This is a genomic window from Spirosoma soli (genome assembly GCF_042684525.1).
GTDB classification, from domain to species: Bacteria; Bacteroidota; Bacteroidia; order Cytophagales; family Spirosomataceae; genus Spirosoma; species Spirosoma soli.
In genome coordinates this window covers 288,092-345,762 of the sequence record NZ_JBHULN010000006.1, presented here as the reverse complement: position 1 = coordinate 345,762, position 57,671 = coordinate 288,092, and the positions used below count along the sequence as shown (strand labels likewise).

The following is a 57,671-nucleotide window of genomic DNA, read 5'->3' as shown; positions in this document are numbered from 1 at the left end:
GGCTTCTCCTGACCGGCGGGGGTCATTTCGACCAAGGCATTCTTAACGGGCAATTTCAAATGATAGGCCAGGTTGGTGCTGGTACCGATGGTCACCACGGTTCCGCCCGCTTCCAGGAAGGTCTTCAACTGCGGAATCGACTTATCGGCGGTAATCTTACCCATCCATGGGCGGTATTCAGCCGGTGTCGTTTCAACTTTGGGGGGCTCCGAAAGAGCGCTGAAGATATCCTCATCTTTGCCGCCAACCGGTGGAATAGCCCGGGTAACGAAAACAATTACGTCGAACTTCTTCCGCAAATCACCTGCGTCAATATCTTGTGGGTAAATGACCTTCATTGGGAAGTGATATTGCTCCATTAGCCAGCGAATCCAGCCCGACGGCATGGACCCGCCGTAATTATCCCATAATGCAATCCGCATCGGCGATACTTTAATCATGGATGTAGTCGGCCGTTTGGCGATGCCCGTTACGTCCAGTCCCAGACCCTTAGCCGACTTGTCGAGCAGCTCTTTGGCTTTGGCTGACGCTGGCACAAAGAATGCCCCCGACTCAACCGTCAATTTCCCGCCGACGCCATTCGGCAAACGGTACACCTCGATTCCTGATGCCAGCAGGTCATTTACGGCGATGAATGAGTTGTTCGGCCGGGCACTTAATACGTAACCCGCCCCCGGCGTACCATTCACGTGGCCTTCGGGCGACTGAAGCTCACCATAAGGCAATTTCTTGAAAGGACCATCGAAGCCGTCCAGCACCCGGTCGAACTGAACATTCATCAGGTAAGCTAGAGTCCAGCCGGCTGCATCGTAAGGCCGAACGGGAGGGCCACCCGGGTATTGAAAGTCGTTGGGGTGATCCTGCGGCTCGAACATATCGAGGATGTGGGGCCGGAACGCCTGATCCGTTTTAACCACGTATGAACCAGCCGGATACTTCTTGCCCGCTACAGTAAAATCAGCCGTAGCCTGCTGAATTTGAACCCCCGTTTTGATGAGTGCATTGACAAACTTAACCGCCGTAGCAAAATCAGGCTGGTTGGCCGGGATAATAAAGCCCCGTGGATCGCGCAGAACCGGTGCTTTCATGATGGTATCGTAGTATTTCATAGGCATACCACCACCCTTAGGAATCATGCCGTATTGCGCTAAGGCCGCGTTGGTTGGTGGAACGACCTTCTTCGGATCATTCTTATAAGCTTCATCAATCGCGTCGATTCGCTTGGGCGACAGTGCCCAATAGTCCCGGCTGCCTCGCTCGATGGAGTTTTTGCCCATGCGGTAGATGTTGAACAACAACTCATCCCGGTAGCGAGCGGCATAGTTCAGCACGGAATAATTGAGCGAGAGCGAATAGTCAATGGATTGCTTGAAATGCCACTTTTGCGGCAACACCGGATAAGGCGTAGCGCCGTTCGGAATTAACCGTTTTGGCACCAGCGGTACGTCTTCGGGCGTTGGGCCACCGATGATTTCGGTTAACAAACCAATCATGTTGTGGAAGTGCGTCGTAGTGCGCAGGCCACCGTTGTACCAAGTCGAAAACACGGAACCGCTCAGGCGCGTAAACCCAGGTTTGTTTTCCGCATTAAGCCGGTTGATCATGGCGGCACCGAGGGCATCGATACCCGTTACCATTAATGGATCAAAAACGTAGTTGAACGGATCGCGATAGGGCGGCCCAGCCAGTACCGACCCGGCAGGGCCACGCTGGTGGTGGTTGTACATAATCTGCGGAATCCACTCGACGAACAACTGGCGGCCGATGTTCTGGGTTTCCTTCATGTTCATAATGAAGAAATCGCGGTTGTTGTCGTGGCCAATGTATTTCTGGTACAGTCGGGGCAGGTTATCCAGCGACCGTTTTTCGGGTTTAGGCTCCCGCATGTACCAGTTCGTGACAATCTCCTGCCCATCGGGGTTGGCGTGGGTCAGCAGAATAATGTCCTGATCCAGAATCCGCATGGTCTCGGGGTCTTTGCGGCTTACCAACTGCCAGATCGTTTCAATCAGCTGCATCGTTCCGACGGTTTCGGTCGCGTGCAAACCACCATCAATCCAGACGATAGCTTTGCCTTCATTTGCCAGGGCACGGGCCTGCTCGTCGGTTAGGTTTTCGGCGCGGGCCAGCTTCTGAGAAATCTCTTTGTAGCGATCCAGCTTTTTTAGGTTTTCGGGCGACGAGACAATCAGCATGTACTGCCGACGGCCTTCTTCCGTAGGGCCAATATCCACGAGTTTAACCCGATCCGAAGCAGCCGCAATCTTCTTGAAGTAAGCCTCCGTTTGGGTATACGTAGCTAGCTGGTAATCGTCGCCGATGTTAAACCCGAAATGTTCCTTTGGCGAAGGCAGGGTCTGGGCGAGAGCTGCTGTCGTGCTGACCAGCAGCATAACGATGAGTAAGCGAGAGAAATAGCGCATCTCGTAGTCGTTTGAGTGTGTTTTGTGAGAGTTTTGGTTAGGTTGCTTTATTTTCGTCGGAAGCGTACGCCCACCCGGCAGTCGCCTACTTCGCCCCTGGCTTCGTCGCACACGTTTTCCTGAAAGCCCGCAATACGACGGCCATCTTTTAAATTGAGCATAAACTTGAACAGGAAGTAGTCATTCTGAGCGACGGTACTCAGGTTAGTTCCGGTGAAGGCGGCTAACTGAGCAGCTGTGACGGTGAACACCTTCGGGAATTCCGTAACCGTTTCATACAGTTTGTCGGCGGTACCGACGCGGCTGGGCAGCGGGTACTGGGTAACGCTGGGGTAGAGCCCTCCCGGCTGAGACAGCACAATGGGGTAAGCCGGGTTACCGGTAGCCGCTGCTTTGTTGAAGCCTAAATACACGTCGATGGAGCTGACCTCAGCCTTGCCAAAGCCTTCCCATTTTAAGGTGTACTCAAACTCCTGACTGGCCAGGTTAGCCGCGCCCAAATCAAAAAAAGACGTATTGGCCGTGGCTACTGTAGGCAGCGCCGATTTACTGGTGTTTACCGCCACCAACGGAACGGCCGTGTAGGACCAGTTCTCCCACACGTAGTCTTCGGTCTTGCAGGCATCCAGCCCGACCAGCAGCAAAAGCGAAAAATAGAGGATGGCTTTTTTCATTGGATTAAGAAGTATTGGATTTATGAGTTACGATTTTTGATAGCGTCAGCCAATCGTATGTCGTAACGCGTACATCGTAGCTTATTTATCCCAGAACACCGGGGTTGTTTGCTGAGCCGTTTGCAACTGATCGGCCTTATCAGAAACCTTGGCATTTGTCGACAACTCGGTCACGGAATACGTCAGTCGCAACGGGAAAGTGTTCAGCGGGGCGATCGGAGCAGGCAGCGCGGGCAAACCTGTCCGGCGGTAGTCGTTGTAAGCTTCCATGCCGTTACCGTACAACGCAATGTATTTTTGGGTCATCACTACGCCCAGCTTACCCGCGGCATCGGCCGCATCGTACTGAGCCGCCCGGTTCGCTACGAAAGCGGTGATCGTAGCCGCCGGTATGGCCGGAGCTGAGTTACCCGAAGTAGACGAAATTGTATTGACGCTGTTCAGATGAGCCGCAATCCCATCCTGAAGCAATTGCCTGGCATCCCCAGTCGTGCCCAGGGTCAGGGCCGCTTCGGCTAGTATGAATTTGACCATGGCGTTGGTGATAAACGGAAACACTCCTGCCCCACTACCATCGGTGTTGGTAACTACTTTGGGAACGGACGTAGCGCCGGCATTTGTCACGAAAACATTGGCTGCGGTTAGGTTATTAATAGGGCTGTTATCGTATAAGCCGCCAGCGGGATAAACGCCCACCGTTGCTTTCAGGGCATTGTCGTTCGGTGCGGCCGTAGCATCGCCCGTGTATCGGCCGAAGTAGCCATTACCCGTTGGAGTGAAACCGACCGTATAATTCGGTGTTTGCCGGTAGAAATAATAGCGGAGTCGTGGATCATCCGTACTAAACAGTCGTTCCATGAACCCCTGGCTCATGTAGTAACTCTTTCCGGCCTGGTACTCGCTCCGGTGCCATGGATGGCGGTTCGCGGGGGTTTCGGTCGTACCAAAGCGAAATGAAAAATCCTGCGCATTCGTAGTAATGAGCGGAGCGTTAGCCGTCAGTAAGGCGTTGATGCCTGCAATGGCCTTGTCTCGCTGCACGAGCCGGATCTGGTTGAACATCTTTAGCTTCAGCGAATTGGCCATCCGAATCCAGGCGTTCTTGTCGCCTTTATAGATGATATCAGCTGTGGTCGGGTTGATCGCGAACGATCCTTTGTTGGCATCAGCAAGGGCTTCGTCGATCAGCACGAAGAGTTTGTCGTAGATAGTTTCGCCGGTTTCAAAGCCAGGATCAGAAACTGTATTTCCCTGCGAGGCTTCGGTATAGGGGATGTCGCCCCACAGGTCAACCATCAGGCTGTAGATGTACGCTTTCTCCAACTTGGCAATCGATACGTAGTCCCACCGTTGCTGGCGGGTCCCTTCCCGAATAACGATCTCAATATCGTTCAGTGCCTGGGTATACAGCCCATTCCAGGACTGTTGGTAATCGGTTCCATCCTGAAAATTGCGGCTGGTGTTACTGGTGTACAACTGCTGCATCAGAATGGAAGTGCCCTGGTTAACGTCGCGCAAGGCACCAGCCATCGATACCTGCGTGGCTGGCAGGAGTAGTTCCAGCACCGGCGTTGTGGGGTTATTCGGGTCGGCGTTTATGTCGATAAAGTCTTTGCAGGCCCCCGCCAAAAACAGGAGGCTCAGCATAGAAACGGTTCGTACTGTGGCTATGAATTTCATAAAAGTCAGGTTCTGAGTAAATTGTCTAAAATCAGAAGCTAAACCGGAGGTTGACCCCCAATCGGCGAGTGGTCGGAATACCAATAAAATCGAAACCCTGCGAGTTGCCCGCGCCCAGCGAACTTACTTCCGGATCGAAGTTTAGGTACTTAGGGAAGTTGGGAGCCAGGTACCACAGGTTACGACCGCTGATGGACAGGAAAGCCGAGCCGAACGGGGTTTTCTCTAACCAACGTTTTGGAAACTGATACCCCAGCGACACTTCCCGCAGACGGAAAACCGTAGCGTCAAAAACGTTTACTTCGGCCGCCCCGCCGGGTCCGAAACCACCCGTGAAATAGTAGTCAGCGACACCAATGCCAATGTTATTGGGAATCTTCTTACCCTCACCGTCGAGCAGCGGCTTCAACGTATTCACATCGCCCAATACGCCCGGTCCTACCAAAATAGCCTCGCGTTCTTCGGTGTCTTTGGTTACGCCCCGGCTCAGCAGCTCATAGGCCGTAAAGGAATACATGTCGCCCCCTTTCTTCCAATCGAATAGGGCGCTGAACGTAATGCCTTTGTACGTGACGGTGTTGGTTACACCTAGAATGAAATCGGGGTTAGGATTACCAATAGCCGCTGTTTTGCCACTCAGGATGGGCTTGCCCGTGTTCGGGTTAACCAGAATATTGCCTTCGTCATCGCGGGCATAGGTCGATCCGCGAATCTGGCCGTAGGGTTGCCCGGCAATGTGCACGCTACCCAAATCGGAGAATCCGCCGTAGGGTAGTTCCTTCAGCGAACCAATGTCACGGACAATATTCCGGTTCAGCGTAAAGGCCGACGACAACGTCCAGGTAAGGCCATTGGGCGACTTAACCGGCGTAGCGTTCAGTCCAATCTCTACCCCTTCATTCGACGATTTACCCAGGTTGATTACTTTCTGGGTATAGCCCGATGAAGGCACGGCGTTAACCGTAAAAATCTGTGACGTACTAAGCTTATTGTAATACGTGACGTCCAGCCCGATTCGGTTGTTGAAAAACTGAAGTTCAGCGCCTAATTCAAGTTCGGTAATAAACTCGGGTTTAAGGGCTGCATTGGCCAGCAGGTCAGACTCGGTCAGGGTGCTTTGCCCAACGAATGGCGAAGCAATGGCTCCCGTTCCTGAAGCTCCAGCGCCCAGCACGGGGTTGGCAATGTACACGGTCTGCGTTTGATAGGGCGTCGCTTCGTTGCCGACGCGGGTGTAACCTGCCCGGAGCTTACCAAACGAAAGAATTGACTTCGGCAGCTGGAAGGCTTCCGTAAAAATCAGCGATGCACTAGCGCCCCCGTACAGGTAGCTTCGGTTGCTGGCGGGAAGTGTCGACGACACGTCATTACGGGCGACAAGGTTCAGGAAGGCAAAATTTTTGTAATCCAGTGAGATGTCCGTAAAGAAGGCAAAGAAACGCTGCTTAAAGTTGTTTCGGTTGTTGGGCAACACGCGGGGAATCGTAACGCTGGTGTTATTGAGCGAATTAATACCCCGAAAAATAATACCATCGCCGAACACAACCTGACGTTCGGTAACGCGTTGGTTGACGTTGTTACCCAGAATAACCTTCAGCCCAATATCTTCATTAATGGGCTTGGTAGCCGTCAGCAACAGAGTGTTGTCTAACTCCTGCCGATAGATGTTGTCGTTGGTGATGTTGCCATTCGGGAAGTAGTCGCCACCTTTTCCGTTCACCACCGTCCGCCGATCCGTATACGCGTTAAAGCCGACTGTGTTCTGCACATTCAGCCAGGGCAGCGGATCGAAGCCGAGTATTACATTGCCGTAGTATCGATCGACCTTGCTGGTTGTGGGGCTGTTCACCACCGACCAATACGGGTTGTCCGTACCGACCCGGTCGTACACGTTGTTTCCGTTCAGTGGGTTGGTGTTGGGGAAACCCGTCAGGTCGAAGCTCGTTGGCACGAACATCAGAATATCCATAATGGAGCTACCGCTACCATTGGCCGCCGTCAATTGCGGAGATACCTGGTCGGTATTAACGTAATTCAATGCACCACTCAAGTAAAATTTATTGTCGAGCTGCGCATTGCCACCAATGTTCACGGCCGTACGAGTAATCTGGTTCTCACGCACGACGCCCTGGTTACCCGTCCGCGACAATCCCGCCGTGAAGCTTCCTTTCTCACTGCCGCTGGATACGGAAAGCGCATTTTCAAAGACGCTGCCCTGCCGGAAAAAATTTTTGGCGTTGTATTGTGCGTAAGACTGATACGGAACCTGTATGGGCGTTACGCCATCGGCCTGATAAAACTGGGGAAAGACCGACGATGGATACCGGTTGTTGGTCGTTAATGGGTGCGGAATGGTAGCCCGGGTAGGAATCAGGCTCGGTATGCCCTGATACGGTGGTCCCCATGAGCCGAATACGCCACTCCGATAATCGAAGTTGGTTCCCTGGCCGTAGCTGGTCTGGTAATCGGGTAAACCCGCGACCGTCTCTATAGAATAGCCGGTATTATACGTAATCTCCAGTCCTTTGCGGCTTTGCCGCTTACCCGCTTTGGTTGTTACAATGATGGCTCCATTGGCCGCCCGCGAACCATACAAAGCCGCAGCAGCCGCGCCTTTCAGCACCGTCATGGTCAGGATGTTGTTCGGGTCCAGGTCAAACGCCCGGTTTGTGATGGTTGCTCCACCTACTGAGCCATCAGTACTGCCGAAACTGGAGTTATCAAACGGAACCCCATCGACCACAAACAGCGGCTGGTTGTTGTTACCCAACGACGAATTGCCCCGAATGGTGATGTTCGTAGCCCCCCCGGCTGCTCCGCCCGAACCCTGAATGTTGACGCCCGCCACTTTACCAGTCAGGGCCCGAAGCGGATCCGGTTCTGACTTTTGCGCGAGCTGGTTAGCGTCGATGGTGCTTACGGCATAGCCGAGTGCGTTCTTGTCCCGTTTAATACCAGCGGCTGTTACGACCACCTCGCTCAGTTGTTTAGTGTCGGCAACCAGCGTTACGTCAATGACTTGCTGGGCTCCTACTGTCACTTCTTTTGATTGAAACCCAACCGAGGAAAAAACCAGCACCGCCCCCTTTTCGGGAACATTGATCTGATAAGTTCCCTGCGCATCGGTAACCGTTCCTGACGTACTGCCTTTCACGGTTATCGTTGTTCCGGGCAAGGCGGCCTTTTCCCCAGAGTCACTCACCTTACCGCGCACAACTCGTTGCTGGCAAAATGAATAAAGCGGAATCAGCATGATAAGCGCAAGCAGTTGTACTTTCATACAGTTTCAAGTATAAATTTTACATAGAGAAAAAGAAGAATAAAATTAAGGACAAGTATAGGCTACATAATTTTGCAATACAATTAAGAAGTAAAATATAATTCTTAAAATTATTTATTATTCAATATTATCTTTTAAAATTTCTAATTATTAAAATGTAATAGTTAACTATATACATACTTGAACATTACAGTTATACTACCTCTTGATGTTTGAATGAGGACAATCTGACTAGGGCGAGAGGTTTTTGTAGCCGGAACGGCCATGTCCAGTTTACAGAACTGACAGATAATTATAAACACAGAGGCACGGAGTACACCAAGAAAGTATAAATCTTGGTGTACTCCGTGCCTCTGTGCTGAACAAAACCTAATTACTTCGCTTCAGTTAATTCCAGAACGACGCTGGTGCGACGAGCATCTACATTGGGGTTGAATCCAACAGTCATCAGATAATTGCCCGAGTACGCTGTTGTGTTGTTGATGGCCGACCTGGCTCCTGGGTATACGTTCAACTCCCGAACGGTATAGTTCTTAGCCGGGTCGAGGCCTTGCAGACGAATCGGTGCTACACTACCCGCTTTGTACCGGTTTTTGGTCAGGTAGGTAAACCAGACGGCCCGATCGCGAGCTTCGTTGACGTACATCAGCGAGGCTACATCGCCAGTATAAGGTGACGCTAACCGAAACATATCGCCCTGCCAGATCACGTTTTTTATCCGCTCGTAGGTTTTGAGCGCTTCCTGACTGAACTGCAACTCTTTCTCATCCAGTTTGCTGACCACAATATCGTACCCCATCTTACCCATCATGGCGACATCCGTACGGAACTTGATGGGTTGTTTCCCCCAGTCGGTCACGTGATTACAGGTGGCAATGGACGGGTAGAAATACGAGTAATTCCATTGAATGAAGACCCGCTCCAGACCGTCGGTGTTGTCGCTGGGCCAGAACTCGGTGAAGTAACGTAATGCCCCGTAATCAACACGGCCACCGCCACCCGAACAGAGCATCATTGGCAACGTCGGGTACTTTGCCCGCAGCCGCTCCACAACTTTATACAGGCCCTGCACGTATTCGACGTAGAGGTGAGAAGGGTTCGGATTGGTAGCCGAAAAGGCGTTGTAAATAACCGCATTACAATCCCACTTGATGTAGCCAATGGTTGGGTTCTTGGTCATGACGTTGTCGACGACGCCATACACAAAATCCTGCACCTTCGGGTTAGTTAAGTCAAGCACCAGTTGATTCCGGTAGTAATATTCCTGCCGGTTGGGGAGCTTCAGCACCCAGTCGGTATGCTTTTCGTAGAGTTCACTTTTTGGGCTGACCATCTCAGGCTCCAGCCAGATCCCAAACTTAATCCCGGCGTTCTCGGCTTCTTTGACTAAGTATCCTAGCCCATGTGGCAACTTATTAACATTCTCCTGCCAGTCACCTAAGGCGGTTTTATCGTTGTTTCGTGGGTACTTATTCCCAAACCAGCCGTCGTCGAGCAGAAACAGATCAACGCCTAGTTTTTTACCATCTTTGAAAAGACCCGTCAGCTTCTCTTCGTTGAAATCAAAGAACGTAGCCTCCCAGTTGTTCAGCAGCGTCAGCCGATCGCCCTGCCCCTGCGGAATCCGGAACTTTCGCGCCCAGCGGTGCAGACTGCGGCTAGCCGTGCCTTTGCCGGTGTTGGAGTAGGTGAACAAGAATGCGGGCGTTACAAACTCTTTCCCCGGCGCCAGTGTGTAGGCCGACGCGTAGGGGTTGATGCCGGCGGTCATGCGTAGGTTATGCAAGGGGTCTACTTCAAAGGCAATTTGGTAGTTACCCGACCAGGCCAGTGTACCGGCCATCACCTCGCCCTGATCTTCCTGGGCTGGCTGGTTCAAAGCAACCAAGAAGGAAGGCGGCTGAAACAGATCGGCGCGGGTACCCAGCTTACTGTCCAGCACTTTGATGCCTTCGGTCAGCGGCTCTTCTGTCGGATTCATCTCATTCGCCCAGTCGCCGTGGAAGTGCGTCAGGTAATAGTTCTGCGCCGGGATGTAGAGGTTGGCCGACGCGTATTTGTGCAGCGTTACGTTTTTCTTCTCGGTATGCCGGATCGTTGACCATTGCTCAATCACGTCTTCGTTCTGATACGCTTTGTAATACAAGGTTACCTCAAACGGATACTGCGGGTCTTTTAGGTAAACCGTTGTCAGCACCACGCCCTCTCCGGCGGGCTTACTTTCGTGTCGCACGTAGCGCAGGTCCAGCGAGGGATTACCATCGGCGTGAGTCACCTGAATAGCTGGCTCCAATAAGTTGCGGCTGCCAGCGGGCGTGTACACGGAGTTATAAATACCCGTATAATCTTCGCCACGCTTGCCATTGCCCGGAATCTGGGCGTACTCGTCGGGGCGGCTAAGCCGTTGCCCGAAGTGAACGATGGTCGGATTCTGCTCTTTATCGACCCGAATCACTAATGCCGTTTTACGGGTTTCGATGGCGATGTGCGTATCACCGGGTGCACCCTGGGCTGTCAAAACCGATACCAATGAGAAGAAGGCTACTAAGAACCGTTGCATGAATAAACGAACTGTGAGTAATGGATGAGACGTACGAAGGATTGGACGTTGGCCCAATGCTGCCGCAAGTTAATACGATTTGACGGAGCGGATTATTTTGCGCCAACAAAAGCCTTCTCCAGCGAATCCGAATTGCTGATAAACGAAATCTGCTTGCTATCCGGCGACCAAGAAGGCGTGTTGATCGTCCCCTGTCCGCCATAGACGTAAGCTATCACTTTTGGCGTTGCGGATGGATTAGCTCCGGCCACGGGCAGCAGTCGCAGATAGACCTGCTTGTAAAACGGATGGTCGTCGGGCTTGACGTCTTTCCCAAACGACAAAATTGTCATCCATTTACCGTCTGGCGAAATGTGTGGGAACCAGTTGTTATACTCATCATTAGTGATCTGCTCCTGGTCGCTGCCATCGGCTTTCATCCGCCAGATCTGCATGGTACCGCTGCGGGTCGAGTTGAAGTAAATGTACTTGCCATCCGGCGAGTATTCCGAACCATCGTCCAGTCCTTTGGCAGTGGTCAGCCTTGTTTCAGCTCCACCAGTAACGCCAATCCGGTAGATGTCGAACTCCCCGTTACGTTCGCCCGTGTAGATCAGCGACTTACCATCCGGCGACCAGCCGTGCAGGTACGAGTGACCAACGGGCGTAACGCGTTTAGGTGTACCACCCCCTACCGGAACGGTGTATACAATCGATTTACCGCCGTCTTCTTTGCTATGGTGGCTGATACCGATCATTTTTCCGTCGAACGAGAGCACATGGTCGTTGTTGTTGCTCGTGGCGAAGTCCGTGTTGATAACTGTCGGTATTTTCTTGGCCAGATCGAAACGGTATAACTTACCGTTGCTGTTATAGATCAACGCTTTGTTATTGGGTAGCCAGTTCGGGGCCTGCAACGACTCCGGTGCCTGGTAGATGACTTTTCGCTGGCCAGTAGCTACGTCCATCAGCTCCAGATTGCTACCGATGTATTCGCGGTAGGGCACAAAGTTGTCGCGGGCGGGCACAATCAAACGCACGTTGTGAAAAACGGCCTTTTCCGATACGTCCGGATTGTGTGAGCAAACGAACAGTCCTACGTATACGTCCGCGCCTAAGTCAAGGTCCGTTACCTCTTCGGTCACGAAGGGCTGGCCGTTTCGGGCCACCGACATAGTATACGTATTGCCCTTGCGAGCCAGTTGCACTACGTCTGCCCCCGTCAAAGCTGATTTCTTTTCTTCGGTGGTGGCACCCTTCGTGCGCCGGAACTGCAATGACGTCAGCCCATCGCCATGCACGACAGCATTAATGTGGGCAGAGTTAGAATCCAGCGTTGAACGCACCATCCAGCCGAGCTTACGGTGTGGATCAACGCCTTTACCCAGCAGATGGCCATTTGTCTGAAGAATAAAATCGCCCTTCATCCGCTTCCAGACAAAGTGAAACTCGTCGCGATCGAACCAAATATTTGTGCCAGAGCCTTCGATGGTGTATTCCTGGCGCGCCGGATTGTAGCTGGCCGATCCGGGCCGCTTTACTCTGCCAACATCGGTTTGTCCATCAAACTGCCCAAGCTTACTCTGCCCGTAAGACGATGGCGCAGTTGCAAGTAATGTACTTATCAAACCTGCCACAAGCAGACAACTGATTTTCGTATTCATAACAAGTAGTTAGGTTTTGAATGGGTTGAATAGCTTATGGGCCTCTCTGCTTTCGGAATAAAGGCCAGCTATACCTCTAAACGTATATACCTAGCTTAAATACTGCCTGATTAAGCAGAAATCGCCGATTTTATATTCTGTCAGATTGGCTTATCGACTGGTTCGGGGCGTAAAAAAAGTGAACCCATGCGTAAAAAAGACCTATGAGTCTGCGAAAATCTATTTTATGAAAGAAGGATAGCTTCTAGGGTCTATAAATGGCTAAAATAGTACTATTGCCTGATAGAGCATAAACATACATTTGTTACCTCAATGCAAAAAGGTTTTCCTTCAGTAGTCAGTAGCTCTATCGACCAAGAACGCTCTGCTGCTGCCGGAACAGCCCGAATTTATCCAAACTTATAGTTAACATCTAACCAAACCCATTTATCCCATGCTCACGTTTTTACCGAATTTTTATCGGCTCACCACGCAACGATGGCTACTCGCCTTTCTCGTTTCGCTTTGCTGGTTCAGTGCGTTTGCGGCACCCGGCGACATAAAACTGGAAGCCGAATCAGCTACTTTGACTGGAGTCAACGCTGTTACTACGGTACCTGGCTACTCAGGCAGCGGCTACGTCTGGGACTTTGACAATGCCGCCGATAACATTGCCTATACCTTTCCGGCAACGGCTGGGGAATATGAACTAACAATTGTGTATTACTCTCCCTACGGCGAAAAACACACTACCCTGAACGTAAACTCGGTAACGAGTGACCAGACGTTCGTAGGAACCAATAATAGCTTTGGCTCGCTGGTGGTAGGTAAATTTCTGCTCAAAGAAGGGCAGAACACGGTTTCTCTGACCAACGGCTGGGGGTACTATGGAATTGACTATATCATTTTTACGCCTGTATCGGCTAAACCGCCGACCGTGGTGCCCGTGGTGAATGGCCGAATTGAAGCCGAATTAGGCGATCTCAATGGGGTCAACGTAGCAACCACGCCCGCCGGTTTTTCGGGTAGTGGCTACGTCACTGGCTTCGATAGTGGGACCGACAAGATCGTTCTTTCGTTCAGCGCCACGGCGGGCCTCTACGACATAGGCATTGGCTATACCGCACCGTTTGGGCAAAAAGGATTTGATATCCAGGTTAATGAAGGCCGGGGAACCGGTATGTTCATGGCGAACCCTGGTTTTGCGTCAGTAACCGGGGGTAAATTTCTGCTGCGCGATGGACTGAACACCATCACGGTCAACCAGGGATGGGGCTATTTTGGCATCGACTACATTCAGTTAACCCCAGCTACGGCTCCGCTGCCTATTAAACCGCCCAAGACGCTGGTCGATGCCAAAGCGACGCCTTCTACGCGTTCGCTGTTCTCGTACATCGTTGATCAGTATGGCAGTAAAGTTTTGTCGGGTCAGCACGACGACCTTGCCTATGTTCTGGAGCAAACCGGCAAAGAACCAGCCATAGCTTCTTATGACCTGATTGAGTATTCGCCGTCGCGCGTTCAGTTTGGCTCGAACCCAACCGGACAAAGCGAACGGTTTATTAATTGGGCTAAAAAAGGCGATGGCCGCGGCATTATCACCTTAGCGTGGCACTGGAACGCGCCTACCGACCTAATCAACCAGGCTCCTGACAGACTTTGGTGGAGTGGTTTTTATACGCGGGCTACTACATTCGATTTGTCGGCCGCATTGGCCGATAAGAGTGGTGAACGTTACAACCTGCTACTCAGGGACATTGACGTCATTGCGACGGAACTTAAAAAATTCCGGGATGCCGACATTCCGGTTCTATGGCGTCCGTTGCACGAAGCGCCCGGCGGCTGGTTCTGGTGGGGTGCCAAAGGACCTGGGCCATTCAAAGAGCTTTGGCGCATTATGTACGACCGCCTGACAAACTACCACAACCTGCACAACCTGATCTGGGTGTACACCGGTACCGACCAGCCCAACATGGACTGGTATCCCGGTGATGAGTACGTTGATGTGTTGGGGCTGGACATTTACGCCGATCCTGCGGCTAATCTGAGTGGTAACTGGGCCAATACGCAAAGTGCGCTGAACGGTAAAAAACTGGCTACCCTTTCTGAAACCGGTAACCTGCCCAAGCCCGAGAATATCCGCGGTTTTGCTACCTGGTGGTCATGGTTCGCCGTCTGGACAGGTAATGACTACATCCGTAAGCAGCCGCTTGACCTGTTGAAAGCGGTTTACAACGACAAAGACGTGATTACCCGCGATGAATTGCCTGATTGGCGTGCTTACGGCCAGTTGCAGGTGCAGGCACCGACCTACGATTGTACTACGGGCGCTATTACGTTCAAAAGCACCGGGGGCGACGGTACGCCGGTTGAATACAAGGCCATCGGCGTCAAAGATTGGTCGACCGATCCAAATGGCTTTGTTGACGAAGCGGTCCGTAAAGATCCTAAGCTGATTCAGTTATTGGCCCGGCAAAGTGGTCAGGTCGCCAGCTATACCTTCGATTTACCGGCGGCCTGCCCAACAACACCGCCGACGGGTGGAGCGCTGACGGTACTGGCACCGACCTACGATTGCCAGACGGGTGCTATTACGTTTAAAAGTGCGGGGGGCGATGGTACGCCAATTGAATACATGGCGATCGGCATCAAAACCTGGTCGACTGATCCAAACGGTGTGGTTGAAGCGGGCCTACGGGGCGATCCGAAGCCCATTGAGCTACTAGCACGTCAGAACGGCGTTGTTGCCAGCTTTACGTTCGACTTACAGCTTATGTGCCCAACCAAGCCGGTACAGCCAGCGCCCACAAACGACGCCCTTGTAATGTTGGCTCCTACCTATAACTGCGCTACGGGTGCCATTAAGTTTAACACACAAGGTGGTACAGGTAATCCTATCGAATACATGGCGATTGGTGTTATGGTATGGTCAACGAATCCGTACGGTACGGTTGAGCCAGGCCTACGGGGCGATCCAAAAGTGATTGAGCTGATGGCCAAGCAAGGGGGTGTTGTGGTTACCTACTCTTTCGACTTGCCCAACGCCTGCCCAAGCGGAGCCCGACGCCCAGCGCTAACTGACTCACCGCTGAACGTAAACGTACTAGGTAACCCTGCACGCGATAACCTGAAGTTTGAGGTCACTGGAGCCACCGGTCAATCGTTACGCCTGATCCTGACCGACATCCATGGCCGTGAGATTCACGTGCGGCAGATTGAGCAGGCGGGAGCCACCGAATCGATTTCGGTACCGCTCGACCGGCAATCGTCAGGCATGCTGCTACTACGTGCCAGCACCCCAACGCAGCTTAAAACGGTTAAGATTGTGAAAGAATAACTGGACCCAAGTAATGAAAAACTCCGCGCCAATGACGCGGAGTTTTTTTGTTTATGGTGAATCTGTTATCAGGGAGCAGTAGCCGATAAACGGTTGTCTTCACTTTGACTGATTTTCGTTGAAACGGACCATAAGCTAGTACAACTGATTCGCCTTGCGGCTTTCCCCGGCGCCTTCATATTTGTTTAAGAGCATCGGCGAGTTAGAGAGAATGATCGTCATCTCTTCGGGGGTCATTTGAATTAATTTGCCAGTAGCCGCATCAATAGCAATGCAATGATTTTGCGTGATAACAGGGACCTTGTATTAAATATAAAGACTTCATCCCATCAAAAAAGTAAGCTATCAATAAGCAGATCAACACTCGGACATGTTAAGTTTATAGATTGTAATCTACAATTTTTACTTAATTTGTAGAATATAATCGACAAAATTTAAAATGATCCCTCGTCTGTTAGAAGAACCGCTTCGAAAGCGTTGGAATTCGGGTAAAGCGTTAGTAGTAATGGGGCCGCGACAAGTAGGCAAAACAACCCTGTTGCGTAAACTTTGCGCCGAGCACGGCCAATACCTGTTACTTAACGCTGACGAGGCCGATGTACGGTTCCAACTTGAAAATGCGAACGTGGCACGGCTTCGTCAGATCATTGGTCCTAATCAAGTTGTCTTTCTAGACGAAGCACAGCGTGTAAAGAACATTGGTCTTACCTTGAAACTTATCACCGACCAATTACCAGACGTACGGTTGTTAGTAAGTGGTTCGTCATCGTTCGACTTAGCTAATGAGATAAACGAACCCTTAACCGGGCGTAAGTTTGAATTCAGACTGTATCCGATTTCGTGGCAGGAGTTAGTGGGTAGCGTTGGTTTTCTGGAAGCTCGGCGGCAGTTGGAAACACGATTACTGTATGGGTTCTATCCCGACGTAGTAACCAGCGTGGGCGATGAGCGAGCTGTCTTACAGCAGCTTAGTAGCAGCTATCTGTACAAAGACCTGCTTACGTTCGGCGGTATCCGTCGGCCCGAACTCCTGGATAAATTACTAGTTGCTTTAGCCCTTCAACTTGGCTCGGAAGTGTCGTATAACGAGTTGGCCCGCACGCTTCAAATTGATCGGGCGACGGTAGAAAATTACATCGGTCTGCTTGAAAAAGCCTTTATTGTTTTTCGACTGCAGCCGTTCAGTCGGAATCTCCGCTCCGAGATCAGCAGCAGCCGCAAAGTATATTTCTATGATAACGGCCTCCGTAACGCCATTCTAGCGGATTTTAAATCCCTCGGCCTGCGAGCTGATGTGGGAGCATTATGGGAAAATTTTTTGGTGAGCGAGCGGCAAAAAGTGCTCCACTATAACCAAATATGGTCCAGAAGCTATTTTTGGCGGACCCACCAGCAACAAGAAATTGATTACCTCGAAGAGCAGGACGGCATGCTACGGGCTTGGGAGTTCAAATGGAATCCCAACGCCAAAACTCGCTTTCCTAAAACGTTCGTGGAAACGTATAAGCCAATACAGGCTGACGTTATCCATAGGGACAACTTCGAATCATTTGTTGGCGTGTTGTAACAAGCAATATTTGTGTATAACTACAAAAAGGGGCTGCTTGAGCAATAACTCAAGCGCCCCCTTTAACTATGTAAGGCCAAATTTACTTCTCAAATCAACTCAACGTCTGACACCTATTTATCACTTCCAGACACGCCCGGACGTTGTGATACGGGCACTTCCAGAAGCCAATCTTGTCTTCGCCCGTCATGGGTTGATAGTCATCAAGAACTCCCCAGCGCCACTCGCCCCGCTCGCGATCCAGCAAGTGCATTTGGGCAAATTGCCATACCTGCACCGATTGCTGATAGAAATGAGCTTGCCCGGTCAGCTGATACGCGTTCAGGAAACCAACCATCGCTTCGGCGCTCACCCACCACTCGCGATGGGTGTCGTAGTGATTGCGGTCACGATCAAGCTCGTGGTACAGACTACCGTCGGGTTGTACACCTGCCATTGTTGCCTGCGCCATAGCCACGGCGATCTGTTTGAACTGATGAATCAGCTTTTCGTCCCCCAAAACCTCAGCCGCTTCAAGTAGTAACCACGATGCTTCAATATCGTGACCGAATGACACCAGATTGGCGGTTGGTTGCCAGTCAGGCGTAAAAAACAACCGCATCTGGTGGGTATCGGCATCCAGAATGTGCATTTGAAACGTCGCCAGCAAGCCTCGGATTTGCTGCCCTAGCCCGGCATCCGGCCAGATGCGGTACAGGTTGGCGTATCCCTCCAGAATGTGGAGGTGCGTATTCATCGTTTTGGGATCATTGCGATCTTTTTCGCTCAACCGCAAATCATTCAGCAAGGCTCCTTCGCGGCTGAATGCCTCAAGATACCCTCCTTCGGCCCGGTCGAAACTGTAGCGCTCAATCCAGGTATACAATTCCTGACAAGCCTTCAGGGCAGCGGGCTCCTGCGAAATGCGATAATGTTCGCTCAAGCCGTAAATAGCGAATGCCAAGCTATAAATTTGCTTACGCGTGTTCAGCGGCTTACCCGCTGGATTAACCGACCAGTAAACGCCCCCGTAAGTTTCATCCAGGAAGTGCGTAATGAAATACTGGTAAGCGCGGTCGGCTATGTCCCGATATGCTGCATTACCTGTCTGCCGGTAAGCAGCTGAAAACGTCCACAGAATTCGGGCATTCAGGACCGACCCTTTTGGCGCGTCACTGTCGACCTGCCCCGTGTCGGATAGGCGCCCGACGAAGCCCCCCCGCTCGGTGTCGGGGCTGTGCTTCATCCAGAACGTTAAAATACTCGCCAGCTCAGCCTCGACTTCGGCCTGATACTTCGCGGGTTCGATGCCTGCCTGTGCTACCATCTCTACGCGTGACCATCTATGGTATTTACTTCGGCCTGCTCCTGCTGAAACGCCATATTCCGATCAATGAGCGCGTTTAGCCGTTCTACAGATGCAGCCGAGCGCAGGCCATCCGGTGGTGTATTCACGACGTAATCCAGCAACTGACCAAGTGTTGAAGTAGCCACGTGCATGCGCGTATCCGACGATGCGTAATAGATAAACACCGTGCCATCGTCGTCCAGAATCCAGCCATTCGCAAACGTAACGTTCGATACGTCACCGACGCGTTCTTCACCTTCCGGAGCAATAAAATAGCCAGCGGGCTTGTAGATTACTTTCGTTAGGTCATTTGGATCGGTCATGAACATATACAGCACATAACGCAGACCGGCGGCCGTGTTCCGAACCCCGTGCGCCAGGTGCAGCCACCCTTTCTCGGTTTTGATCGGTGCTGGTCCCTGCCCGTTTTTGACTTCGTAGACGGTATGGTAATGCTTTTCATCAACGATATACTCCTTTTCGACGACTGGGTTCTCCATCGAATCGGCGAAACCAAAACCAATGCCCCCCCCGGTGCCCGCTTCGATGAAACCATCCTGCGGACGGGTGTAAAACGCGTACTTCCCATTCACGAACTCCGGATGCAGCACGACGTTCCGCTGCTGGGGCGAAGGCGTTTTCAGATCGGGCAGACGTTCCCAGGTAACCAGATCGTGAGTACGGGCTATACCGCATTGCGCCACCGCCGACGACTCATCACCTTTTTTAGCGTTGGGGTCTTTCCGCTCGGTACAGAACAGGCCATAAATCCAACCGTCTTCGTGCTGCACTAACCGCATGTCATATACGTTGCCATCTGGAACCTCGGTTTCGGGCATGGTGATGGGGCGCTCCCAAAACTGAAAATTATCAACGCCGTTTGGGCTTTCAGCCACGGCGAAGAATGATTTCCGGTCCATGCCTTCTACCCGAGCCACAAGCAGGTATTTGCCATTGAGCTTAATAGCACCGGCATTGAAGGCTGCATTGATCCCAAACCGCTCCATCAGGTATGGATTTGTGGTCGGGTTCAGGTCGTACCGCCAGAACAGGGGTGTGTGCTGTGCCGTCAGCACAGGATAGACGTACCGATCGAAGATGCCGTTACCAAGAAGTTGTTTTTCGTTCTCGCGGCTGATGAGATCAACGTATGTTTTTTCTAGCTGCTCTAGCCGTTGCTGAAAAGCGATGTTCATCGAGACTGTTTTGATTGAAGTTAGTGAGGACGAAATGTGGTCCAGCTGATGTTGTTGCCATTTGTTTGTGAGCCACCAGAGTTATTTCCACCGTTCGTTTCTTTAGATTTAGACAGGTTGTATTAATGCATGAAAGCTGGTCTATTACCAACCGGTTCAGGTTGGGGCGTATCGGTTGGTAGTTTGTCCCACCAGGTTTTCTTCAGGATGATAGCGCAAACAGCCAATAATCCCAGCGTAATGAAAAACTCGGTATTCATCTTGACGATCAGATACATGGGCAGCATCGTCAGGCAGCATTGCGCAATCACACCGATCATAATGTTGAATGCATCGAGTTTGAAGTTTCGGTTGGCCTCAAACGTCGGATCTTCGGCGACTACCTGTTTATGTATGGGTCCCCAGACACCCCAGGGCCGCACCGTTTTATAAAACGTTTTGAGCGTTTTGGTATCCGTGGCCGGTGTCAGCAACGATCCGGCGATGCAGCCCGCCAGCGAGAGACCAAACAACAGCGGGAAGTAGTAGAGCTCCAGCGTTTCCTGGAACACATAAGGCAGAATCAGCGCCGGGACGATACCCGCTAACATTCCCCAGAAGAAACCGCTCGCGTTGAACCGCCACCAGTGCCATTTCAGCACGTTGGCCGCTACGTAGCCACCATACAGGGCCGATACAATCCACTGCAAAATGCTGTTGACGTCTTTGGCAAACAGGCCCATCAGAATCCCCAGGCCAGCAACCAGCAGACCCGACAGATAATTCATGTTGGCAATGCGCCGGTTCGAGGCTTTTGGCTCGACGTATTTTAGGTAAATATCATTGACAATGTAGGCTTGGGCGGCATTGAGCGTACCAGCAAAGGTGCCCATAAAGGCCGCCAGCAGACCCGCCAGTAACAGTCCGAGCAGTCCGGCTGGTACAAACTGCTGAATGGCCGCTGGTAAGATCTTCTCAAAATCAATACCCGTTGCCGAACGCAGGTCGAGCTGGTCATAATGCAGCAAGGCGAGCACGGCAAAACCCATGATCATGGCGTACCGAACGGGTAGCAGCACAATCGACACAAAGCCGCTCATCTTGGCCGCATCCTGTGGCGACTTGGTCGAGAGTACCTTCTGCATGTCGTAGTTCGGCGCTGGTCCGGCCAGACTCGCCAAAATGCCTTTAAAGGTCATCATCATGAAGAAGACGCCGAAAAGCGAATAGCCATCCGACTTGATCTTGTTATTGACCTCATCAATTTTACCGGTCCAGTCGAGGTCGTCGAGCGTCCAGTGGAAGAACGGATTGAACCAGCCCGACGGCACCACCAGCGGCTTGGCGCTAAGATTCTCCATGGCGATGTAGGCGATAACGACGGCGGCAATACTCATAATAACGTATTTCAGCACGTCACCGATTACAATGCTAGTCATGCCACCCAGGATGGCGTAGAAAACGGCAAACGCAGTGAAGATGATTCCGTAGAAGTGCGGTACATAAGCCGGGCTTACCGAAAATGGTACGTAAGGCGCCACGTTCTCAAACGGGATGAAAATCTCGATGAACTTGCCTAGCCCTACAAACCCGTACGCCAGAAAACCCAGGCAACTAAGTAAGGCAAACACCACCACAATAGTATGTGACGCCGTAACGCCCCGCCCTGTGCCGAAGCGTGTACCAATCCACTCCGCTCCGGTAGTCACGTTGGAGCGACGCAGCCAGATGGACAGATACATCATCATGAAAATCTGGTTGAACACCGGCCACAGCCACGGAATCCACAGGCTCTTCATGCCGTAGACAAACGCCAGGGCCACCATCCACATGGTTCCCGAAATGTCGAACATATCTGATGCATTCGACAGACCGAGCATGTACCAGGGCAGGGTTTTACCACCCAGCATGTAGGCTTCTTTATCTTTTGAGGCCCGTTTTTTCAGCACGAGACCTAGGATGATAACGGCTACCAGATAGGTAATTATAATGCCGATATCGAGCGCAGATAACTTCATAACAAGGAGTTAAATAATCGAGTAATTATTGGGTTGGCGGGTTAGGGGCATACAAACGCTCAGCTGCCGTTTTTGTGCCAAACAGCACGTTCGGGTTTGCATAAAACGCCTTGAAATCATCAGCGCTGGCCTGCCCCTGGAACGGAGCAAAATACTGGCGCTGGCCTTCGTTACGCCACACAAGTACGTACGACAAACCCGCGTTCTGGATCACCGGCATCAGAATGTTTGTCCACCAATTGGGTTGAGACACCTGAGCTAGCCCCGTTTCGGTCATGGCCCAGACTTTGCGCTTCTCCTGCCCAATGCTACGTAAGGTTTCCACCATCCGGCGGGTTTCCGGTACATAACGATTAGTCGTATCGCCCCTGGGCCGGTGATAAATGTCAAAGCCTACGATGTCGACGTAATCATCGCCCGGATACCGTTCGAGGTAGTCTTCCCGCGACGTAAACCGGTCCGTCGAATACGCGTAGAGCAAGTTATGCACTTTCTTTTTCCGTAGGTAATCGACGGTATAGCGCCACATTTTTACGTATTCTGCCGGTGAACAATGGTTTTTACCCCACCAGAACCAGGAACCCGTATGCTCGTGAAATGGCCGAAAAATGACCGGAATAGCCTCGCCATTGGGGCCTTTCAGGCTTTTCATGTACACCGCTACTTTTTTCAGCCATGAGGTATAGCGTTTGAGCGCCTTGCGGTCATTGAACATCCGGCGAATGGTCGAATCCTGTTTGTCCCAGCTCGTTTTGGTTAGATCGAGTGGGTTGTTTAAGTGCCAGCTATAGGTGTTGACTCCTCCTTGCGCATAAGCCTGCTGCGCCAGCGCCCGCTGCTTATCAAACGGCACTTTGTCGAGATTGGCCGCACTGTCGAGTTCGAGCCGCCCCAGATCCCAGCCAAATACCGCCGGGTACTCACCTACTACGTCTTTGATATCGGAGCGGCCAGGTTGGTACTGCCAGCCAACACCATAGGCAAGGTCATCCTGATGCCCAAACATGACGCCTTTGGTGGAGAGACGTTGTAAATTAATATACAAATTTTTAGTCTCAGCCGTCGCTTTAGGGTCAATCGGCAAGGTTTGCCCTTGACTGCTTAACGAGCCCAACAGCCCCAGGAAAACGCAGAAAGCGTATCGTACCATTACTGATTATGTATTGCGGTTCTGCCGCCGAACACCTTGTCCGGTTATCAAAATAGCTGAATGACAGGGTTCTTCGTCTGCCCAATTACTTCATTGTAATGGGATCGTTAGTCCGGACTTATCTGGAAATTTTGACAAAACAAATTTATGTCAGTGTTACAAAAATGTACTAATACTTTTTTATCATTTTGTTCAACAAAACAACATGATACAATTATATCTTTTCCCACAATCTGGCAACAAAGAAGTATATCAGCAACTTTTATATGGATAACCCTAGAACCTATACAACTATTTTTAGCTGGCAAGTAACCAGCCATAAGTACTTTTTTATCAATTCAGCTTGTATATCTTTGCATTACTAACAAATCCTTAAACCTCATTATCGGCTCATGAGTACTATTTACCGTGAGATAACTCCCTTAACTCAAAGTGATTGTTTCACGCTCTTTTCCCGCGTAAAAAAAGAGTTTGATTTTCCGTTGCATTATCATGAGGAGTTTGAACTAAATTTTATTGCCAATGCCAAAGGTACCAAACGCATTGTTGGCGATCACTCCGAGGTCATCGACGGATTGGAACTGGTTCTGGTTGGCAGCAACTTACCTCATGGCTGGTTCACTCACCAATGCCAAAGCCAGGATATTCACGAAATTACAATTCAGTTTCACCGCGATCTGTTCGACGACAAGTGGCTAAGCCGGAATCAACTCAGCTTCATTCGGGCCCTGTTGGAGCGGTCGGTCAAGGGCATTTTGTTCTCTCAGGAAACCACCCAGATTATCCGGCCCCGTATTGAAGCGCTGGTGCAAAAAAACGGTTTCGACTCGGTGCTCGAACTGTTGTCAATTCTGCATGACTTATCCACCTCGCGCAACATGCGGACGTTATCGAACGTGACGTTCACCAACGACCACATCACCTACAACAGCCGTCGGTTAGAGCAGGCGTTTGCGTTCATGCAGGCTAACTACGACAAGAACATCTCGCTGGCCGATGTTGCCAAAACGGTGAACATGCTGGACGTATCGTTCAGTCGGTTCATAAAAAAGCGAACCGGTAAAACGTTTATCGACAGTTTAAACGACATTCGGTTGGGGCATGCCTCACGCTTGTTGATCGACACAACCTGTACAGTGGCTGAGATTTCGTACAAGTGCGGCTTCAACAATCTTTCGTATTTCAACCGCATATTCCGCCGAAAGAATGGCTGCACCCCTCGTGAGTTCCGCTGCAACTACTCGGGTACGCGTGTGTTCATTTAGCGCGAGCAGGCGTAGTAAAGGCAGACACCAACCCGCGTCAATATGCAAAGACCTTCTCCGTTTTACCTATACCAAAGAAGGTTTCATTTTGAAACAGCTTCGGTGGCTACGCTAGCACTACCCGGGAGCCGTTGTTCGTAGTTAGCGTACTAGTTTGGTTCAATAAGTTCAAATTAATAATCCGAAACGGCTTGCCTATCTGCGCTTTTTCCCGTTTTAGTTTTATTTTTGCTTTAATACTTACAATACCAATATGGATACGCAATCAACCACCACTGCATACCCCTGGCGACGCTTCTATCCAAAAGGAGTGCCGCACGAAATCAATCCCGATGCTTATCCATCCCTGGCTGCCCTGCTGGAGGAGGGATGCCAGCGCTTTACGGATCGCCCGGCTTATGCCTGCATGGGTAAACAAATTACGTTTGGCGAGTTAGATAAGTTATCACAGCAGTTTGCGTCTTTTTTGCAGCACGACCTGGGCCTTAAGAAAGGCGATAAGCTGGCCATTCAGATGCCAAACACGCTGCAATACCCGGTAGCTATGTTTGGGGCATTGCGCGCCGGGCTGGTGGTGGTCAATACCAATCCGCTCTACACGCCCCGCGAAATGCAGCACCAGTTTAAAGATTCCGATGCCAAGGCCATCGTGATTCTCTCAAACTTTGCGAGCAACTTAGAGAAGATCATCGATAAGACGGCCATTCAGCACGTCATAATAACTCAACTGGGCGATTTACTGGGGTTTCCCAAAAAGCAGATCGTGAACGCGGTGGTTAAGTACGTAAAGAAGCTAGTTCCTGCTTACAATCTGCCAAATGCCATCTCGTTCAACGATGCATTAAGTCGGGGAAGTCGTCAGCCTTTTGAGCGGGTTGAGATCAAAAACAGCGATTTAGCTTTTATTCAATACACAGGCGGCACAACTGGGGTTTCAAAGGGAGCCATGCTAACCCATCGGAATATCATTTCCAATGTTGAGTGTCAGCACTACTGGATGAAGCCTGGGAACGTAGCGGAGGGAGAAGGCATTATTGTTGCCGCCTTGCCCCTGTACCACGTTTATGCGCTGACGACTAATGCCTTAGCCGCTTTGAAAAGTGGCGCAATGAACCTGCTGATCACGAATCCCCGTGACATGAACGCGTTCATTAACGATTTGAAAAAGTATAAAATCACGGCCTTTACGGGCGTTAACACACTCTACAACGGCTTACTCAACCAACCACGTATCAGCGAGGTAGACTTTAGTCACCTGACCGTTACGTCAGCTGGCGGCATGGCGCTGCAAACATCGGTGGCCGAACGCTGGGCTAAACTTACGGGCAATACGCCTTGTGAAGGATACGGCCTGACGGAGACCTCGCCTGTTTTGTGTTCCAATCCCATCGACGGTACGGTTCGGGTGGGGACCATTGGCATCCCCTGGCCCAGCACTGACATGAAAATCATTCGCGAAGACGGTAGCGACGCAGCCATTGGCGAACCTGGTGAAATTGTTGCCCGTGGCCCTCAGGTGTTCAGCGGCTACTATAACCGTCCCGACGAAACGGCCAAGTCGATGATGGGCGATTGGTTCAAGACCGGCGACGTTGGTATTATGAATGAAGACGGCTTCTTCAAAATTGTTGACCGGAAGAAAGACATGATCCTGGTATCGGGCTTCAACGTATATCCAAACGAAATAGAAGACGTAGTAGCGCAATGCCCAGGTGTGTTAGAAGTAGCCTGCATTGGCGTTCCCGATGAGAAGTCGACAGAGGTAGTGAAGATTTTTGTCGTCAAGAAAGACCCATCACTTACTGCTGATAGCATCAAAGCGTTTTGCCGCGAAAACTTAACACCCTACAAGGTGCCGCGGGTTATTGAGTTTCGCGACGAGTTACCAAAATCGAACGTCGGTAAGATTCTTCGCCGACCCCTGCGGGACGAAGAAATGGCCAAACTTAAGAAGGCGTAACTTCAGGTGGTCAGAAATAGTCAGGTAAGGTCAAGTGTTGTAACAATACCTGACCTTACCTAACCACTTCCTTAAGCGGCTAATACTTCGCTCGGCTGAACAGCGAGCACCTGCAACTCCTGTTGAAACCCTTTCACCTGTTTAATAAAGCGGCTCGCCTTCCGACGGGATACGTCTACCTGGTCGCCGTTGACAAGGCTAACTCTCATTTGTTGAGGGTCGGGATGTATACTGTCGAGGTAAAGGAGATTAATGATGTTTTTCTTGTGTGGGCGGACAAATACTTTTGGCGACAACCGGCTTTCCATTTTCTTTAATGTCAACGACACCATCAACTGGCTCCCGTCGACAAAATGAAACACGGTGTAATTTCCTTCGCCTTCCAGACGCACGATCTGGTGCATGGGCATTTTTTTGCGATAGCCCCAAAAAGGAAGAGTCAGATCAGGCATGGCGAACTGATCGGCAATCTGTTCAACACGAGCGTGCGTTAAAGGCTTGGCCAATAAAGTTGCTTTCATAAAATACTTATTAAAGGTGTGAATACATTGTGTGATTTGCGCTCCAACGATAGTGTATCAGTTGCATACAAAGTCTACAGAAGCAAGTTTACACAAAATTCAGTATCAATCTGTTAAGCGATAGCAAAAAAATATTTCGGGTAAACCCTAATACACTCTACAAGACGTAGGTTCTCTTGTACTTCAACCCCTATAGAGATTACCCCCAAGAACATGGCCGGTAACGAACTTATTGGTCAGCTTTAGCCTTGACAATACGAGAACAAGTACACATATATTAGCATGGCAACCCTGCTCGATTTAGTCGGCAATACCCCACTCGTTGAATTAAACCGGCTGAATCCTAATCCTAACGTTACGCTATACGGCAAACTCGAAGGCAACAATCCCGGCGGCAGTGTAAAAGATCGGGCGGCTGTCAGCATGATCCAGGGAGCCCTGACACGGGGCGAACTGAAGCCGGGCATGACCCTCGTTGAAGCCACCAGCGGCAATACCGGCATTGCCCTCGCCATGATTGCCCGACTCTACGACATTCCCATTGAGCTGGTCATGCCCGAAAACTCCACCCGCGAACGCGTACTGACCATGGAAGCGTTCGGCGCTAAAGTAACCCTGACCGAAACCATTGAGAGCGCCCGTGATTACGCCGACGCTCAGGTGCAGAAAGGCGGCTATTTAATGCTCAATCAGTTTGCCAACCCTGACAACTACCTGGCCCACTACCGGACGACTGGGCCTGAAATCTGGCGCGACACTACGGGGCAAATCACCCATTTTGTGTCGTCGATGGGCACCACCGGCACCATCATGGGCACCTCGCGATACCTGAAAGAGCAGAACCCATCGGTGCAGATTGTGGGCTGTCAGCCTACCGACGGTTCGTCGATTCCCGGCATTCGCAAATGGCCGGTGGAGTACTTACCCAAAATCTTCGATCCACAACGTGTCGATCGCGTTATGGAAGTGTCGGAAGAGCAAGCCACCCTTATGACGCGCAAACTCGCTAACGTAGAAGGCGTTTTTGCCGGCATGAGCAGTGGTGGTTCGGTTCATGCTGCGGTCGAACTGGCGCAGGAATTAGAATCCGGTGTCATTGTCTGCATCATCTGCGACCGGGGAGACCGTTACCTCTCGTCCGAATTATTCGGATAAGACACTAGCGCAGATGGTGCATAGCTACTGATTGTCGCCAACTGGTTGGAAATTAGCTGAGACGTAATAAAAGGTCTTGCGTAAGTTTCCAACCAGTTGGCTATACTCATTAAGGCCGAAGTAGCTTTACCGCCTTACGTTCCTGAGCGGTGTTTATCTGCACAACCAGCAAGCCACTGCTACGTCCGAGGGGCATAGTCACCCGCTCCATAGCTCCCGACTGGCTGATTATGTGCTGATATATGGAACGGCCCTGACCATCAATTAAAGTAAGCTGAACTTTCTGGCCGGTTACCCCCATGATCTCCAGCTCAGCCGCTTGCCCCACGACCGGGTTACCCAATACGCGCACCTGTAAACCACTACCGGATTCTTTCGTAGCGACGCGTGCTCGCCCACAGGCTGCTTTCAGGTTCCAGGTGTAGGTAACCATCTTGCCGCTCTGACGAGCCATGAGCGTGAACGGCTGCACATCGTCCACGGTGCGGCTTTCTTTATCAACAAATTGGTTAGGATTACTCGTCCAGGCTGTAATACCTATTGCCTGAAATTCAATCAGGCTGCCGTCTCCCCCACTGGTCCGAAACGTAAACGCACCGCTGGCGCAGTCGTAACTAGGAGCAAGCAGTGTTAAGGCGTCGCCCGTTGGCAGGTTCGTTGGTGATACGGTAATACGGAACGTTGCCGAAACTGGGTTATTCGGGAAAGCCGCCGTTCGGGCGGTAACGGTCACTGTGTACACGCCACTGGCCGAAGAGTTACCCACGATAAATATGTTGGGAACATTCGGTGCCTGCTGACCCGATAAGGATAGGCCATTGGGCAGGCCACTCGCCCAAAAAGACCAGTTTGAGGAGTAGCCTGGCACATTGGTCGTCGGGTCCGAAAAGTAGGAGCCTATAGGAAAGTTTATGGATTGCCCCACCGCTACCGACTGGTCAGGAACGGGGCCATTCAACACGGGCGGACCGGGTGAAGGCGCACTGCTACAGGCCGCTTTCAAGTCAAAGTTATAACTGGAGGTCGCTCCGCTCTGAGTCGCTGTGATCGTGATTACCTTAGGATCATTCCGTAATCCCTGTTCGACGACGCCAAAGTTGTCAGTTAATGCCGAGCGGGTAATACCAGGCGCCGAGTACGTAATGGTTGTATTATCGCCCCCTACGGTGTTGAACGTGATAGATCCCGTCTGGCAGTTATACGTTGGTGGCGTTAAGGTGAGTCCCGTACTGTAGGATGGATCGCTCTTTTTGAGTTTGGTTATCTGGTTATTGGAGCTGACAAACACGATGCCCCCATCGCCCGCCTTGCTAATTCCTTGTAAAGAACCGTCCGTCGGCCCGTCGAAGGTGCGCCGGTCATTGACGCTTAGCGCGACCGGATTATTCGGTGCCACCTGAGCAGCCAGTACCGTAACAACGTGCGGGTCGGCCCCGTTTTGGCGGTTTGTGTTGCCAACAGCGTAAAATAGACCACCGTCTCGATTGATTATTGTGATGAACGATTCGGTAGGTGGCGTATTCAGAAGTCGGGCTCGTCGAATGCTACCGGTTAAACCGAGCTCTAAAATAGCCGTCGTAGGCTCTGAAACGCTAGCCGAAGAAAGTGGCAGCCCAAATCCTACCAGGGCATACCCAATACCATCGGCTGCTAAGGTGACATCTGTAACAGGAAGGATCTGGGACACGGAGTTGGGCAAGGGACCATTTGAGTTGGTATTGACGGGTACGTCAGTCAGCAGCTTTTGCCAAACTACATTGCCGTCGGTATCCAGCTTGGCAGCCCAGCCCGTATTACCAATCAACGATGGATTGGCCTCACTGATGAGGTTGCCCGTCGTGTTATAATAGCCAACGATCAGATAACCACCATCCGGCGCGTTGATCACGGCCTCTGCTTTGGTCAGGCTGGGCTCGGTGGTGCCCGAAGTAGGATAAGCCACCTCTTTGGTCCAGGAACGACTTCCACCCGCATCGTATTTGATAACCACAACTTTCGTTGTTGGCACCTGATATTGGGGATTCGTGAAAACCAGCAGGAAGCCACCGTCGGGGGTGCCAACCATGTCCTCGAATATGCCTTCGCCGGAATACCCAATTAGGTCGCTATCCTCCCACCGTCTGACGCTTCCGTCAGCAAAAATTTTTGTTATGACATTGGCGCTTCTGAGTGATGTTTTACCCATAATGGCCAGACCCCCATCGGTAGTAGGTGCGGTCAAAAGCACTTTGGCAATTGTCTCATAATCGTAGCCATTAATTCTTCCACCAAGGTAAAAACCGCCCTTAAACGGCCCCTTCTGCCAAATTATATCTCCCTGAGGTGAGTATTTGGTAAACCGGTCCCCTCCCTGACCAGGAGACGTTGGCGATGGAGGTGCGATCGAAACAAAATCAGTCGTGACAATATTACCATCGGTAGTCACGGCTAGTGTTGATCCGGGGCGGGTCCATTGAACATCCGGAATCAACTGCGCCCAGGTAACTTGGCCATGCACCAGTCCTATGCCTAGTAAGGCCCGCCAAATACCTTTCATTGCCTGTAAGTAGCTCTTTTCCATATCAGTAAAAGTTGAGGGTTATAAACACAAAGCCCAGTCAATACGGCCGGGCCTCTAAGTTAGAGCACTCCACAAAGGGTTATTCTCCACTGTTACGCATTGCCCCAAAATTGAAAGCAATAGTCCCAATACTGTAAGTTCTTCCGCTAAAGCATAGGTAACAGCCGGAATAAAGCATGGGCGAATCAGGCCTGACTAAGACCCGCTGCTATATATTCCGTTGGTGTCTTCTGATAAAATTCTTTAAAAACGATGGTAAAGTAAGCGGGTGTTTTGAAACCCACCAGATACGCCGTTTGCGATACGTTATAGCCTGCTCGTAACAGATCAGCCGCTTTTCTAAGTCGGTACTGACGAATCAGCTCGTTGGGAGAAAGCTGAATAAGGCTGTGGATCTTGCGGTATAAGGTTTTTCGGCTCATTGCCAATTGGTCGGCCAGCCAATCGACGTTCAACGACGGATCTTTGAGATGGGTTTCGAGCAGTTCATAAACCTGGCGCAAAAACGCATCCTGAACGACCAGGAGCGGACTAGGCATATCAGGCTGTGTTAGTTGCCGCCGATACTGATCTCGTACTTTCTGCTGATGAGCAAGCAGGTTACGTAGTCGGAGCAGGAGCTCATCCAGGTGAAAGGGTTTGGCCAGATAGTCATCTGCGCCCTGCTGTAGCCCTTCAATGCGGCTATGGTGAGCCGCCTTAGCCGTCAGGAGCACCACCGGAATATGGTCAGTGTCAGGTTGGTTCTTTATGAGTCGGGTAAGTTCATAACCGTCCATCCGTGGCATCATCACATCCGAAATCACAAGGTCAGGCAGCTCACTCTGGGCCAACTGCCAGCCTACCTCACCATTCGTAGCCGGCAGGACTCGGTAGTGAGCTGTCAGTTCACTAACCAGGAACTCGCGGAGTTCGTCGTTATCCTCCACGATGAGTATTCGTGGAGTTAATGATTCATTAGCCGACTGGCTAGCGAGCACAAACGGCGGAGTATCTGTCAGCTCGATATTCGTAACAGGTGCCCACCTTGGTAAAACAATCTTGGGTGTATGCGCCGTGGCTGACACAGACTGAACCGGTAGTATCAACGTGAAGGTAGTACCAACCTTTAATTCGCTTTCGACGGTAATGGTGCCACCTAACAATCCAACAAGTTCTTTGGTAAGGGCCAGCCCAATGCCTGTGCCTTCGTAGGCGCGGGTACGTGAGGTATCTACCTGGTAAAAGCGATCAAAAATATGCGGAAGATTCGCCGGAGCAATGCCGATGCCAGAATCGACAATCTGAATTTTTACGTCGACGATTTCACGCGTTTCTGAGGAATAGGCGGGCGTGAGGCTAAGCGTTACGCGTCCACCAGCTTCCGTGAATTTCAGCGCGTTCGACAACAAGTTAGTCAATATCTTTTCCCATTTGTCGGCGTCGAACAATTGTTGATGAGCCAACTGCTCGGCTGTATATTGTAGCGTTACTCCTTTTTGCTCGGCTACTTGCTGGAACGACTCAACCAGTTGATCGACAAACTCGATCAACTTTCCCTGTGTCAGAGAGATGGCCATACTATTTGCTTCCAGCTTCGACAAGTCAAGCAGTTGGTTAATGAGCCGCAATAACTGGTCTGCATTACGTCGTACCAGCGACAGCATCTGGCGAGTTGGCGGGTCGAAACGGCGGTCCTGCATCAGCTTCTCCACCGGTGCGATGATGAGCGACAGCGGTGTGCGAAACTCGTGGGTGATGTTTGAGAAAAAGCGCGTTTTTAGCTCATCGACCGCTTTGAGTTGTTGGGCCTCCCGACGATTAAGCGCCATCTCCTGACGCTGTCTGACCCGACTTGTGTAATACCGGATGTATCCCCAAATGGCCCCGCCAGCCAGTAGCGCATACACCCCATACGCCCACCAGGTTGCCCACCAGGGCGGTTGAATAAGGAAGCGAATGGATGCGCCTGTCTCATTCCAGACCCCATCGCTGTTGGCTGCCTTCACCCGGAACAGATAGTCGCCCGGTGGCAAGTTGGTATAGTTGGCAAAATGACGATTACCATTTTGTACCCAATCTTTATCAACGCCAATAAGTTGATGCGCGTACTGATTTTGCTCCGAGAGCACGTAGGTCAATGCGGCAAACTCAAACGATATAAAGTTTTCATCATGGGTTAGCGTAAGTACGTTGCCCGTTATCGGCCGGGGTTTAGTTAATACGTTTACTCCCGTTATGTATACTGGAAAGGGGCGGGTATCGTCGCGGATACTATCCGGATTGAAGTGAACTAAGCCATTCAGGGTACCGAAAAACAAGCGATTATTTTTTTGAAAGACGGCATGTTGCAGAAAATCATTACTCGGCAATCCATTTATAATTTCATAACTGCGAATGACCTTTGTCTGGGGGTTGAACCGGCAAAGCCCTTTGCTGGTACTTAGCCAGATATACCCGGCTTGGTCACTCGTGATACCAACGATATTGTGACGACGCATATCTCCCGGAATAGAAATAGCAGAAAACAGGCCGGTTTGAGGATCAAAGCGATTTAGTCCGCCCTGGTTAGTGCCAATCCAGATCATACCTTTTTTGTCTTCGTGTATAGCCTGAACGTCATTACTGCTCAACCCACCTCCCAGCCCCGCCGTGTACCGGGTGAACTGTCCTGTCTTGGGATTTAACCGACAAACACCTTGCTTCCGGATCAATACCCAGACGTCGCCAGTATGGCTGACCAGTAGGCCATGTATGTATTTGGCGGGTAAGCCACTGGTATCACTTTGTTTGTATTTATAGTACTTGTACTGCCCGGTATGCGGATTGAACGAAGCAATACCGCCATCGCCACCGAGCCAGATATCGCCCAAAGGCGACCTGTCGATGAACTGAGCTGGTATATCAGAGGGGTACTCTTTGTACTGGCCTGATATCTGATTAAAATGATATAAACCATTCCAGGTACCGATCCACACGCCTTTTAAGCCATCAGCCAGAAAAGAATGGGTATAATTCTTATGCTCACTCGTTGTGCCGAGGTCGTGAGCAGGTATGGCGTATGGATGAGTTTGCCCGGCCTGTACACGAAACACGGTATATCCACTGCTGATCCAGAGCTGATTATTGTTATCAAGTAGCAGTGCGTGAACCTTGTTCTCGGGTAGGTTCGCTATACTCTTATTGGGTCTAACCTGATACGTCACGAATGGCTTGTCTGTGACACCCTGCCGATCAATGCCATTATCAGTACCTACCCAAAGTGTGCCAGCCCGGTCGTGATAAACCGCCTGGGCGTTATTACTGCTAATGCCTTTAAGCGCCGATGGGTCAGGCCGATAGGTATACACCTGTTTGGCTGACGGATTGATGCGTTGCAAACCACTGGTTGTCCCGACCCAGATCATACCAGCGGCATCTTTGTGCAGGGAGTTTAGATAAACAAACGGATTGATGAGGCCACCCGGATTATACGCTACGAGCTGCCAGGGGTACCGACATAAGTTAAGCTGAAACAAGCCATGGCCCGCGGTGCCAAGCCACAAGGTTTCCTGATCATCCAGGTAAAACGAAATAAACGTAGGCTCGGGCCCCGAACCAACACCAGCCGGTACTGACGTAAACAGACCGGTTCTGCGCTCAAATAAGTATAACCCATGCAACGTAGCTACCCAAAACCGATGCTGCCGATCTTCGAACACCGTCTTGATAGTGGCACCAGGCTGGGGTACCGGAAACAGTGTAAACCGACGGCGTGCCGGTTCGTAGCGAGCCAGTCCTCCCAGCGTACTTATCCATAAAACATGCTGGCTATCTTCATAAACAGCGTGTTGAAAATTCCACAGGCTGGCATTGCTGGCTCGAATGGGATGGTAAATGACACCTCCAGTCAGTTTATTAACCTCGTGTAGCCCTCCTTCCGTTGCAGCCCACAATCGATTAGTGTGATCTTCGCATAAACCATTAATCAGGTTGTTCTGAAAACTACCGGGCACGTTGTTTGCATCGGGCTGTAGTGCCGTGAACGTATATCCATCATACTTATTCAACCCATCGTTGGTACCAAACCACATAAAGCCTTCCCGGTCCTGGAGGATACAGTTGACCGAGTTATTGGAAAGGCCGTCTTTAACCGACAAATGCTCGAATTGATTATCGATACGCTGGTTTTGCGCCTGTACCTCAACCAACTTGCTAGCATCACTGAGTTGAGCAATTCCCTGATTATAGAGAATTAGTAAGAACAAGAGCAAGTAAATTTTCACTGTGTACGTTGCTTACTATACGCATTAGTTAAAAATACTTAAAGTACAGGATATCGGCTTTCTCCCTATAACTGGGCGACTGACTACCCATATTCGCAACTCAGAAGCATAACGACGCTCTTTTAGTAAGGAAGCCAGCGGTATTTTCGGTAAATTTGCGGCATGTACAAGCGTATTATTTTGCCGCTGTTGTTTCGATTTGATGCCGAGACTATTCACCATGTCGTCACGTCGCTGCTCAAATTCGCCTTTGCCATTCCTGGTGTATCGGCCATTTGCCGGAAATTGTACGTAGTCGACGATCAACGTTTAGCCCGTACCGTGTTTGGGCTTACCTTTCCGAATCCGATCGGTATGGCGGCCGGATTTGATAAAAACGCGGAGCTCGTCAGCGAGCTTAGTGACCTGGGCTTTGGCTTTGTTGAAATTGGGACCGTAACGCCCCGCCCGCAACCTGGCAATCCGCGTCCGCGCCTGTTTCGGTTGAAAGCCGACCAGGGACTGATTAACCGCATGGGTTTCAATAACAAAGGGGTTGGCCCGGCCGCGGGCCGATTGCAGCAGTTTAAGGCAAATCGAGGAGAACGTAAGGTGATTGTTGGGGGTAACATCGGTAAGAATAAAGATACGGCTAACGAAAACGCCTTGAGTGATTACCTGATTGGTTTCCGGGAACTGTTCGACGCCGTCGACTATTTCGTTGTCAACGTGAGCTCGCCCAATACGCCCGGTCTGCGCGATTTGCAGGAACGTGAGCCCTTAACCCGACTCCTCACAGCCTTGCAACAAGAAAACCGCCAGCGTCCCGCTCCAAAGCCTATTCTTTTAAAAATTGCTCCTGACTTAACCAATAGCCAACTCGATGACATCATAGCCATCGTGGCCGAAACGGACATTGCGGGCGTCATTGCTACGAACACCACCATCAGCCGGGCCGACCTGCTCACCGATGCAAACGACGTAACGCAAATGGGTGCGGGTGGTGTCAGCGGTCGTCCATTACGTGAGCGCGCTACAGAAGTAATTCGCTATCTGCACCAGCATTCGGGTGGGGCGTTTCCAATTATTGGCGTTGGCGGCATCTTCTCCGCCGACGATGCCCTCGAAAAACTGCGTGCCGGCGCCAGTTTGATCCAGGTCTATACCAGTTTCATCTACGAAGGTCCGGCCTTAGCCAGGCGCATCAATCGCGAGTTATTAAACTATCAGGTCGTTCCGTTTTCGACGGCTTCGTAGCCCGTTCGTGCGAAATATTGACCGCATAAGGATGTTTCGTGTAAATCGATGCGTTTGTTCGCGGTTTTTCGTTAAAAAATGGGAAATTTACTTCTGCCGCTACAGCTTCACCCCAACGCATGGCACAACCGACCACGTCACCCCGCCAAAATACACTCAAACGTACTGCTGAACGTAACGAACCACGTCCACCGCGTGGTACCCCCCGCGACGGTGCCTCAGCCAGCCGCTCCCGACGCCCTTCGTTTAACTGGGGCGCGGCACTCGATCGATGGTTTACGGATCAACGCTCGACGTTAACACTGGGCGTTCTGCTGATGGGCTTAGCCCTGGGGCTGTTTATTGCCTTTGTGTCGTATCTGCTCAACGGATCGGCCGACCAGAGTGTAGTGGGAGCCGCGTTTTCGGAACCGCTGGCCGAATCGGGCGCCGAAACCCGGAACTGGCTTGGGCTGGTGGGGGCCTACGTCGCCCATGTGTTTGTATTCCGCTGGTTTGGTATTGGGGCACTGGCATTACCAGTCATTGTCTTCCTGGCGGGATACAAAATGACCTTCGGTTACGAACTACTGCCCCTTAGCCGATCGACAACGGCCTTACTATTTGCCGCCGTTTGGTCTAGTCTTATGCTGGGGTATATCGTACTCGTTACGGACTCCGCTCAAACGTCCAGTGTCTGGTGCGGTGGCATTGGCTTTGAAACCAACGTTGCCCTATACAGTCTGTTTGGCTGGGGCAATCTGGCGTTCATCGGCTTTCTGTTATTCTTCTTTGTCATCTATTTTTTCGATATACGTAGCCTCAAGATGCCGGATTTCTCCCGGGTGGCTCCATCAAAATCTCAAAAGCATAGGGGTGATGCACTAGACACCTATGAGCAGGGCGATGTTGACACAGACAACCAAGATGAACTTGACGAAGCGGAAGCGCCTACCGCTGCAAACCACTTTGTAACACCGGAGCCCGTCGAGGAGCCGCCAACCAACGGGTCTGCAACTAAGAGTTATGTACCTGAGGAGACTCCACTACCCGAAGTTATTGCTAGAGCAACGGGCGTTACGTTAACCATTAAGAACCGGGAAGCCGTCTCAGACGAGCCAACGGAAGAGTTAAGCGCTACTCCTTCTCCCACGTTTGAACCCGACCCATTCGAGGACGATGATCTGGTTGCCGTTCATGGCTTGTACGATCCAACTCTCGACCTGCCGCAATACCTGTACCCGACGAATGAGCTGCTAACGGACTATCAGAACACCCGGAAAGCCCAAGTATCCGACGATGAGCTAACCGCCAACAAAGAACGCATCGAAAGTACGTTACGGAACTTCGGTATCGAGATCGACTCCATCCAGGCGTCTATTGGGCCGACGGTTACGCTCTATGAAATTGTGCCCGCCAAAGGGGTGCGTATTTCCAAGATCAAAAGCCTGGAGGACGATATTGCCCTGAACCTGTCGGCGCTCGGTATCCGAATCATTGCTCCCATGCCCGGTATGGGCACCATCGGCATTGAGGTTCCGAACAAAAACCGCGAGATGGTGTCCATGCGGTCGGTCATCACGAGCGATGTCTTTACCAATAGCAAGTTTGACCTGCCCGTTGTGCTGGGTAAAACGATCTCGAACGAAATCTACGTAGCGGATCTGGCTAAGATGCCGCACTTGCTCATGGCCGGGGCAACTGGTCAGGGTAAGTCCGTTGGGTTAAACGTGTTATTGACGTCGCTGATTTACAAAAAGCACCCGTCCCAGTTGAAATTGGTGCTGGTCGACCCTAAAAAGGTAGAACTCACCCTGTTCAATAAGCTAGAACGGCATTTTCTGGCCAAACTACCGGATTCGGAGGAGCCCATCATTACCGATACAAAGAAGGTGGTTAACACCCTCAATTCGCTTTGTATCGAGATGGACAACCGCTACAACCTGCTGAAAGATGCTGGCTGCCGCAATCTCAAAGAATACAACGCTAAGTTTGTGAAACGAAGGCTGAACCCCGAAAAAGGCCACCGGTTCCTGCCGTACATCGTCCTGATTGTGGACGAGTTAGCCGACTTGATGATGACCGCCGGTAAGGAAGTTGAGCAGCCCATTGCCCGTTTGGCCCAGCTCGCCCGAGCCATTGGTATTCACCTGGTTGTGGCTACCCAGCGGCCGTCGGTTAACGTTATCACGGGCTTGATAAAGGCCAACTTCCCGGCGCGTTTGTCGTTTAAAGTAACATCCAAGATCGACTCACGCACTATCCTCGATACGGGTGGCGCCGAACAGCTGGTGGGCATGGGCGATATGCTCCTTTCGTCAAATTCCGACATCATCCGATTGCAGTGTCCATTTGTTGACACAAACGAGATCGAAGAGATTTGTGAGTATGTGGGCAATCAGCGCGGTTATGATGATGCCTATGCCTTACCAGAATTCGTTGGCGACGACGGCGGTCAGGGCGACGAAAAAGACGTAGACCTCGACAACCGTGACCCAATGTTCGACGAAGCGGCTCGCTTGATTGTTATTCACCAACAGGGTAGTACGTCGCTCATTCAGCGTAAGCTCAAACTTGGCTACAACCGGGCTGGTCGCTTGATTGACCAACTGGAAGCCGCCAAAATTGTCGGTCCTTTTGAAGGCAGCAAAGCCCGCGATGTATTAGTTTCAGACTTGCAGATGCTGGAAGAGATGCTCAAGCGCCTGAAAGGCGAATGATGCCGAAGCTAGCCACTTTAACAATCTTCGACCCATACGAAACGTTGTAGGCCTAGCCTAACGCGTTAAACTTTTCGCTTCACTTTACAGTCTAACTACAATAAAAACAGCTTTTTACCGAGCTACGCAGATAGCTTTAATTGACGAGTAACCCATATAATAATGAAAAAACTAGCATGGATGCTGAGCCTGGCGCTCTTACTGACAGTACCCGCCACGGCTCAGAAGGATAAACGGGCCCAGAGTATCCTCGACGCAATGAGTAAAAAATATAAAGCCTTAAAATCATACCAGGCGGCATTTACGTTTGCCAGCGCCGGAGGTGGGGCTAAGGAGTCGTATAAAGGTGATTTAACGGTGAAGAATGAAAAGTTTCGGTTACTATTAGGCGGTCAGGAAGTGTTTACCGACGGCCAGACGATGTCTACCTACATTAAAGAATCGAACGAAGTGAATGTGCAGGACTATGACGCCAGCGCCAACGGCGAACTGAATCCGACGCAAATTTACACGATCTATAAGAAGGGTTTCGATTACCGTTTCCTGAAAGAAGAGAAGCAGGGCGGACGGACGCTCGAAGTAATCGAACTGACCCCAAACCGCCAGAAGAGCCCGATTCAAACGGTACAGATTTCAGTAGACAAAGCCGATAAGTCGGTCCGAAACTGGCTGATCGTTAACAAAGATGGCAAGCGTACATCGTACACCATTACCAAGTTTACGCCGAACGTCAACCTACCAGACTCCTTCTTCGTTTTCGACAAGTCGAAACACCCCGGCGTTGAAGTCGTAGACTTACGATGATTCATGAGTTACGATCTACGAATTATAATTTGTTGCTAGCATTGGCTAATCAATTGTACTTCGTAGATCCTAACTCACCTATCCTTACACTTTCGCTCCGTATGAAAGGTCTCCGGCGTCGCCGAGGCCGGGAACAATATAAAAGTGCTCATTCAGGTGATCGTCAATGGCACCCAGCCACAAATGGCACTGCGGTAATTGTTGTTGTACGTGCCGGACGCCTTCGGGACTGGCGATTACAGCCGCAATGTGCGTTTGGGCCGGAATACCGTAACGAAGCAACGCATGATATACTTTTTCGAGCGAACGGCCGGTCGCCAGCATCGGATCGCAAAGGATAAGTACTTTGCCACTTAGGTCTGGTCCTACAATGTAGTCCATCTCAATTTCAAACTCGTCGCCTTCCCCAGGTACGTAGCCGCGATACGCCCCGGCAAAGGCATTTTCTGCCTGGTCAAAATAATTGGCAAATCCCTGGTGAAAAGGTAACCCTGCCCGAAGAATAGTAGCCAGAACTGGCTGTTGACGAAGCACTTGTGTATCAGCAACACCGAGTGGGGTTTTTACTTTTACGTTGTTATACGGCAGCGTCTTCGAGATTTCGTAAGCCATCAGTTCACCCAGTCGCTCCAGGTTTCGGCGGAATCTAAGGCGGTCGCGTTGAATAGAAACATCGCGAAGTTCGGCTATAAATTGGTTAGCCAACGAAGGCTGCTGGGTAAAAACAAACATAAGAAGAGAGCGTCTTTCGCCGTAAATTAGCCGCATGGTTGGCGTATATCCAAACCAATTGCCTAATTTAACCGACTCATACGGCCTGTTTCGTCGTCTGATCAAGCACAGCAAGGCCGACAGCCGGTAACTTTCATGCGTAGCAACGTTTACCTTTTCTGTTTTTTGTTTCTTTCGTTATCTGCCCGGGCGCAAAGCCCATTTGTCCCTCTTAATGCGGATTATTACCACATTATTGATCGGTTTGAGATTCGGCAAAATCGCTGGGCAGAAGGTTTTCATAGTTCGGTAAAACCGTATAACCGCCAGAGCATTATTGAGTTAAATGACAGCCTAGCCGCACAACCCGGCCGAGGGCTGTCCGATACTGATTACTTTAATTACGATTACCTGCGCGACGACAGTTGGGAGTGGGTCGCCCCATACGACTCATTGAAACCTGATCCGCTGGCTAAGCATTTGTTACCGTCGGCCCAACCGGGCGATAGCCGTCAACCGCTGCTCAAACATTTCTATCACAAGAAAGCTGATTTCTATAGCTTGCAAACACCGGACATTGATCTCCACGTAAATCCGGTGTTCAACTTCGGTTTTGGTATTGAAAACGGAACGCAGCAAACAGAAACTACCGACGAAGGATTAGACCAGCTTTTCGTTAATACGCGCGGCTTAGAAGTCCGTGGCACCATCGGTCGTAAGTTAGGTTTCTACACGTTCTTCTCCGACAATCAGGCCATTTACCCAAGCTACGTTCAGCGGTATGGGCAGGTATACAGCCGGTTTGAAGGTAGAGAAGGCTCCGCACCGGGCGAAGGGTTTACAAAGACCTACCGGACAAACGGCGTCGATTTTCTGTCGGCACGCGGCTACATTACGTTCAATACGCTCAAGGTCATCAATGTGCAATTTGGCCACGACCGTAACTTCTTTGGCAATGGTTTTCGCTCGCTACTGCTCTCCGACAACGCCCCTCCTTATTTATTTCTGAAACTGTCGACTCGTCTAGGCCGCCGGATTCAGTACACTAATTTGTTTACATCGCTCCAGAATACCCAGGCGCCCTTACCCGAAGGGGATAAGCTGATTCCGCCCAAGTTTGCGGCTATGCACCACCTGAGCATCAACGTCAACGACCACCTGAACGTCGGGGTATTCGAAGCCGAGGTGTTCAGTCGCGATCGGCTGGACCTTAGCTATTTAAACCCAATTATTTTATACCGTTACGTAGAGTCAGGGCTTGGCAGCGCTGATAACGCCATGATTGGTATTGACTTAAAGGCCAATTTCCTATCCCATTTTCTGGTATACAGTCAATTCCTGCTGGACGAGTTTCGGCTTAAGCAGTTGCTGGATGGTACGGGCAACTGGACCAATAAGTTCGCGTTCCAGCTTGGAGCGAAGTACATTGACGCCTTTGCGGTGCCGAACCTCGATCTGCAAGTCGAGATGAATCTAGCCCGGCCATATACGTACTCGCACGAATCGTCTCGAACCGTGAGCTCTGGTCAGACGAACTACGCACATTACAGCCAGCCGCTGGCGCACCCGCTGGGCGCTAACTTCCTGGAAGGCCTGGGGATTGTGCGGTATCAACGCAAAAAACTATCGGCGAACGGTATTTTCGGAATTATTACCTACGGAGCCGATCCTGACATAAACATTAATTACGGAGGTAATATCTTAAAAGATTACAACACCCGTTTTCGCGATGACGGTAATTTCATAGGACAGGGTCGGAAAACGGTAGTTACTTACGCTGATTTGCGAGCGTCGTATATGATCCGGCACAACATCTTTCTGGAAGGCCGCTTTTTATACCGCTTCCAGGACAGCCAATATCGACCGAATAGTTATACCGAGCAGGTAGCCAGCTTTGCCCTGCGCTGGAACCTACCGTACAGAAACTGGGTATTCTAAATTCAGTTATAAAGTTATAAAGTCATAGAGTGGTAGAGTTGAGTCTGAAAGCTGAACTCTACCACTCTATGACTTTATAACTTTATGATTCTTCAACTCACTATATGCTTGACCTCATCCGCCAGGAATTGATTGAAGCGCAATCGGTTCTGGACGCTTTCCTTAAGAGTCCCGCTCACCTTACCGCCATCGAACAAGCAGCCCGGCTTATGGCCGACGCTCTTGTGGACGGCCGTAAAATCATATCCTGCGGCAATGGTGGTTCCCATTGCGACGCTATGCACTTTGCCGAAGAGCTTTCGGGCCGCTATCGCGAAAATCGCCGGTCGTTAGCGGCCATTGCCATCTCTGACGTTAGCCATCTCTCCTGCGTTGGCAATGATTTTGGCTACGAGTTCGTGTTTTCCCGTTTCATCGAAGGCCTGGGGCAAGCGGGCGACGTATTGCTTGGCCTGAGCACAAGCGGCAATTCTGTGAACGTAGTATGGGCTGTGGAAGCCGCCCGGCAAAAAGGAATGAAAGTCGTTTTACTGACGGGCAATGACGGTGGTAAACTGGCTGATCTGGCCGACGTAGAGATTCGAGTACCACACTTCGGATACGCCGATCGCATTCAGGAAATTCACATTAAAGTCATTCACCTGCTCATTTTGTTGATTGAAAAGCAGGTTGTCTGAGATGTCTGACCGGATCGCCGACGCGGCCGGGATCTAAAGAAGGATTTACAGGATTTTGTTTGTGTCGCTTATCTCTTAACAAAATCTTGAAAATCCTTCTCTGGATACCGCAAGGCCGCCCGTGTGGTTCGGACATTTCAGAACTGTTTCAAGTAAGACAGTTTGCCAATAATGTGCTGCTCCTGCTGACGGTCGCGCTCGCGGAGGGAGCCGGCGTAAACGCCATTGTTGTAAACAATATACAAAAACGAAAGTGGTTGAAATTCCCAGGCCAGCCGGACATTCCAAACGTTCTTATCGTTGTACGTATTCCGCTGAAAAAAGCTGATCAGTTGCAGGCGGGGATTTACTGCCATCCGGCTTTCAATGCTGTACAAGCCAACTGTCTGCGAGTAACGCTCCAGACCAACATTGCGAAACTGATTAATTTCGGCGCTACTCGTCAACGAAAAATGCGGTATGGGAGAAATACGTAACGTACCCGACACATAATTCAGGCGACCATCATAATAGTTACCCGTTTCGGCATTGAGTTGATACGATACCTTTTTAGACGCGTCGCTGCTGAATAACAAGGAATAACGGGCGTAACGATACGTACCCGAGGCAATCCCAATGCCAAGTGGGCGGAAATCACCATCGTCTAAACGTTGAACGTTAGGGTTGACAAACAAGCCCAGAAAACCGCCGTTCTGAAAAGCGAACCAGACAGGATTCATATTCACCTGCAACTCCTGCAAACGGCCCGTCGACGCTTTATGGTACATCTCCACGAATGCGCCGGGTTCAAAACCCCGAATCCACTTGGGCAACCACTTACCGCGGTTCACAAAAAAGAAACCCGGTGTATTAGCCACTACATCACTGCGCGAAACGAATCCCATTTCGGGGTTAAAACCGCGCGTAACGACAGATTGGGTTATCCAGCCAACAAATTGATTAGACCGGTAAAAAAACTGGCTATAGCCCGCCATACCCTGGCCAGTACCACCCGACGACGTCGAGCCAATGACCATTGCATTGTAGGACAGCGATGAACTTAGGCGAAAAAATCCGTCGAGTGCCAGAACACTATTTTGATACGAGCTAACACCCGCGCCAGTATGAACGTTTTTAACCGTAAGCAAAGCCCCGATACGATTCTGACGGCCGATATTCTGCGAGAAGCGGCCAACTATAAAGTCCGTCGTAGGGCTATCGTCCGTACCACGCTGGCGAATAAACATCCCCCCAAAGTTGCGGCTTAGGGATCGGTAAACGAACCGCGCTCCGGCGTCAATAGGAACGGGCTTGCTGGTGCCGTCAGGCAGTATCGCCAAACCAATCGTACGGCTGAAAAAGGGCTGTATAGTCATGTTACCCCCCTCGCCAAGATCTCTTCCTACCAACCCAACGCCAAACAAGCTGGCATTTTCCAGGAAGAATTGCCGGCGTTCGGGGAAGAATACCGAAAATCGAGTGACGTTGTTCACCTGTCGGTCTACATCGGCCTGCGCGAAGTCAGTATTCACCGTTAGGTCCAGCACCGCGTTCGGGTTGATGGCCCATTTAGCATCTCCACCAATTTTAACTTTAGTAGCGCGTGAATCACCCACTTCAGTACCCTTATATGCATCATCAGACAGCAGTATATAGGGCTGAATGCGAACGTTGGGCGAGGGTGGCGGAGGTTTGATACCCGTTAGCCGACCGGCATACTCCATACGCAGGGGTGTAAAAGCCCGCGGATGAGGTGACCAAGCCGATAACTCATTGGCAGCCCGCCGGTTACGGGCAAAATTAATCCCCCACGACTGTTCATTATTTTGACCGGTTGAATCACCAGAAATCGCCTGTAGCGCACTGGTCCCCAGTGATCGGGCATAACGCAAGGTCTGCCAGGGAATGGCCATCTCGGCTACCCAGCCCGAATCAGTCCGGGAAGTTCGGACCCGCCAAAGGCCATCCCATTCAATATCATAGAGCAAATCGTCGAACGAAAGTAAATCGCGTTGAGTACCGTAAGGATTGGTTGAAAACGACATGGCATTACGCCGGTCGCTGAACCCGTCAATCGACACCGCGAAGTAATCGTGGGCCTGATTGTCGAAATCCCGTTTAAAGTCAGTGGCCCGTAAAGCGCTTCGGCCGAGCGTATCCCGGTTGAAGGCTGCGATATAAAGAAATTTACGGTTGTAAAGCACCCGAACGTCGGTCTGCGAGCCGAGTGGATTGCCCTGGTAGGGTTCAACCTGAAAAAAGTTGCTGACGGGGGTAGCCCGCTGCCACTCAGCTTCAGTAAGCGAACCGTCTACTTTGAGATTATCCAGAATTTCGGTTGCCCGGATGGTTTTCGGCGTTTTCGAGGGCGCAAAAATGCTGGCTTGCTGCGGGCTAGTCTGACCATTACTCACGGGGTTCTTCTCTAATGAATCCACCTGGACGGCATCAGACGGTGCCGAATCTGGCGACACTACACCACTGGACTGGGCGAAAGCCCAACCTGGAAGAATAAACAAACATAATAAGTAACGTAGACAAAGGGAAAACATAGTGGGCGGATAAATCAACAGGCAAAAATAATTGATTTGCCCGCCCACCGAGGGCTTTTTCGCCGAACGGTTGCTGCCTGGGATAAAAAGCAGAGCCGCCCGACAAATGCCGTTCGTCGGATCACGGAGTTAGCTCGTTTGCTGCGACACGTATTAAACGTAGTGGCTGCACAGGCGGAGGCAGCGGTGCGCCTACGGCTACATTGCGCGTAACCGTCTGACGACCATCGCTAATTTGTAAGTGATAGGTTCCTTCGGTTAACTGATCAAGGTTGAACAGCCGTCGGTAGGGTTGGTCCTTCGGCCGAATAGCCTCTTCGTACACAACTTGTTGTTTAGCGTCAACGAGCTGAATCAACAGCCGACGCGACCAGTAATTGTCAACGGCCACCCGAACGCTGCCAGTGGGTTGAACAACGTACATGCTCACGGCAAAAGAAGGTCGAACATACACAGTATCGGCCGTTTGCAAAAGCCCGAGCAGAATGGGAAGAAAAAGCGTGTTCATGTGATTTGTTTTTGAGACAAAACTATTCAGCCGCCCTGAGTCACGCTGTTTTTTTAGCCCAACAACGTCATGGCCATTCATACGCTATAGTACTCAGACTAAGGGCATTCAGCTACTCTAACAGCCGTTCGTCGTGTCAAACAGCTATTCGTCTAAAAAGCCCGTTCGGTTGTGCCGTTTGTGCGTTGAAACCTGTAGCTTTCGTTGTAAAAACGACCTACGCCAATGACAGTGAAGCAAAAGACAATCGCTATACACGGCCTTTTCTGGACTGCTTATTTTCTTTATTCATGGCTGGCCTACGCCAGTATTCTGAATGAATCCTGTTCAGAAATTGTAGGAGACCCCTACGAAGCTGAGTTTTTCACCGCTTTAATCTGCGTCCCGATCACAGCCGCAGCCGTCTATTTCACGATTAATTTCCTGATCGAGAAGTACCTGCTAGCACGAAAACACAGATCGTTTTACGTCGGGTTAGCCCTTGGCCTCATCGGTTTTGTATTGCTCGACCGCGTGCTGATTTATACGTTGATTTACCCGACCTATTACCCTTACATTCCAGCGCAGTTTCCGCTGCTTTTTCTACCTAAGCTGATTACGCTAGCCGTTGATCAGTTCACCATTGTTGGAGCTGCCGTGATGATCTATTTTGCCAACAAGTGGAACCAGCAACGACAGGTGAATCAGCAATTACAGTTAGCTAAACGAGAGGCCGAACTCGAATTGCTGCAATCACAGGTACAACCGCATTTTATCTTCAATACGTTGAATAACATTTATGCGCTCTCGCTCAAGAATTCGCCCCAAACACCGGATATGATTTATCGGTTGTCGTCGCTGCTCGATTATATGCTCTACGACAGTAAAAGCGGGCGGGTGTCGCTTCGAAGCGAGCTGGATTACATCAATAACTACCTGAATTTGCAGCAAATCCGTTACGGCACCCAACTCAGCCTGACCCTAAACGCCGACCCAGCCGTATACGATTTTGTCATCGCTCCGCTGTTGCTACTGCCGTTTGTCGAGAACTGCTTCAAGCACGGCGTTTGTCAACAACTAGCCAACAACTGGATTGAAATTGACTTGGCATTGAAGGATGACACCTTACGAATACGGATTAGAAACAGTAAAGATGCTGACGACGAGCCAACAACGGGTAAAGGGGGCATCGGCCTGCAAAATGTACGCAGTCGACTGGCGATTCTTTACAAAGACCAGCATCGGCTGGTCATTACGAACGAGCCTACTGTTTTCACCATAGACTTGACCATCGCCCTGTCGGCTCTGATGTGCGATACGGTACCCGAAACACTCGTCTACGCCTGACCTTACATTATGTATGACGCCTAAGCTACGCTGCGCCGTAGTGGACGACGAGCCACTAGCGGTCGAATTGTTAACCTCTTACATTGCCCGGCTCCCAGATCTTGAGCTGGTCGGCACCAGTTCTAACGCCGTAGATGCGTTTGGATTGGTGCAGCGCAAAGCCGTTGACCTGCTGTTTTTAGACATTCAGATGCCCCGGCTGACAGGCATCGACTTCCTGAAAACGCTAACGCGCCCGCCTATGGTAGTTATGACTACTGCTTACCGCGAATTTGCGCTGGAAGGCTATGAGCTGGATGTTGTCGACTTCCTGCTGAAACCTATTCTGTTCGACCGATTCATGAAAGGGGTTGGGAAAGCGTTCCAACGTCGGCTACCCGATACCCCGGAAGCGGCTTCCTCCAACCAGCCGACGGCCCAATCGCATTTATACATCCGGGTGGACAAAGAAGTGGTCAAAGTCTTGCTAACCGATATTTTGTGGGTCGAGAGTATGAAAGATTACGTCAAGATCAAGACGCATCAGCAAACGTTCGTGACGTACCTGCGCATCAGTTATCTTGAAGAAACGTTACCTTCCCTGCAGTTTATACGAATACACCGGTCGTTTATCGTGGCTAGTGCTAAAATAACCGCCTTTAGCGCCTATACGGTTCGGGTTGGCACGACCGAACTGCCAATCGGCCGTAACTACCGAAGCGAAGTGATGAGATACCTGGAGAAAGCGGGTTAATAATCACCACCGGCGCCACCACCGCCAAAGCTACCGCCCCCGAAGCCGCCAAAGTCACTGCCACCACCGCCACTCCAGCCGCCACCGCCCGAGCCACCCCAACCCGAGTAGGTTGATGTCGGGAAGAAGACGGGCGGGAAGAAGCCACCACCCCGATTGCCACTATTACCGCCCCCTCGGTTTCGGCGCGAGATAATAAAGAAAACGATGATCAGAATAAATATCAGCAGAATGAATCCTACGCCCCCGCCGTCCGTCGATTGGTCCGTGTCATCTTTATACTCGCCCCGAGCGCGCTGAATGATTTCGGTTGTGGCCCTGTCCAGCCCTTCAAAATACTGCTCCTGCTTGAAAGCCGGGGCAATGGTATTACTGATGATTCGTTTGGCGATAGCGTCGGGAATAGCTCCTTCCAGGCCATAACCGGTGGCAATAAATACTTTGCGGGTTTGGGTAGCCCAGGCCAGTACAAGACCATTGTTTTTGCCTTTTTGCCCTACTCCCCACTTTCGCCCTACCTGAAACGCAAAGTCGCCGATGGGGTACGGCTCGGTGGTTCGGACAATAACAATTGTAATCTGCGTTGACGTCGAATCGTTGTAAGCACGGAGCTTCTGCTCCAGCTGATTACGTTCGCTACCGCTCAACACACCCACAAAGTCGTTAACTAACCGGGGCGGATTAGGCCGGTCAGGTATAACCGAATCTGCACTACTAACCTGCGCCCACACAGTAGACGAAGCGGTCAGCAGAAACAATAACAGCCCTAAACGTAACGCTCGGGCGATATGAAAAAAGGTGGGTACGTTCACAGATGTGTCAGTCAAACGAAATATCGTCGGCGAGTTCGTTGGTATCGTCTTTAGCGTAAGGAAAGTAGTGTTTCAACTGCTGCCCAGCCCGCTCGATACCCTGGCTCAAGCCTTCAACGTAGTTACCAGCCGCAAAGTGAGTGCGCAGCAACTCTTTGGTACTTTCCCAAAAATCGGCAGGCACTTTTGCGTCAATTCCCTTATCACCGACTACGGCAAATTTTCGATCAACATGAGCCAGATAAAACAGCACTCCGTTTTGATCTTTTGTCTGGTGCATACCCAGCCGGGCAAACACCTCAATGGCTCGCTGGACAGGATCGTTGTTAGCGCAATGGGGCTCAACATGCACCCGAATCTCACCCGACGTAGCTTTTTCAGCCTGCCGTATGGCATTCACAATGCGCTGTTGTTCGTCGGAGGTGAACGGGTTGGTCATAGCTTAATGAGTCGTTTTTACCCCTCCCGGCCTCCCCTACAAGGGGAGGAGTTTTTAAATAGCTAGTAGTTTTACTCCTCCCCTACAAGGGGAGGTTAGGAGGGGTAAAGCTAGCCGTCAAAACTGTACCGTTGGTGCGCTTTGGGCGGCTTGTGAAGCCTCGAACAGACCACGACGCTGAAAGCCGAACACGCCCGCGAAAATATTATTCGGGAACGAACGAACCGATTGATTGTAGCTGGTAGCAACGCCATTGAAGTCGTTACGGGCCACGGTAATACGGTTCTCGGTACCTTCTAACTGCGCCTGAAGTTCAGAAAAATTTTGTGTCGCTTTCAACTGCGGATAATTCTCGGCAACAGCCAGCAGCCGCGATAGCGAACCGCTTAACTGATCCTGAGCCGCCTGAAATTTCTGAATATTTTCGGGCGTCAACTGGTCGGCCGTCAGATTAATGCTAGTCGCTTTAGAACGAGCCTCCTGTACGGCTACCAACGTTCCTTTTTCGAAGTTAGCAGCCCCCTGCACCGTCCGAACTAAGTTAGGGATCAGGTCGGCCCGGCGCTGGTATTGGGTCTGCACGTTAGCCCAGGCGTTCTCAACAGAGGTGTCTTTCTGCACGAGACCGTTGTAAGAGCTACAACCGTATACGCCCAGAATAAGTAGAATAGCAACGACAATAATTGTGGTTCTTGACATGGTTGTGTTACCTAAATAGGTTATTACTTGATTCAAAATTGGGTAAAACTCGTAATTATTTTATGTAAAACTACGTCAGTGGTGTTTTTCGGCCTTTGTCCACTTATTTGGATTGATGACTGGCATGGGGTAATCATCGCCAAGGGCAACACCATACTGCGACTGCTCGGCGGGTGATAGGTTAGATACCAGATGTACTTTCTCGGCGGGCACTTGAGCCAACTCAGGAAGCCAGTGTTTTACGTACTTACCGGCCTCATCGTAGCGGGTAGCCTGGCTATAAATATTAAAATAGCGCGCCTGACCGTCGTGGCTCTGGCGTGGATCATTACCAACCCCCGCCACATAATTCCAGTTGCCCCAGTTACTGCAAGGGTCATAGTCTACGAGCAAGCTTTCGAAGTAAGCAGCGCCCCATGTCCAGTCGATGCCCAAATCGGAGACGAGAAAGCTCGCTACGTTTTGCCGCCCGCGGTTCGACATAAAGCCCGTTTGATTCATTTCTCGCATGTTGGCGTCAATGAAAGGAATGCCGGTTTCCCCTTCGGCCCACCGCATAAATAAATCAGGATCACGTCGCCACTTCCGGTTTAAATCATGCCGAATACCACTCGGCTTGAATATTCTGGTTCCGTAACGCAGGGCCACAAACCGAAAAAAGTCTCGCCAGATTAACTCGAATATCAGCCAATACGTTGAGTCATTCTTGACACGCTCTTCCTCGTAACGTTTAACCTCGCCATAAATTAACCGGGGTGACAAGCATCCTAACGCCAGCCAGGCCGAAAATTTAGATGAGTACTCTTCGCCCAACATGCCGTTACGCGTGTCTTTGTAGGTCCGAATCAGGTCTTTCTCCCAGATGTACCGTTGCAGACGAGCCAGCGCTACAGTTTCACCGCCCTCAAATGGTACGGCTGCCCGGACATCTTTTGTCAGTTCTACTGGGAAGTCAAACGACGCCAGGGTTGGCATAGGCCCGGCATCTACGGGGGTCGATGGCCCTTGAACTCGTTGGGGGGTTGGAATCGTCTCGCGCACTTGAGCGTACTTCTCTACCTTATTCCGGAATTGAGTAAATACATCCGGAAGCCGGGAAATATCAAATGGCAAATCGCGGACGTGGTACAGTGTAGCGCCCCAAAATAAGTCAAGATCAACGTTGAGCGGCTTAAGTCGCTTACTCAAGTCAGATTCGATATCGGTTTCTTCCTGAGTAACTTCTTTACTTGCGTAGATCGCCGTGGCTCCTGTCTCTTCGGCTAAGTTGGCCAGTATTTTAGCCGGATCGCCCGTTCTGACAATCAAGTCAGCCCCTTTACTTTGTAATGACCGTCGTAAATCCGTTACGGCTTCAATCAGAAAGTTTGTTCGAAAGATGCCGGTTTTGCGAAAGGCCAAATCGTCTACGTCAACGAACCAGCTCGGGTCGAAAACGAACACGGGAATCACCTCGTCGGCCATGGCCACGGCTTTGTCGAATCCCTCGTTGTCATGCAGGCGCAGGTCATTCCGGAACCAGTATAGAATTCGTTGGGGCATAAAAAACAGGTTGTCGGTAGTACGTACCAACAACCTGAAATAAGCAGATTGGTTTAGTAACTACCTTATTGCTCGTTCAGCGCCCAGTTATATTCTAGAAATGAGATTTGGGTATCCTTCGATATTTTCGTTTTAGAGTACCGGTTCACCCAATCTTCAACCGATTTGCCATTCTCTTTCCAATCGCCTTTGTACCAGTCAAAATATTTTGACAAGCTAGCCTTTTTAGGCGTAATGGCGTTCTTGGCGGGATTATTCAGAAAATCATTTCCCTGATCGTCAAGTTGTGCAATAAGTTTATCGCCTTCGTAGGCTTCGTTGCGTAAGCGAGGGCAGGATTTGGCGGCACAAACCAGCGCAAAGTGAATGCGGGGCTCGTTGTAATTTTTACGTAACGTACCATGTTCAATGTTATCAAGGCTCATCGATTCGCCACCAATCTTGAAAAACTTGCTCGCCCAGGGCGTCGTCACGAAAGGAATCTTGATTTTAGAGCCAATGTCTTTAATGCTTTCAACGGGGTAATGATTCAGAATTAGCTGTATTGTATAAGCGTTGTAAGCATTGATCCAATACGCCATTTGATCGTTCTTACTCCACTTGCTGGTTGGCGGATTATTACTGATCATATCGAGGTACTTCTTCAGCTCTTTCTCCTCGCTTTTCAATCCTTTATAGTTGACCAGGCCCTTCTCGTTTACGTACTTCTTCAACAGACGATCATAGCTACTATGGTCAATAGGAGCGCTCGAAACGATGGAAGTGCCTGGGGGAGAAGAAATGAAAGCGGCCAGCGTCAGTGAGGCTACACTTACCAGCAGAATTACCGCTCCTTTTATCGTGTAATGTGTCATTCTTTTTTGTTTGTTTACCGATACATACGCCATTACGTTCCAAAAGGTTTAATGGTCTGGTAAAGCGCTTGACATAAATATTGAAAGCTGATGAATCTCGACTTAACTGGCAAAACTGCCCTTGTGGGCGGTAGTACTCAGGGCATTGGCCGTGCTACGGCCGTAGAATTGGCTCTATTGGGAGCAAACGTTGTTCTGATTGCTCGAAATGAAGAAACGTTGAAAACTACGCTTGCTAGCTTAGACACGACACGCGGCCAGGTACACCGTTATCTGGTTGCCGACTTCAGCCAACCAGGGGCCGTGCCGACGGCCGTAGCCCAGCATCTGGCGCAGTTCCCGGATGTGCACATTTTGATCAACAACACTGGCGGCCCGGCGGGTGGCTCATTGCTTGACGCTAACCCAGAGGAGTTTACACAAACGTTTCACAACCACCTACTGAACAATCAGGCACTGGTGCAGGCCGTTGTACCGAGCATGAGGCAAGCAGGCTACGGACGTATCGTGAATATCATCTCTACATCCGTAAAGCAGCCAATTGTCGGGCTGGGCGTTTCAAACACCATTCGAGGAGCTGTGGCGCAATGGGCCAAAACGCTATCCTTAGAAATTGCCCGTTTCGGCATCACCGTGAACAACGTCTTGCCCGGTTATACCCGCACTGCCCGGCTAGAAGCCGTACTGACAATGCGCGCGAAAGCATCGGGTAAAACCGAAGAAGAAACAGCGGTTCAGATGGAAAGCGAGATTCCAACGGGACGGTTTGTTACGGCCGAAGAAGTAGCAGCGGCAGTAGCGTTTCTATGTACTCCCGCAGCCGCATCCATTAACGGCATCAACGTTCCGGTAGACGGCGGCAAGACGGGTAGTCTTTGAGGTGGGCGAAGGGCCGAGGGCGTGGGGTGCGTTCGCTGTTTTACCCTACGCCCCCAGCCCCTACGCTCACACTAAACTATTTTTGAACGCATAGGCTACCATGCCCGCGGTATTTTTGGTACCTGTTTTTTCCAGAATACGCAGCCGATGGCCTTCCACCGTGCGGGGGCTGAGAAAAATCTTTTCGCTGATTTCGTTCGTTGACAGGCCTTCGCAAATCAGCGTTAATACTTCCTTTTCGCGTTCCGAAAGCAGGATCTTGCTGTTATAGAATGCATTGACCGGCTTAGCAATGGTTGTTTTGTTAGTCATTTTCCGAAGCATTGCCTTCGAGACAAACTCGTTCAGGTAAACACCTTCGTCCATCACCTTTCGAATGGCTTTTTCAACTTCCCCGGCTTCGGCGTCTTTAAGCAAGTAGCCGCTTACGCCTTTTTCGAGCAGATGTAACACCATTCGATCTTCGTCGTGCATGGTCAGGACGACAATCTTAATGAGGGGGTAATTTTCGCGCAGGTAATCGGCCGTAGCGGTACCATCCATGACCGGCATTTGTAGATCGAGCAGCACTACATCGGGCATTTTTCGCGGAATTTTATCGATGAGTTCCTGCCCATTGCTAGCTTCCAGAATGAGTTCGAAGTCATAAATCTGACCAAGAATGGTGGACATTCCGACGCGGAACAGCGTGTGATCGTCGCAGAGAGCTAGTTTAATTTTTCGCATAGAGGAAGGGGTTAGAGGCTGACCCATGTTGTGTCGTTAACGTTGGCCGTCCGGCAAACAAATTAACTCAATAAATTAACAGGTTGCTCGTCGTGAAGCTGTACTTGCACATGAATGTGAGAACCCCGTCCGGGTGCCACATCAAACGTAACGTGACCATTCACTACGCTTAATCGGCTTTCGATATTACGTAGCCCTAGGCCACCCTGTTTGTTTTCCATGATGGCATCAAAGTCGAAGCCTACGCCATCGTCGAGCACGGACAAACGTACTTCTTTTTCGAAACAGTGCAGCTGAATAGTAACGTGACGGGCACGGGCGTGCCGAATAACATTGTTTACAAGCTCCTGCGCAATACGGTATAGCATCAGATCGAGCGCAGGAGGCAGGTGTTCAATGGTTTCTGGACAACTTAATTGGATTTCCAGCTCACTATCCGTGGCCCGGTCGGCAAGTTCTTCGAGGGCCGGTAATAGGCCAAAACGTTCTAACGTAGTCGGAACCAGGTCGCGGCTAATGCGCCGAACATTGGTCATTGTTTCATCGAGCATAGAGCGCGTTTTCTGCATCTGAAGGCTCACTCGAACGCTATCGCCGTTCAGTTGCCGCTCCAATTGATTCAAGTTCATTTTGGTAACCGATAACATGGTACCAATGCCGTCGTGCAGATCTTCGGCAAGTCGTCGGCGCTCTTCTTCCTGCCCCCGGAATGTAGCGGCCATTAGTTCACGACGGTGCTGCTCCTGCAACTCCTTAAGGGCCAGCTGTTGCTTTACCTGTTTTTGCTGGTAGTAGGCCACGAATATAATGATGAACACCGCCATCATTATCAATACGGCCGTCCCGACCGCAATCACAAAACTGGAATCCATTAACGTTTTGTCTCTTTACGGCTAAACCCGAGTAGAGTAAATTTGAACAAAGCCTGCCTGAATGTCAATGGTTTGTTAGGTGTGATTTAGTGAGTGGTAACTTAGTGGTACAGTCAGAAGATGTTTTTGCGGTCATACTTGCTAAACCATAAACCAAGCGCGAAGAATAAACAAAAAAGGGTGAACAAAAGCTGACTGACGTTCCAGAAAAAGTCAAAAACCTCATCGGAGATAACCTCTTTGGGACTAAATATGTATTCACCAAATAGAAAAATAAAGAAAGTGCCAGCCGTATACATCAACAAGCCCGATGTGATCCAGAACATGCTGTACGTCAATATATCGCGGACAACCATTCTGGCGATCAGGTTATTGAAATAGACCAGACATATGGTAATAGAGAATATTCTGAAGATTGACAGAATCTCAGCTGATACAGCGTCGTGTCGGTAGAAAAAGAATAGTAAGGGAATCGATAGACAAGTCAGGACAGCAACCAGTGATTTCTTGTCTTTAGTCGGGAAAGAAGCATTATAGAGAACGCCTATCAGGATCAATTCTATGATTGCCTGTATGTTCTGAACGTGTAAACTACTAGTACTGTGTAAACTAAGCCAAAGTGAGTAGGTGTCTTTAATAAAATAAAACGCAAACAGTAAGATGCCAATCCGGTGTTCCTTGGCAATGATTCGGTAATTAATCAGGCCTACAAATATGGGCAGCAGGCTACCGAAGTGCGAAATAAAGTCGATTGGGTATTCTATAAGTTGATTGTAAAGCTTTTGCCACATTTGAGTATACCTTGACTATGGGTATGGCCAACGTTGTATTAAGCGCAATGTCGTGGACAGATATGGCCTTCACCCAACGTTTCTCCGTCTCCATCGTCTGGCATGTCTTTTAAACCAGCCTGGCTGCTACGAATGGGCATATCGTTTCCCATTTTATCAACGCCAGTCAACAAGACTCGTGGTTTCAGTTGGCCAACGCCCGACTCTGTGGGGTTACCATCTTCGTCTTCCCAACGCTTCGCATGATGAATTCGTAAGCCAACACATCCGGGTTGGCTTAATAGATGTTGGATTTGGTTCATACCAAAAAACTCGGAGCGGACGTAATCATCTTCTTTCAAGCCAGCCGCTAATTTACGGTCGCGATAAGCTTCTTTTAAGGATTTGGTCTCACGCTTAGAAAGAAAGCGTCCTGCGTTTTCGGTAAAGGCACTCATAATATATTTTGGCTATTCAGTAGTGTACATTGATCATAGTAACCATGATCAAAACAGATCCAAAATTATTATAAATAAGTATGTGTATCAACATGTACTAGCTGAATATCGTACGGTATACCTTTGATTTACAGAAAATTACACTTACTCATTTTACCATTAATGCGTAGTTCTACGTAGTAAAGTACGGGCTTCTGCTTGTTCAAATTGCGATGATTAAAATCGGGGTTTCTGCGCTTACTCAGCACCCGTTAAGCCACTTACCTTTGTACTGTAGCTGGCACGCAGGTTGATTGAGATATACGCTCATCAAAGCACCGAGCCACACCAGTTTTTACGCTTCGGCGGTCCGCCGAAGCGTCGGTCTCATCATCTCATAGGTTAGGTTAAATGAAAACGCCAGAGCATGTGCCCCGGCGTTTTTTTGTTTTTTATCGCTTGAATTGTAGTCCTTTATGACTTTAATATATTCAGCAGATACGCCCCATAACCACTTTTAACCAATGGTTTAGCGATAGCCGTGAGCTGTTCTGCATCAATAAATTTCATGCGGTAGGCAATCTCTTCCGGACAGCCTATTTTCAGCCCCTGACGCTCTTCAATGACGTGCACAAACTGGCCAGCTTGCATTAATGACTCAAACGTACCCGTATCAAGCCAGGCTGTGCCACGGTCTAAAACCCCTACTTTCAGTTTTCCCCGCTCTAGATAGACCCGGTTAACGTCTGTAATCTCCAGCTCACCTCTCGGCGAGGGCTTGATGTTTTTAGCGATTTCAACGACGTCGTTATCGTAAAAATATAATCCCGGTACGGCGTAGTGTGACTTAGGCTTTTCGGGCTTTTCTTCGATCGAGAGCACGTTAAACTGCTCGTCGAACTCGACAACGCCATACCGTTCGGGGTCGTGTACCTGATAAGCGTACACAACACCACCATCGGGATCATTGTTAGCCTGCAGAAGTTTGGATAAGCCTGAGCCGTAAAAAATATTATCACCGAGCACTAACGCGACCTTATCGTCACCGATGAACTTTTCACCGATGATAAACGCCTGGGCCAGCCCATCAGGGCTGGGTTGTACAGCATAGCTAAACCGGCATCCAATACGTTCGCCATCGCCCAGCAGCTTCTCAAAATGAGGTAGGTCGTGGGGAGTAGAAATGATCAGGATATCACGGATACCCGCCAGCATTAAAATTGAGAGCGGGTAATAGATCATCGGCTTGTCGTACACTGGCATTAACTGCTTAGAAACAGCCAGCGTAAGCGGATGTAGGCGGGTGCCGGAGCCTCCGGCAAGTATAATTCCTTTCATTTGTTAAAGAGTGAAAGAGCAAAAGAGCGAAAGGGTGAAGTTGCTCAATCGCTCTTTCACTCTTCCACTCGTGCGCTCATTAACGGTTCGCGTACATTCCCTGATAATAACTCTGATAGGCTCCGGACGTAACATTGTCGAGCCACGTCTGATTAGCCAAAAACCAATCGACGGTTTTTTCGAGACCTTCTTCGAACTGAAGCGACGGCTGCCAGCCCAGTTCGTTCATGATTTTGTGGGCGTCAATGGCATAGCGAAGGTCGTGCCCGGCGCGGTCGGTAACGTACGTAATCAGCTTAGCCGACGTACCTTCTGGCCGGCCTAACTTGCGATCCATTATTTGGCAGAGCAAGTGAACCAGATCGATGTTTTTCCACTCGTTGAAGCCGCCAATGTTATACGTTTCGCCGAGTTTACCCGTATGATAGACAGCATCAATAGCCCGAGCGTGATCCACAACGTATAACCAGTCGCGAACATTCTCGCCTTTGCCATACACGGGCAGCGGTTTGTTCGCCTGTATGTTATGAATCATAAGCGGAATAAGCTTCTCCGGGAAGTGGTTGGGCCCGTAGTTGTTTGAGCAGTTCGAGAGCACCACCGGTAGCTTATAGGTATTGCC

General features: G+C 50.4%; 40 protein-coding genes (2 of these 40 running past the window's edge). 13 read left to right on the top strand and 27 right to left on the bottom strand.

From position 1 onward, the window contains the following. From ACFSUS_RS12655 to ACFSUS_RS12630, 6 genes are all read right to left on the bottom strand, one after another. Nucleotides 1-2,423 carry the 5' portion of a M14 family metallopeptidase gene (locus tag ACFSUS_RS12655; protein WP_381523074.1) on the bottom strand. Its footprint begins 400 nt before the window's first position, so the window shows 2,423 of its 2,823 coding nt (coding positions 1-2,423); the start codon lies at nucleotides 2,421-2,423; the stop codon falls past the left edge of the window. Between the two features lie 47 nt (nucleotides 2,424-2,470). After that, the gene (locus ACFSUS_RS12650) at nucleotides 2,471-3,097 is read right to left on the bottom strand and encodes a hypothetical protein (protein ID WP_381523072.1); all 627 of its coding nucleotides are present in this window, start codon (nucleotides 3,095-3,097) and stop codon (nucleotides 2,471-2,473) included. 81 nt (nucleotides 3,098-3,178) lie between these two features. Beyond that, the gene (locus tag ACFSUS_RS12645) at nucleotides 3,179-4,777 is read right to left on the bottom strand and encodes a SusD/RagB family nutrient-binding outer membrane lipoprotein (RefSeq protein ID WP_381523070.1); all 1,599 of its coding nucleotides are present in this window, start codon (nucleotides 4,775-4,777) and stop codon (nucleotides 3,179-3,181) included. 31 nt (nucleotides 4,778-4,808) lie between these two features. Further along, nucleotides 4,809-8,057 (bottom strand): SusC/RagA family TonB-linked outer membrane protein, encoded by a 3,249-nt coding sequence (locus ACFSUS_RS12640; protein WP_381523068.1) that lies wholly within the window; start codon nucleotides 8,055-8,057, stop codon nucleotides 4,809-4,811. 373 nt (nucleotides 8,058-8,430) lie between these two features. Next, on the bottom strand, nucleotides 8,431-10,617 hold the full coding sequence (locus ACFSUS_RS12635) for an alpha-galactosidase (protein WP_381523066.1): 2,187 nt from the start codon (nucleotides 10,615-10,617) through the stop codon (nucleotides 8,431-8,433). Between the two features lie 92 nt (nucleotides 10,618-10,709). Further along, complete coding sequence (locus ACFSUS_RS12630) at nucleotides 10,710-12,260, bottom strand: TolB family protein (RefSeq protein ID WP_381523064.1); 1,551 nt, start codon at nucleotides 12,258-12,260, stop codon at nucleotides 10,710-10,712. A 433-nt stretch (nucleotides 12,261-12,693) separates the two neighbouring features. Between ACFSUS_RS12630 and ACFSUS_RS12625 the strand changes: the two genes are divergently transcribed. Continuing rightward, the gene (locus ACFSUS_RS12625) at nucleotides 12,694-15,576 is read left to right on the top strand and encodes a glycosyl hydrolase (RefSeq protein ID WP_381523063.1); all 2,883 of its coding nucleotides are present in this window, start codon (nucleotides 12,694-12,696) and stop codon (nucleotides 15,574-15,576) included. Nucleotides 15,577-16,015: 439 nt separating this feature from the next. After that, the gene (locus ACFSUS_RS12620; RefSeq protein ID WP_381523061.1) at nucleotides 16,016-17,143 is read left to right on the top strand and encodes an ATP-binding protein; all 1,128 of its coding nucleotides are present in this window, start codon (nucleotides 16,016-16,018) and stop codon (nucleotides 17,141-17,143) included. A 94-nt stretch (nucleotides 17,144-17,237) separates the two neighbouring features. Here the strand turns inward: ACFSUS_RS12620 and ACFSUS_RS12615 are convergent, their stop codons facing one another. The 4 genes from ACFSUS_RS12615 to ACFSUS_RS12600 all read right to left on the bottom strand — a co-directional run bounded on the left by ACFSUS_RS12615 (nucleotide 17,238) and on the right by ACFSUS_RS12600 (nucleotide 22,813). Then, entirely contained in the window at nucleotides 17,238-18,449 is a 1,212-nt protein-coding gene (locus ACFSUS_RS12615; protein ID WP_381523059.1) for an AGE family epimerase/isomerase, read from the bottom strand. A 2-nt stretch (nucleotides 18,450-18,451) separates the two neighbouring features. Further along, entirely contained in the window at nucleotides 18,452-19,666 is a 1,215-nt protein-coding gene (locus ACFSUS_RS12610; protein WP_381523058.1) for a glycoside hydrolase family 130 protein, read from the bottom strand. A gap of 122 nt (nucleotides 19,667-19,788) precedes the next feature. Continuing rightward, nucleotides 19,789-21,663, bottom strand: coding sequence for a sodium:solute symporter family protein (locus tag ACFSUS_RS12605; protein WP_381523056.1), 1,875 nt, complete (start codon nucleotides 21,661-21,663; stop codon nucleotides 19,789-19,791). A 25-nt stretch (nucleotides 21,664-21,688) separates the two neighbouring features. Continuing rightward, nucleotides 21,689-22,813, bottom strand: coding sequence for a glycoside hydrolase family 26 protein (locus ACFSUS_RS12600; protein ID WP_381523054.1), 1,125 nt, complete (start codon nucleotides 22,811-22,813; stop codon nucleotides 21,689-21,691). A 392-nt stretch (nucleotides 22,814-23,205) separates the two neighbouring features. On the opposite strand from ACFSUS_RS12600, the gene ACFSUS_RS12595 reads away from it, so the two are divergent. Both ACFSUS_RS12595 and ACFSUS_RS12590 read left to right on the top strand, forming a co-directional pair. After that, a complete protein-coding gene (locus tag ACFSUS_RS12595) occupies nucleotides 23,206-24,078 on the top strand; it encodes an AraC family transcriptional regulator (RefSeq protein WP_381523053.1) in 873 nt (290 codons plus the stop codon). A 253-nt stretch (nucleotides 24,079-24,331) separates the two neighbouring features. Further along, complete coding sequence (locus ACFSUS_RS12590) at nucleotides 24,332-26,038, top strand: AMP-binding protein (RefSeq protein ID WP_381523051.1); 1,707 nt, start codon at nucleotides 24,332-24,334, stop codon at nucleotides 26,036-26,038. A gap of 71 nt (nucleotides 26,039-26,109) precedes the next feature. Here ACFSUS_RS12590 and ACFSUS_RS12585 read toward each other — a convergent pair whose 3' ends face one another. Then, entirely contained in the window at nucleotides 26,110-26,559 is a 450-nt protein-coding gene (locus tag ACFSUS_RS12585; protein WP_381523049.1) for a LytR/AlgR family response regulator transcription factor, read from the bottom strand. A gap of 282 nt (nucleotides 26,560-26,841) precedes the next feature. Between ACFSUS_RS12585 and cysM the strand changes: the two genes are divergently transcribed. Beyond that, the gene (cysM, locus tag ACFSUS_RS12580; RefSeq protein ID WP_381523048.1) at nucleotides 26,842-27,714 is read left to right on the top strand and encodes a cysteine synthase CysM; all 873 of its coding nucleotides are present in this window, start codon (nucleotides 26,842-26,844) and stop codon (nucleotides 27,712-27,714) included. A 109-nt stretch (nucleotides 27,715-27,823) separates the two neighbouring features. On the opposite strand, the gene ACFSUS_RS12575 is transcribed toward cysM, so the two are convergent. Together ACFSUS_RS12575 and ACFSUS_RS12570 are read right to left on the bottom strand one after the other, a co-directional pair. Beyond that, nucleotides 27,824-30,274 (bottom strand): Ig domain-containing protein, encoded by a 2,451-nt coding sequence (locus ACFSUS_RS12575; protein WP_381523046.1) that lies wholly within the window; start codon nucleotides 30,272-30,274, stop codon nucleotides 27,824-27,826. 185 nt (nucleotides 30,275-30,459) lie between these two features. Then, complete coding sequence (locus tag ACFSUS_RS12570; RefSeq protein WP_381523044.1) at nucleotides 30,460-34,518, bottom strand: hybrid sensor histidine kinase/response regulator transcription factor; 4,059 nt, start codon at nucleotides 34,516-34,518, stop codon at nucleotides 30,460-30,462. A gap of 162 nt (nucleotides 34,519-34,680) precedes the next feature. Between ACFSUS_RS12570 and ACFSUS_RS12565 the strand changes: the two genes are divergently transcribed. The 3 genes from ACFSUS_RS12565 to ACFSUS_RS12555 all read left to right on the top strand — a co-directional run bounded on the left by ACFSUS_RS12565 (nucleotide 34,681) and on the right by ACFSUS_RS12555 (nucleotide 39,257). Then, a complete protein-coding gene (locus ACFSUS_RS12565) occupies nucleotides 34,681-35,754 on the top strand; it encodes a quinone-dependent dihydroorotate dehydrogenase (RefSeq protein ID WP_381523043.1) in 1,074 nt (357 codons plus the stop codon). Between the two features lie 119 nt (nucleotides 35,755-35,873). Next, nucleotides 35,874-38,453, top strand: a complete 2,580-nt coding sequence (locus ACFSUS_RS12560) for an FtsK/SpoIIIE family DNA translocase (RefSeq protein WP_381523041.1) — start codon at nucleotides 35,874-35,876, stop codon at nucleotides 38,451-38,453. Between the two features lie 162 nt (nucleotides 38,454-38,615). Then, nucleotides 38,616-39,257: a LolA family protein gene (locus tag ACFSUS_RS12555; protein WP_381523040.1), complete on the top strand. Its 642-nt coding sequence runs from the start codon at nucleotides 38,616-38,618 to the stop codon at nucleotides 39,255-39,257. An 84-nt stretch (nucleotides 39,258-39,341) separates the two neighbouring features. Here ACFSUS_RS12555 and upp read toward each other — a convergent pair whose 3' ends face one another. Next, nucleotides 39,342-39,989: a uracil phosphoribosyltransferase gene (gene upp / locus ACFSUS_RS12550; RefSeq protein WP_381523039.1), complete on the bottom strand. Its 648-nt coding sequence runs from the start codon at nucleotides 39,987-39,989 to the stop codon at nucleotides 39,342-39,344. A 135-nt stretch (nucleotides 39,990-40,124) separates the two neighbouring features. Here upp and ACFSUS_RS12545 point away from each other — a divergent pair, with 135 nt between their 5' ends. Together ACFSUS_RS12545 and lpcA are read left to right on the top strand one after the other, a co-directional pair. Then, the gene (locus tag ACFSUS_RS12545; RefSeq protein WP_381523037.1) at nucleotides 40,125-41,906 is read left to right on the top strand and encodes a hypothetical protein; all 1,782 of its coding nucleotides are present in this window, start codon (nucleotides 40,125-40,127) and stop codon (nucleotides 41,904-41,906) included. Nucleotides 41,907-42,010: 104 nt separating this feature from the next. Continuing rightward, the gene (gene lpcA / locus ACFSUS_RS12540) at nucleotides 42,011-42,583 is read left to right on the top strand and encodes a D-sedoheptulose 7-phosphate isomerase (protein WP_381523035.1); all 573 of its coding nucleotides are present in this window, start codon (nucleotides 42,011-42,013) and stop codon (nucleotides 42,581-42,583) included. Between the two features lie 137 nt (nucleotides 42,584-42,720). Here the strand turns inward: lpcA and ACFSUS_RS12535 are convergent, their stop codons facing one another. Both ACFSUS_RS12535 and ACFSUS_RS12530 read right to left on the bottom strand, forming a co-directional pair. Then, nucleotides 42,721-45,081 carry a DUF5916 domain-containing protein gene (locus ACFSUS_RS12535; RefSeq protein ID WP_381523033.1) on the bottom strand — a complete coding sequence of 787 codons (2,361 nt, stop codon included), beginning with the start codon at nucleotides 45,079-45,081 and terminating at the stop codon, nucleotides 42,721-42,723. Nucleotides 45,082-45,235: 154 nt separating this feature from the next. Then, nucleotides 45,236-45,622 (bottom strand): hypothetical protein, encoded by a 387-nt coding sequence (locus ACFSUS_RS12530; RefSeq protein WP_381523031.1) that lies wholly within the window; start codon nucleotides 45,620-45,622, stop codon nucleotides 45,236-45,238. A 225-nt stretch (nucleotides 45,623-45,847) separates the two neighbouring features. Here ACFSUS_RS12530 and ACFSUS_RS12525 point away from each other — a divergent pair, with 225 nt between their 5' ends. Both ACFSUS_RS12525 and ACFSUS_RS12520 read left to right on the top strand, forming a co-directional pair. Beyond that, entirely contained in the window at nucleotides 45,848-46,948 is a 1,101-nt protein-coding gene (locus ACFSUS_RS12525) for a sensor histidine kinase (RefSeq protein ID WP_381523029.1), read from the top strand. 13 nt (nucleotides 46,949-46,961) lie between these two features. Beyond that, a complete protein-coding gene (locus ACFSUS_RS12520) occupies nucleotides 46,962-47,681 on the top strand; it encodes a LytR/AlgR family response regulator transcription factor (RefSeq protein WP_381523027.1) in 720 nt (239 codons plus the stop codon). Here the strand turns inward: ACFSUS_RS12520 and ACFSUS_RS12515 are convergent. The 5 genes from ACFSUS_RS12515 to ACFSUS_RS12495 all read right to left on the bottom strand — a co-directional run bounded on the left by ACFSUS_RS12515 (nucleotide 47,678) and on the right by ACFSUS_RS12495 (nucleotide 52,027). Then, nucleotides 47,678-48,493, bottom strand: coding sequence for a TPM domain-containing protein (locus tag ACFSUS_RS12515; protein WP_381523025.1), 816 nt, complete (start codon nucleotides 48,491-48,493; stop codon nucleotides 47,678-47,680). The genes ACFSUS_RS12520 and ACFSUS_RS12515 overlap by 4 nt on opposite strands. Before the next feature lie 7 nt (nucleotides 48,494-48,500). After that, the gene (locus ACFSUS_RS12510) at nucleotides 48,501-48,932 is read right to left on the bottom strand and encodes a TPM domain-containing protein (RefSeq protein WP_381523023.1); all 432 of its coding nucleotides are present in this window, start codon (nucleotides 48,930-48,932) and stop codon (nucleotides 48,501-48,503) included. Between the two features lie 117 nt (nucleotides 48,933-49,049). Beyond that, the gene (locus ACFSUS_RS12505; protein WP_381523022.1) at nucleotides 49,050-49,631 is read right to left on the bottom strand and encodes a LemA family protein; all 582 of its coding nucleotides are present in this window, start codon (nucleotides 49,629-49,631) and stop codon (nucleotides 49,050-49,052) included. 75 nt (nucleotides 49,632-49,706) lie between these two features. Continuing rightward, complete coding sequence (locus ACFSUS_RS12500; protein ID WP_381523020.1) at nucleotides 49,707-51,173, bottom strand: DASH family cryptochrome; 1,467 nt, start codon at nucleotides 51,171-51,173, stop codon at nucleotides 49,707-49,709. 65 nt (nucleotides 51,174-51,238) lie between these two features. Next, complete coding sequence (locus ACFSUS_RS12495) at nucleotides 51,239-52,027, bottom strand: DUF547 domain-containing protein (RefSeq protein WP_381523018.1); 789 nt, start codon at nucleotides 52,025-52,027, stop codon at nucleotides 51,239-51,241. A 90-nt stretch (nucleotides 52,028-52,117) separates the two neighbouring features. Here ACFSUS_RS12495 and ACFSUS_RS12490 point away from each other — a divergent pair, with 90 nt between their 5' ends. Next, entirely contained in the window at nucleotides 52,118-52,906 is a 789-nt protein-coding gene (locus tag ACFSUS_RS12490) for an SDR family oxidoreductase (protein ID WP_381523017.1), read from the top strand. Nucleotides 52,907-52,972: 66 nt separating this feature from the next. Here the strand turns inward: ACFSUS_RS12490 and ACFSUS_RS12485 are convergent, their stop codons facing one another. From ACFSUS_RS12485 to rfbB, 6 genes are all read right to left on the bottom strand, one after another. Further along, the gene (locus ACFSUS_RS12485; protein ID WP_381523015.1) at nucleotides 52,973-53,632 is read right to left on the bottom strand and encodes a response regulator transcription factor; all 660 of its coding nucleotides are present in this window, start codon (nucleotides 53,630-53,632) and stop codon (nucleotides 52,973-52,975) included. Between the two features lie 62 nt (nucleotides 53,633-53,694). Further along, nucleotides 53,695-54,504, bottom strand: coding sequence for a sensor histidine kinase (locus ACFSUS_RS12480; protein ID WP_381523014.1), 810 nt, complete (start codon nucleotides 54,502-54,504; stop codon nucleotides 53,695-53,697). Nucleotides 54,505-54,617: 113 nt separating this feature from the next. Then, complete coding sequence (locus tag ACFSUS_RS12475; RefSeq protein WP_381523012.1) at nucleotides 54,618-55,295, bottom strand: hypothetical protein; 678 nt, start codon at nucleotides 55,293-55,295, stop codon at nucleotides 54,618-54,620. Nucleotides 55,296-55,333: 38 nt separating this feature from the next. Then, nucleotides 55,334-55,732 carry a hypothetical protein gene (locus tag ACFSUS_RS12470; protein WP_381523010.1) on the bottom strand — a complete coding sequence of 133 codons (399 nt, stop codon included), beginning with the start codon at nucleotides 55,730-55,732 and terminating at the stop codon, nucleotides 55,334-55,336. 453 nt (nucleotides 55,733-56,185) lie between these two features. Next, nucleotides 56,186-57,049 (bottom strand): glucose-1-phosphate thymidylyltransferase RfbA, encoded by an 864-nt coding sequence (gene rfbA, locus ACFSUS_RS12465; RefSeq protein WP_381523008.1) that lies wholly within the window; start codon nucleotides 57,047-57,049, stop codon nucleotides 56,186-56,188. 79 nt (nucleotides 57,050-57,128) lie between these two features. Continuing rightward, nucleotides 57,129-57,671: the 3' portion of a dTDP-glucose 4,6-dehydratase gene (gene rfbB / locus ACFSUS_RS12460; RefSeq protein ID WP_381523007.1), read on the bottom strand. 528 nt of this gene lie beyond the right edge of the window; 543 of the gene's 1,071 nt are visible here — the last part of the coding sequence; the start codon falls outside the window, past its right edge — the gene reads right to left on this strand; the stop codon is at nucleotides 57,129-57,131.

Excerpts from the sequence above, each read along its gene's own strand:
- ACFSUS_RS12650 (WP_381523072.1), bottom strand. The coding sequence starts at position 3,097 with ATGAAAAAAGCCATCCTCTATTTTTCGCTTTTGCTGCTGGTCGGGCTG.
- ACFSUS_RS12645 (WP_381523070.1), bottom strand. The coding sequence starts at position 4,777 with ATGAAATTCATAGCCACAGTACGAACCGTTTCTATGCTGAGCCTCCTG.
- ACFSUS_RS12640 (WP_381523068.1), bottom strand. The coding sequence starts at position 8,057 with ATGAAAGTACAACTGCTTGCGCTTATCATGCTGATTCCGCTTTATTCA.
- ACFSUS_RS12635 (WP_381523066.1), bottom strand. The coding sequence starts at position 10,617 with ATGCAACGGTTCTTAGTAGCCTTCTTCTCATTGGTATCGGTTTTGACA.
- ACFSUS_RS12630 (WP_381523064.1), bottom strand. The coding sequence starts at position 12,260 with ATGAATACGAAAATCAGTTGTCTGCTTGTGGCAGGTTTGATAAGTACA.
- ACFSUS_RS12625 (WP_381523063.1), top strand. The coding sequence starts at position 12,694 with ATGCTCACGTTTTTACCGAATTTTTATCGGCTCACCACGCAACGATGG.
- ACFSUS_RS12620 (WP_381523061.1), top strand. The coding sequence starts at position 16,016 with ATGATCCCTCGTCTGTTAGAAGAACCGCTTCGAAAGCGTTGGAATTCG.
- ACFSUS_RS12615 (WP_381523059.1), bottom strand. The coding sequence starts at position 18,449 with ATGGTAGCACAGGCAGGCATCGAACCCGCGAAGTATCAGGCCGAAGTC.
- ACFSUS_RS12610 (WP_381523058.1), bottom strand. The coding sequence starts at position 19,666 with ATGAACATCGCTTTTCAGCAACGGCTAGAGCAGCTAGAAAAAACATAC.
- ACFSUS_RS12605 (WP_381523056.1), bottom strand. The coding sequence starts at position 21,663 with ATGAAGTTATCTGCGCTCGATATCGGCATTATAATTACCTATCTGGTA.
- ACFSUS_RS12600 (WP_381523054.1), bottom strand. The coding sequence starts at position 22,813 with ATGGTACGATACGCTTTCTGCGTTTTCCTGGGGCTGTTGGGCTCGTTA.
- ACFSUS_RS12595 (WP_381523053.1), top strand. The coding sequence starts at position 23,206 with ATGAGTACTATTTACCGTGAGATAACTCCCTTAACTCAAAGTGATTGT.
- ACFSUS_RS12590 (WP_381523051.1), top strand. The coding sequence starts at position 24,332 with ATGGATACGCAATCAACCACCACTGCATACCCCTGGCGACGCTTCTAT.
- ACFSUS_RS12585 (WP_381523049.1), bottom strand. The coding sequence starts at position 26,559 with ATGAAAGCAACTTTATTGGCCAAGCCTTTAACGCACGCTCGTGTTGAA.
- cysM (WP_381523048.1), top strand. The coding sequence starts at position 26,842 with ATGGCAACCCTGCTCGATTTAGTCGGCAATACCCCACTCGTTGAATTA.
- ACFSUS_RS12575 (WP_381523046.1), bottom strand. The coding sequence starts at position 30,274 with ATGGAAAAGAGCTACTTACAGGCAATGAAAGGTATTTGGCGGGCCTTA.
- ACFSUS_RS12565 (WP_381523043.1), top strand. The coding sequence starts at position 34,681 with ATGTACAAGCGTATTATTTTGCCGCTGTTGTTTCGATTTGATGCCGAG.
- ACFSUS_RS12560 (WP_381523041.1), top strand. The coding sequence starts at position 35,874 with ATGGCACAACCGACCACGTCACCCCGCCAAAATACACTCAAACGTACT.
- ACFSUS_RS12555 (WP_381523040.1), top strand. The coding sequence starts at position 38,616 with ATGAAAAAACTAGCATGGATGCTGAGCCTGGCGCTCTTACTGACAGTA.
- upp (WP_381523039.1), bottom strand. The coding sequence starts at position 39,989 with ATGTTTGTTTTTACCCAGCAGCCTTCGTTGGCTAACCAATTTATAGCC.
- ACFSUS_RS12545 (WP_381523037.1), top strand. The coding sequence starts at position 40,125 with ATGCGTAGCAACGTTTACCTTTTCTGTTTTTTGTTTCTTTCGTTATCT.
- lpcA (WP_381523035.1), top strand. The coding sequence starts at position 42,011 with ATGCTTGACCTCATCCGCCAGGAATTGATTGAAGCGCAATCGGTTCTG.
- ACFSUS_RS12530 (WP_381523031.1), bottom strand. The coding sequence starts at position 45,622 with ATGAACACGCTTTTTCTTCCCATTCTGCTCGGGCTTTTGCAAACGGCC.
- ACFSUS_RS12525 (WP_381523029.1), top strand. The coding sequence starts at position 45,848 with ATGACAGTGAAGCAAAAGACAATCGCTATACACGGCCTTTTCTGGACT.
- ACFSUS_RS12520 (WP_381523027.1), top strand. The coding sequence starts at position 46,962 with ATGACGCCTAAGCTACGCTGCGCCGTAGTGGACGACGAGCCACTAGCG.
- ACFSUS_RS12510 (WP_381523023.1), bottom strand. The coding sequence starts at position 48,932 with ATGACCAACCCGTTCACCTCCGACGAACAACAGCGCATTGTGAATGCC.
- ACFSUS_RS12505 (WP_381523022.1), bottom strand. The coding sequence starts at position 49,631 with ATGTCAAGAACCACAATTATTGTCGTTGCTATTCTACTTATTCTGGGC.
- ACFSUS_RS12500 (WP_381523020.1), bottom strand. The coding sequence starts at position 51,173 with ATGCCCCAACGAATTCTATACTGGTTCCGGAATGACCTGCGCCTGCAT.
- ACFSUS_RS12495 (WP_381523018.1), bottom strand. The coding sequence starts at position 52,027 with ATGACACATTACACGATAAAAGGAGCGGTAATTCTGCTGGTAAGTGTA.
- ACFSUS_RS12490 (WP_381523017.1), top strand. The coding sequence starts at position 52,118 with ATGAATCTCGACTTAACTGGCAAAACTGCCCTTGTGGGCGGTAGTACT.
- ACFSUS_RS12485 (WP_381523015.1), bottom strand. The coding sequence starts at position 53,632 with ATGCGAAAAATTAAACTAGCTCTCTGCGACGATCACACGCTGTTCCGC.
- ACFSUS_RS12480 (WP_381523014.1), bottom strand. The coding sequence starts at position 54,504 with ATGGATTCCAGTTTTGTGATTGCGGTCGGGACGGCCGTATTGATAATG.
- ACFSUS_RS12475 (WP_381523012.1), bottom strand. The coding sequence starts at position 55,295 with ATGTGGCAAAAGCTTTACAATCAACTTATAGAATACCCAATCGACTTT.
- ACFSUS_RS12470 (WP_381523010.1), bottom strand. The coding sequence starts at position 55,732 with ATGAGTGCCTTTACCGAAAACGCAGGACGCTTTCTTTCTAAGCGTGAG.
- rfbA (WP_381523008.1), bottom strand. The coding sequence starts at position 57,049 with ATGAAAGGAATTATACTTGCCGGAGGCTCCGGCACCCGCCTACATCCG.